Source organism: Paenibacillus sp. (genome assembly GCF_035645235.1).
In the GTDB taxonomy this organism is placed as follows: domain Bacteria; phylum Bacillota; class Bacilli; order Paenibacillales; family YIM-B00363; genus Paenibacillus_AE.
In genome coordinates this window covers 1-41,163 of sequence record NZ_DASQMZ010000076.1, presented here as the reverse complement: position 1 = coordinate 41,163, position 41,163 = coordinate 1, and the positions used below count along the sequence as shown (strand labels likewise).

General features: G+C 63.8%; 40 protein-coding genes. 28 read left to right on the top strand and 12 right to left on the bottom strand.

Annotated features, from left to right (window positions below; all coding sequences use genetic code 11):
• The coding region (locus VEZ38_RS07390; protein WP_324892706.1) for an MFS transporter at positions 1 to 1,276 on the bottom strand (1,276 nt) is incomplete at its 3' end.
• A 195-nt stretch (positions 1,277 to 1,471) separates the two neighbouring features.
• Here VEZ38_RS07390 and VEZ38_RS07385 point away from each other — a divergent pair.
• Positions 1,472 to 3,244, top strand: coding sequence for a glycerophosphodiester phosphodiesterase family protein (locus VEZ38_RS07385; RefSeq protein WP_324892705.1), 1,773 nt, complete (start codon positions 1,472 to 1,474; stop codon positions 3,242 to 3,244).
• A gap of 1 nt (position 3,245) precedes the next feature.
• Here VEZ38_RS07385 and VEZ38_RS07380 read toward each other — a convergent pair whose 3' ends face one another.
• Together VEZ38_RS07380 and VEZ38_RS07375 are read right to left on the bottom strand one after the other, a co-directional pair.
• The gene (locus tag VEZ38_RS07380) at positions 3,246 to 4,943 is read right to left on the bottom strand and encodes a M3 family oligoendopeptidase (protein ID WP_324892704.1); all 1,698 of its coding nucleotides are present in this window, start codon (positions 4,941 to 4,943) and stop codon (positions 3,246 to 3,248) included.
• A gap of 49 nt (positions 4,944 to 4,992) precedes the next feature.
• A complete protein-coding gene (locus VEZ38_RS07375) occupies positions 4,993 to 5,796 on the bottom strand; it encodes an AraC family transcriptional regulator (protein ID WP_324892703.1) in 804 nt (267 codons plus the stop codon).
• A 125-nt stretch (positions 5,797 to 5,921) separates the two neighbouring features.
• Here VEZ38_RS07375 and VEZ38_RS07370 point away from each other — a divergent pair, with 125 nt between their 5' ends.
• From VEZ38_RS07370 to VEZ38_RS07330, 9 genes are all read left to right on the top strand, one after another.
• On the top strand, positions 5,922 to 6,695 hold the full coding sequence (locus VEZ38_RS07370; protein WP_324892702.1) for a phytanoyl-CoA dioxygenase family protein: 774 nt from the start codon (positions 5,922 to 5,924) through the stop codon (positions 6,693 to 6,695).
• A 90-nt stretch (positions 6,696 to 6,785) separates the two neighbouring features.
• Positions 6,786 to 6,983, top strand: a complete 198-nt coding sequence (locus VEZ38_RS07365; protein WP_324892701.1) for a hypothetical protein — start codon at positions 6,786 to 6,788, stop codon at positions 6,981 to 6,983.
• A gap of 16 nt (positions 6,984 to 6,999) precedes the next feature.
• Positions 7,000 to 7,476 carry a translation initiation factor IF-3 gene (infC, locus tag VEZ38_RS07360; protein WP_324892707.1) on the top strand — a complete coding sequence of 159 codons (477 nt, stop codon included), beginning with the start codon at positions 7,000 to 7,002 and terminating at the stop codon, positions 7,474 to 7,476.
• Positions 7,477 to 7,490: 14 nt separating this feature from the next.
• Positions 7,491 to 7,850: a Lin0512 family protein gene (locus VEZ38_RS07355; RefSeq protein WP_324892700.1), complete on the top strand. Its 360-nt coding sequence runs from the start codon at positions 7,491 to 7,493 to the stop codon at positions 7,848 to 7,850.
• Between the two features lie 25 nt (positions 7,851 to 7,875).
• The gene (locus tag VEZ38_RS07350) at positions 7,876 to 8,301 is read left to right on the top strand and encodes a DUF6157 family protein (protein WP_324892699.1); all 426 of its coding nucleotides are present in this window, start codon (positions 7,876 to 7,878) and stop codon (positions 8,299 to 8,301) included.
• Positions 8,298 to 9,257, top strand: a complete 960-nt coding sequence (locus tag VEZ38_RS07345; RefSeq protein ID WP_324892698.1) for a MoxR family ATPase — start codon at positions 8,298 to 8,300, stop codon at positions 9,255 to 9,257. The genes VEZ38_RS07350 and VEZ38_RS07345 overlap by 4 nt, the downstream gene beginning before the upstream one ends.
• A 6-nt stretch (positions 9,258 to 9,263) precedes the next feature.
• Complete coding sequence (locus tag VEZ38_RS07340) at positions 9,264 to 10,349, top strand: DUF58 domain-containing protein (RefSeq protein WP_324892697.1); 1,086 nt, start codon at positions 9,264 to 9,266, stop codon at positions 10,347 to 10,349.
• A complete protein-coding gene (locus tag VEZ38_RS07335; RefSeq protein WP_324892696.1) occupies positions 10,346 to 11,650 on the top strand; it encodes a DUF4129 domain-containing protein in 1,305 nt (434 codons plus the stop codon). The genes VEZ38_RS07340 and VEZ38_RS07335 overlap by 4 nt, the downstream gene beginning before the upstream one ends.
• Positions 11,647 to 12,303 carry a hypothetical protein gene (locus tag VEZ38_RS07330; protein ID WP_324892695.1) on the top strand — a complete coding sequence of 219 codons (657 nt, stop codon included), beginning with the start codon at positions 11,647 to 11,649 and terminating at the stop codon, positions 12,301 to 12,303. The genes VEZ38_RS07335 and VEZ38_RS07330 overlap by 4 nt, the downstream gene beginning before the upstream one ends.
• A gap of 51 nt (positions 12,304 to 12,354) precedes the next feature.
• On the opposite strand, the gene VEZ38_RS07325 is transcribed toward VEZ38_RS07330, so the two are convergent.
• Positions 12,355 to 14,103, bottom strand: coding sequence for a methyl-accepting chemotaxis protein (locus tag VEZ38_RS07325; protein WP_324892694.1), 1,749 nt, complete (start codon positions 14,101 to 14,103; stop codon positions 12,355 to 12,357).
• 155 nt (positions 14,104 to 14,258) lie between these two features.
• Here VEZ38_RS07325 and VEZ38_RS07320 point away from each other — a divergent pair, with 155 nt between their 5' ends.
• From VEZ38_RS07320 to VEZ38_RS07305, 4 genes are read left to right on the top strand one after another with little or no spacing between them, the layout of a single operon-like run.
• Positions 14,259 to 15,308, top strand: coding sequence for a LacI family DNA-binding transcriptional regulator (locus VEZ38_RS07320; RefSeq protein WP_324892693.1), 1,050 nt, complete (start codon positions 14,259 to 14,261; stop codon positions 15,306 to 15,308).
• Between the two features lie 30 nt (positions 15,309 to 15,338).
• Entirely contained in the window at positions 15,339 to 16,499 is a 1,161-nt protein-coding gene (locus VEZ38_RS07315; protein WP_324892692.1) for a Gfo/Idh/MocA family oxidoreductase, read from the top strand.
• Positions 16,500 to 16,539: 40 nt separating this feature from the next.
• On the top strand, positions 16,540 to 17,277 hold the full coding sequence (locus tag VEZ38_RS07310) for a ThuA domain-containing protein (RefSeq protein ID WP_324892691.1): 738 nt from the start codon (positions 16,540 to 16,542) through the stop codon (positions 17,275 to 17,277).
• 19 nt (positions 17,278 to 17,296) lie between these two features.
• Complete coding sequence (locus VEZ38_RS07305) at positions 17,297 to 18,370, top strand: Gfo/Idh/MocA family oxidoreductase (protein ID WP_324892690.1); 1,074 nt, start codon at positions 17,297 to 17,299, stop codon at positions 18,368 to 18,370.
• Positions 18,371 to 18,459: 89 nt separating this feature from the next.
• Here the strand turns inward: VEZ38_RS07305 and VEZ38_RS07300 are convergent, their stop codons facing one another.
• Positions 18,460 to 19,677 carry an MFS transporter gene (locus tag VEZ38_RS07300; RefSeq protein WP_324892689.1) on the bottom strand — a complete coding sequence of 406 codons (1,218 nt, stop codon included), beginning with the start codon at positions 19,675 to 19,677 and terminating at the stop codon, positions 18,460 to 18,462.
• A 194-nt stretch (positions 19,678 to 19,871) separates the two neighbouring features.
• Between VEZ38_RS07300 and VEZ38_RS07295 the strand changes: the two genes are divergently transcribed.
• On the top strand, positions 19,872 to 20,717 hold the full coding sequence (locus VEZ38_RS07295) for an undecaprenyl-diphosphate phosphatase (protein WP_324892688.1): 846 nt from the start codon (positions 19,872 to 19,874) through the stop codon (positions 20,715 to 20,717).
• Between the two features lie 5 nt (positions 20,718 to 20,722).
• Here VEZ38_RS07295 and VEZ38_RS07290 read toward each other — a convergent pair whose 3' ends face one another.
• From VEZ38_RS07290 to VEZ38_RS07280, 3 genes are all read right to left on the bottom strand, one after another.
• Positions 20,723 to 21,277, bottom strand: a complete 555-nt coding sequence (locus VEZ38_RS07290; RefSeq protein ID WP_324892687.1) for a hypothetical protein — start codon at positions 21,275 to 21,277, stop codon at positions 20,723 to 20,725.
• Positions 21,278 to 21,378: 101 nt separating this feature from the next.
• Entirely contained in the window at positions 21,379 to 22,647 is a 1,269-nt protein-coding gene (locus tag VEZ38_RS07285; RefSeq protein ID WP_324892686.1) for an MFS transporter, read from the bottom strand.
• A gap of 80 nt (positions 22,648 to 22,727) precedes the next feature.
• On the bottom strand, positions 22,728 to 23,864 hold the full coding sequence (locus VEZ38_RS07280) for a winged helix-turn-helix domain-containing protein (protein ID WP_324892685.1): 1,137 nt from the start codon (positions 23,862 to 23,864) through the stop codon (positions 22,728 to 22,730).
• A 132-nt stretch (positions 23,865 to 23,996) separates the two neighbouring features.
• Here VEZ38_RS07280 and VEZ38_RS07275 point away from each other — a divergent pair, with 132 nt between their 5' ends.
• The 5 genes from VEZ38_RS07275 to VEZ38_RS07255 all read left to right on the top strand — a co-directional run bounded on the left by VEZ38_RS07275 (position 23,997) and on the right by VEZ38_RS07255 (position 28,774).
• Positions 23,997 to 24,371: a GntR family transcriptional regulator gene (locus VEZ38_RS07275; protein WP_324892684.1), complete on the top strand. Its 375-nt coding sequence runs from the start codon at positions 23,997 to 23,999 to the stop codon at positions 24,369 to 24,371.
• A complete protein-coding gene (locus tag VEZ38_RS07270; protein WP_324892683.1) occupies positions 24,358 to 25,236 on the top strand; it encodes an ABC transporter ATP-binding protein in 879 nt (292 codons plus the stop codon). Before VEZ38_RS07275 ends, VEZ38_RS07270 begins: the two co-directional genes overlap by 14 nt.
• A complete protein-coding gene (locus VEZ38_RS07265; RefSeq protein ID WP_324892682.1) occupies positions 25,226 to 26,224 on the top strand; it encodes an ABC transporter permease in 999 nt (332 codons plus the stop codon). Before VEZ38_RS07270 ends, VEZ38_RS07265 begins: the two co-directional genes overlap by 11 nt.
• 93 nt (positions 26,225 to 26,317) lie before the next feature.
• Positions 26,318 to 27,874 (top strand): stage V sporulation protein B, encoded by a 1,557-nt coding sequence (gene spoVB, locus VEZ38_RS07260; RefSeq protein WP_324892681.1) that lies wholly within the window; start codon positions 26,318 to 26,320, stop codon positions 27,872 to 27,874.
• 117 nt (positions 27,875 to 27,991) lie between these two features.
• Positions 27,992 to 28,774: a C40 family peptidase gene (locus tag VEZ38_RS07255; protein ID WP_324892680.1), complete on the top strand. Its 783-nt coding sequence runs from the start codon at positions 27,992 to 27,994 to the stop codon at positions 28,772 to 28,774.
• On the opposite strand, the gene VEZ38_RS07250 is transcribed toward VEZ38_RS07255, so the two are convergent.
• Both VEZ38_RS07250 and VEZ38_RS07245 read right to left on the bottom strand, forming a co-directional pair.
• The gene (locus tag VEZ38_RS07250) at positions 28,771 to 30,129 is read right to left on the bottom strand and encodes an MATE family efflux transporter (protein WP_324892679.1); all 1,359 of its coding nucleotides are present in this window, start codon (positions 30,127 to 30,129) and stop codon (positions 28,771 to 28,773) included. The genes VEZ38_RS07255 and VEZ38_RS07250 overlap by 4 nt on opposite strands.
• A gap of 103 nt (positions 30,130 to 30,232) precedes the next feature.
• On the bottom strand, positions 30,233 to 31,912 hold the full coding sequence (locus VEZ38_RS07245) for a ribulokinase (protein WP_324892678.1): 1,680 nt from the start codon (positions 31,910 to 31,912) through the stop codon (positions 30,233 to 30,235).
• A 306-nt stretch (positions 31,913 to 32,218) separates the two neighbouring features.
• On the opposite strand from VEZ38_RS07245, the gene VEZ38_RS07240 reads away from it, so the two are divergent.
• The 3 genes from VEZ38_RS07240 (at position 32,219) to VEZ38_RS07230 (ending at position 34,938) form a co-directional block, all read left to right on the top strand.
• Positions 32,219 to 32,914: a DUF421 domain-containing protein gene (locus VEZ38_RS07240; RefSeq protein WP_324892677.1), complete on the top strand. Its 696-nt coding sequence runs from the start codon at positions 32,219 to 32,221 to the stop codon at positions 32,912 to 32,914.
• 31 nt (positions 32,915 to 32,945) lie between these two features.
• On the top strand, positions 32,946 to 33,872 hold the full coding sequence (locus VEZ38_RS07235; RefSeq protein ID WP_324892676.1) for an RNA methyltransferase: 927 nt from the start codon (positions 32,946 to 32,948) through the stop codon (positions 33,870 to 33,872).
• A 133-nt stretch (positions 33,873 to 34,005) separates the two neighbouring features.
• Entirely contained in the window at positions 34,006 to 34,938 is a 933-nt protein-coding gene (locus tag VEZ38_RS07230; RefSeq protein WP_324892675.1) for a manganese-dependent inorganic pyrophosphatase, read from the top strand.
• Positions 34,939 to 35,010: 72 nt separating this feature from the next.
• Here VEZ38_RS07230 and VEZ38_RS07225 read toward each other — a convergent pair whose 3' ends face one another.
• Positions 35,011 to 35,835: a divergent polysaccharide deacetylase family protein gene (locus VEZ38_RS07225; protein WP_324892674.1), complete on the bottom strand. Its 825-nt coding sequence runs from the start codon at positions 35,833 to 35,835 to the stop codon at positions 35,011 to 35,013.
• A gap of 339 nt (positions 35,836 to 36,174) precedes the next feature.
• On the opposite strand from VEZ38_RS07225, the gene VEZ38_RS07220 reads away from it, so the two are divergent.
• Together VEZ38_RS07220 and VEZ38_RS07215 are read left to right on the top strand one after the other, a co-directional pair.
• Entirely contained in the window at positions 36,175 to 37,020 is an 846-nt protein-coding gene (locus tag VEZ38_RS07220) for an amidohydrolase family protein (RefSeq protein ID WP_324892673.1), read from the top strand.
• Positions 37,017 to 37,943 (top strand): acetylxylan esterase, encoded by a 927-nt coding sequence (locus VEZ38_RS07215; protein WP_324892672.1) that lies wholly within the window; start codon positions 37,017 to 37,019, stop codon positions 37,941 to 37,943. The genes VEZ38_RS07220 and VEZ38_RS07215 overlap by 4 nt, the downstream gene beginning before the upstream one ends.
• Here the strand turns inward: VEZ38_RS07215 and VEZ38_RS07210 are convergent.
• Complete coding sequence (locus VEZ38_RS07210; RefSeq protein WP_324892671.1) at positions 37,932 to 38,945, bottom strand: LacI family DNA-binding transcriptional regulator; 1,014 nt, start codon at positions 38,943 to 38,945, stop codon at positions 37,932 to 37,934. The two genes, VEZ38_RS07215 and VEZ38_RS07210, sit on opposite strands and share 12 nt — an antisense overlap.
• Positions 38,946 to 39,072: 127 nt before the next feature.
• Here VEZ38_RS07210 and VEZ38_RS07205 point away from each other — a divergent pair, with 127 nt between their 5' ends.
• The 3 genes from VEZ38_RS07205 to VEZ38_RS07195 all read left to right on the top strand — a co-directional run.
• Positions 39,073 to 39,399, top strand: coding sequence for a UxaA family hydrolase (locus tag VEZ38_RS07205; protein WP_324892670.1), 327 nt, complete (start codon positions 39,073 to 39,075; stop codon positions 39,397 to 39,399).
• Entirely contained in the window at positions 39,396 to 40,598 is a 1,203-nt protein-coding gene (locus VEZ38_RS07200; RefSeq protein WP_324892669.1) for a UxaA family hydrolase, read from the top strand. Before VEZ38_RS07205 ends, VEZ38_RS07200 begins: the two co-directional genes overlap by 4 nt.
• A gap of 17 nt (positions 40,599 to 40,615) precedes the next feature.
• On the top strand, positions 40,616 to 41,163 hold a 548-nt coding region (locus VEZ38_RS07195), incomplete at its 3' end, for an SDR family NAD(P)-dependent oxidoreductase (protein ID WP_324892668.1).

Genomic DNA, 41,163 nt, shown 5'->3' with positions numbered 1-41,163 from the left:
GGGTCGGCGCGTCGGACTTCGGTTCGTTGCCGCCGAGCTTGAACAGCGGCACGAGCAGCAGCATGCCGAGCGTAAAGAGCACGCCGCTGACGACGTACACCGCCGCGAGCGACGAGGCGTTCATGAACAGGCCCGCGAAGGACATGCCGACGACCATCATGCCCATAAACATCGGATTAAGCACGCCGTTCACGCGGCCGACGAACGACTCCTCCGTATTTTGCAGAATCATCGTGTTAATCCCGATATGGATGCACGGGAAGAACAAGCCGTTCAACACCTGGAAACCGATCGTCAGCGGTACGCTCGTCGACAGGCCGATGCCGACGGTGCACGCCGCGCTCGCGGCCATGCCGAGCGCCAGCAGCTTGGGCGCGGACAGCTTCTTCGAAGCGGCGAAGACGAGCCCGCCGCCGACGAGCATCGCGGCGCCGTTCGCCATGAGCAGCCATTGAAGGAACGTCTTTTCCATGCCGAGGTTCACGGTCGCGACGAAGATCATCAGCGGCTGCATCAGGCCGACGGCGATGCCGGCGAGCGCGAACGTGCCGCCGAGCGTCTTTAGCACCTTGCGGCGAAAGACGTATCGGAAGCCGTCCGCGAGCTCCCGGCGGAAGTTAGCCTGCGCCGCGTCGTCCTTCGACTCGACGGCGTCCTTCGGGAGGAACGAGAGCACGAGCGCGGACAGCAGGAACATCGCGCCCATGACGCCGATCGAGACGTAAATGCCGTATTGCTGGTACACGAAGGTGCCGATCATCGGCCCGATGACCATAAAGATGGCCATGAGCGTCTGGAACATCGCCATCACCTGCTGCAGTTGGGCTTCCGGGACGTGGCGCTTAAGCAGCTTCATGCCGGATGGCATCGAGAATTGCGACAGGATCGCGGAGACGAGCGTCGCGAAGAAGATCGTCTGCCAAGAGCCGTACATGAGCGTGAGCAGCACGACAAAGACGGACACCGCCGACAGCACGTCGCACCAGACCATCGTCCGCTTCGGCCGCCATCGATCGGCGAACGTGCCGCCGACGATCGAGAACAGAAAGATCGGCGCGAATTCCGCGACGGAGATGAGGGAGACGTACACCGGGTCGTCGTTCGTTCGATCGGTGACGTACAGCAGGATGGCGAAGTTGCGAATCCAGATGCCGAGCTGCAGCAGCAGATTCGAGGCCATGATCGCTTGCACGTGCGGATTGCGGAGCAGAGAGGCGGCAGGGGACGACGATCCGCCGGCCGGGGACGGCTGCTCCGTCGTTGGGGGGGTATGCATGGTTTCACTCCTTGGTTTTTTTCCTTTTCGCTTAACGTTCCTATCATACAGCCCAACGCATGGGGGGAGTCAAGAGGCGGAAGGCGGGGCACTTTGCGGAGGCGCGCGGCGCGGTGGTAAAGTGGAGGAAATCGTTTCGCTAGAGCGGAACCGAAGCATGCGGAGGTCCCGGAACGGAAGGAGGCTCGGAGGACGTTGAAGTTGTTTCTGAAAGCCAGCGCACGGGATTTCGGACGGATTTGGAAGAAGATTCTTCTGTTCGAATCGATTTACATGATGGCGACGAGCCTCTTCTTCGCTCCGGCCATCGTTTTTCTCTTCAACCGGTTTCTGATGGCTGCGGGCTCGGGCTTGCTCCTCAACGGAGACGTGTACCGGGTGGCGCTCAGCCTCAAGGGGCTTGGCGTGTTGGCCGCCGTCGGCTTCGCGGCGAGCATTGTCGTGTTTCTCGACTTCGGCACCGTCATCGTCGTCGCGCAGCAGCGGCTGTTCGGGCGAAGCGCGCTGCTCTCCGACGCGTTCGTGACGGCGGTTCGGGCGGTGCCCCGGCTTCTCGGGCTCGGCGTCGTCCAATGGGCGCTCCTCTTGTTTACGTTTTCCCCATGGATCGATACGCCGCTCTCCGCGCTGCTGTTCGGCCACGTGAACGTGCCGATCGTGCTGGTCGACCACCTGTACGATTCGAAAATGGTTTTATTCCTATACGCGATTACCCTGATCGCTGTCGTCTACCTGTTTCTGAGGTGCATCTTCGCGCTGCATTTCGTCTTGATCGAAGGGCAGTCGACCGCGGCCGCGATTCGCAGCAGCTTCGTCTTGACGCGGAGACGGATGTGGACGATCGTCGTCCACCTCGCGCTGCTGAACGCCTTCTTCTTCGCGGCGGGCGCCGCCGCCGTCAGTTTCGCCTCGACGCTGCTCGAACGGTGGGAGCCGGCCGTCGTCCGCTTCCTCGTCAGCGAATGGTACGTCCCGTTCGCGAGCCTGCTGGCGCTCGTCCTGTCGATGCTGACCGTGCCGTTCAACCTTGTCCTCGTCACGCGTTTGTTTTACGTTATGCGCCGGGCGGAAGGCGTTCCGTTCGCGGACCGGCTGCGCATCGCGCGCAGCCGCGTGCTGCGGCGGCTGGAGGCGGCGCTTTCCGGATATTTCCGAACCCGGTCGATCCGGTTCGGCCTCGCGCTGCTCGCGCTCGTCTACGCCGCCGGCGTCCTGTCCATTCACCAGACGTACGGGGACAGGCTTGTCTACTTGGATTGGCGAACGAAGGTGATCGGCCATCGAGGCGACGTCCACGCCGCGCCCGAAAATACGCTGGCAAGCATACGCAGCGCAATCGGTAAGGGCGTCGACGCCGTCGAGGTCGACGTGCAGCTGTCGCGGGACGGCGTCGTCGTGCTCAACCACGACTACACGCTTGAGCGCGTCGCTGGCGTGCCGGCTGCCGTGCATGAGTTGACGTTCCCGGAGCTGCTTGCCCTCGAAATCCGCGGAGCCTGGACCGGGATGCCGGCCGAGCGCATCGCGACGCTCGCCGAGGCGCTGCGGGAGGCGAAGGGGAAGGCGCGCGTCGTCGTCGAAATCAAGCCGTACGGCGACAAGCGGGCGCTCGCGGCCCGCGTCGTCGAGACGATCGTCGAGGAGGGGATGGTCGAGGAGACGTACGTGCAGTCGTTCGATTACGAGGTGCTTCGCGTCGTTCGGGAGACGCTGCCGGATATGAAAATCGGGCAAATCTTGTTCGCGGCGGCCGGCAACGTCTCGACGCTGGACGTAGACTTCTATACGATTAACCAAAGCATGCTCTCCGAACGATTCATTCGCAGAGCGCACGAGGCGAATCGGGAGGTCTGGGTGTGGACGGTCAATATCGAGCGAAATATGCGGGAGGTGCTGACGTACGACGTCGACGGCGTCATCACGGATTACCCGGAACAGCTCCGTTCGCTCGTCGGCGTCGTCGAGTAGGCTACAGTGCCTTGTCGTCGATGCCGTTCAGCCAAGCGGCGATGTCGCCGACGATCGAGGAGACGCAGCCGTCTTCGAACGGAGAACGCAGACCGGCGAGGCGCACGAGGCCGGTGAACGAATCGCTGCCGCCCGCCCGACACAGCCGCACGAAGCTGTCCCACGCCTCCGCGCGGTCGCCGTTCGCCCGCTGCCAATACTGCAGCGCGCAAATTTGCGCGAGCGCGTAGTCGATATAATAGAACGGGCTTTTGAAAATGTGCTGCTGCTGGTGCCAATACCCGCCCCGCTCGAGGAACGGCATGTCGTCGTATTCGCGGCCCGGGCAATATTTGCGCTCGATCTCGCGCCACGCCGCCTTCCGTTCGGCGGGCGTCAGCTCGGGCCGTTCGTAGACGACGTGCTGAAACTCGTCGACGGCGGCGCCGTACGGGAGGAAGGTCAGCGCGCCGGACAGGTGCGAGAATTTGTATTTGTCCGTATCTTCCTCGAAAAACGACTCCATCCACGGCCAAGCGAAAAACTCCATGCTCATGGAGTGGATTTCGCACGCGTCGAGCGTCGGGTGGACGTATTCCGGCACCGTCTCCGCGAAGTCGCGGCTCAAATACGCCTGGAACGCATGCCCCGCCTCGTGCGTCAGCACGTCCACGTCGTGCGCGGTGCCGTTGAAGTTGGAGAAGATGAACGGCGCCTTCCGCGAGCCGATGAACGAGCAATACCCGCCGACGCGTTTCCCCTTTTTGCTTTCCAAATCCATCAGGCCGCCGTCCAGCAGAAACCGGAAAAATTCGTCCGTCTCCGGCGACATCTCCGCATACATCGCTTTCGCCCGCGCGACGATCCAGTCCGGACCGCCCTTCGGCGTCGGATTGCCGGTAAGGAACGAGAGGCCGTCATAGTAGCGCAGCTTATCGACGCCGAGCCGAGCGCGGCGCCGTTCGCCGAGCGCCTGCGCGACAGGAACGATGTGCTCCAGCACTTGTTCGCGGAACGCGGCGACCTGCCGCGGTCCGTAATCGGTACGAGCCATGCGGGCGTACGCGAGCTCGACGAAGTTGGCGTAGCCGAGCTTTCGAGCGATGCGCGTACGGAGCTTGACCAGGTCGTCGTAGATGCCGTCGACGATCGCTTCGTTGGCTTCGAAGAACGCGTAACGCGCGTCCGCGGCGCGCCTTCGCGTCTCTCGGTCCGTCGATTGCAGGAACGGCGCCAGCTGCGACAGCGTCCGTTCCTCGCCGTCGAAGTCGATGCGCGCCGATGCGACGAGTTTGACGTATTCGCTCGACTTCCGGTTTTCTTCCTTCAGCTCTTCGACGATCGACGGGTCGAACGTCTTCAGCCCGAGCTCGGCCGTCGCGAACAGCTGGCGGCCCCACCGCTCCTCGAGCGCGCCGCGGTGCCCGGAGGCGACGAGCGCCTTATAATAATCGTTGATCAGCCCTTGGTATACCGGGGAATGGTCGTCGATGAACGACTGCTCTTCCTTGTAAAACGGGTCCGTCGTATCGATCGTGTGCCGAATGCGCGCGATCGCGAACATGGACGAGACCGATACGCGCGCCGCATTGATCGCCTCGAACGCTTCGTTCGCGTCGTCCGCCGTCGCGGCGTCCTCGAGCCGCCGCAGCAGCTCCTTGAATCGCTTGCCGAACGCTTCTAAATCGGGCCGCTCATACGGCCAATCCTGGAATTTCATGCAAATCCACCCTTTCCTCTTACCGTAGAGTATACCGGGAACGTCAAGGCTAGACCAACTCTTCTTCGCCCCGCCAGCGCTCCGCCCGGATGGCGGACGGCGTCTTGCCGGTATGAGCCTTGACGACCCTGGCGAAATGATAAGACGTCTTGAATCCGCATCGCGCGGCGATCTCCCCGACCGGCAGCCCGGTGTGGACGAGCATGTCGACGGCGGCCAATACCCGGTAATGCCAGACGTATTTCATCGGCGTCAGCTTCTCGTGCGCGCGAAACAATCGGACGAGATGCTCGGGGGACACCCCGGCGGCGGCCGCGAGCTCCCGAAGGTTTAAATCTTCCCCGAACCTGCGATGAATCGCCTCCTTGGCCGCCGCGACCGATTCATGGACGGCGGCGGCCGGGGCGGCGGCCGCCGTCGCCGCGTACAGTCGGACCGCGGCCGCCCCGAACGCGGCGCCGACGTCGCCGACGCCCAGCATGTCCTTGGCTTTCAGCGAAAGCAAGAGATCGGTCAGCCGGTTGAAATCTTCGGTCAGCGGCAGCGTGCGCGGCAGCGACTCGAGCGTCCGCAGGGCACCCTCCGGCAGCGCGTCGACGGATACGGCGATCCAGCGATGCCAGGACGTCCGGTCCGGCGCGAACGCGAACGTCTCCGTCCGACCGGGAAGCAGCATCGCGACTTCGCCGGGGGAGACGTCGAGCGCCTCCCCGTCGATGTCTACGCGCATGCGGCCGGTATGGAGCAGGACGAACTGGATGTCCGGCTGGACGCGCGGACCGAACGTACCGCCGGGCGGGTACACGACCGTACCCGGGTATACGCCGGTCACGCAGGAGATAGGGATCGGCATGGAGAACCTCCGGTTCATTTTCTAGATCATCAATTATAGACACAATCCTATCAGATGCAGCCATTGTTCGGAAAGGGGGGCGGCGGTATGATGGAGCAAACGAGGACGAAGCGGGGGATGCAGCGATGGGTTCGCAAGCCGTAATTCCGGAGAGGCTGGAGCCGCTGGCGAAGGAGCAAATCGAATTTTTCCATGAGCACGGATACGTGCTATTTAAAAAGGGCTGCAGCAGCGATTTAATCGATGCCTTCAACGGACACATTCGCGACATCCGGTCGGTCGCCGCCGAGGAGATGCCGGAATGGGTGAAGCCGCGGAAGGCGGGCGAGGTGTTGGACAAGGATCGCTTCTCCGTTCGATTATTCAATCCGCATCAGCACGACGGCTTCTCCCGGCAGGTGATGAAGCTGCCCGTCATCCGCGGCGCGCTCGCGCAGCTGATGGGCGACGAAGCCGTCTGCGTGCAGAGCATGTATTTCTACAAGGAGCCGGGCTCCCCGGGCCAAGCGGCGCACCAGGACTATTATTATATTAAGGACGATCCGAAGACGATGGTGGCGGCGTGGATCGCGATGGAGGAGCTCGTCGACGAGGAGAACGGCTGCCTGTGGGTCATCCCCGGCACGCATCGCCTCGGGCTGCTCCCCCACGGCGCCGTCAAGGATTTGGAGGAGCACGAGGCGTATACCCACGAGACCGAAGGGATCGACTTGAAGGCGCAAATCCCCGTCGTAATGGAGAAGGGGGATATTCTCTTCTTCCACGAGCTGTTGATTCACTCCTCGAACAAAAACCGCAGCAAGGACCGGTGGCGCCGCTCGTACGTGTGCCACTATATCCGGCAAGACTCTATGGTGCTGCACCGCGAGGATTTGCGGGTGAAATATCCGTTATATTAAGGGGAACCGCTTGTTTTCGGCCCGCTCGGAGCTTCGCTCTGGGCGGGCTTCGCGGCGTTATGGTATGCTAATCGCTAGGAGGGATTTCCAATGACGCTGCACACCCTGTTAGCGAAGGATGCCATACAAATCGTGTTCGACGACGCCAAGCGACTCGTGCTGCTCGAGATGTCGTCCGGCGGATACCGGGAGCGGTACGTGGCCATGCATATCGAGCATGCGGCGGACATCGACGACATCGTCGCGGGCTTGCTCGAAGCGAAGCGGCGTCTGACCGAGGAGGCTTAAAGCGGTGGCTGTCATAATGAACGAGAAAATTAAAGCGTCCGAGGTGGCGCTGATCGGCGTCGACGGCGAGGACCTCGGCGTCGTAAAAACCAGCGAGGCGCTCGCGATGGCGAAGCGGCTCGGCGTCGACCTCGTCTGCGAGTCGCTGTACCAAAGTCCGCCTCTCTGCCGCCTCATCGGCGCCGGCGCCGCCAAAGACGCGCGGCAGCGGGAGAAAAGACAAGCGCGCGCGCCGAAGCTGAAGGAGCTGCGGCTTACGCCGCAAATCGAGGAGCATGACTTCGACACGAAGCTTTCGCAGGCCGAGCGGATTCTTAAAGGCGGCGACGCGGCGCTGCTTGTCGTGAAGCTGGCGGGGGCGAAGGAGGGCGGCGCGGCGAAGGCGCTGCTGGAGCGAATGATCGCGAGCCTCGCGCCGTACGGGACGAAGAAGACAGGCGTTCAGCTCAGCGGCAAGCAGGCCGCGGTGCAGCTGGATCCGAAAGAAGGGTAGGCGGGGAAACGGCGATGGAAAAAGTCATGTTTATCGAGCTCGGCATGGGCGTCGACCTGCACGGGCAAGACGTCACCAAAGCGGCGGTGCGGGCGGTGCAGAACGCGATTCACCGCAACTCGATGCCGGGCATCCGATCGGTGCTGCCGGACGGGAGCCTCGACCGGATGAAGGTGCGGGTCCGGCTCGCCGTCCCGGCCGACCGGGAGGGACTCGATTTGGAGGCGGTGCGCGCGGAGCTGCCGTACGGGGAAGTATCGTTCGACGTCGTCGACGGCGGCATGCTCACCTCGAGCGGCATCGTCTTGACGGACAAGGCAGACAAGAACGATCTGATTTACGTCGTCGTGGCGTCGGTAGAAGTCGGATATTAATGGGGAAAAAGGAGAGGGATCATACATGAAGCCGATCGTCGATACGTTCGTAAGGGTAGCCCCCGATTGCCCGGCGGCCTACGGGATCGTCCCCGTCTCCAAGGGGGAGCGGAAGACGCTGCATGAAATCCAATACGAGCTGCTCGCCGAGCACCCGTACCGGTATACGCTTGAGGATTTGATCGTCGAGACGCATATCCGGCATAAGCTGGCGGACGAGCCGATCGACGAAGCGCGGCGCGCCGAAGTGCGAGCGGAACTTCTGCGGAAAGATCACCCGTGCATGCGGGCGTCCGTGCTGCCGAAGAAGCTCGGCTGGGGCGTACATTACGACGAAGCGGGACGCATTGCGTTGTATCCGATGGAGTCGGAGCGCTACGCCGAATTTCTCGAGCGCACCGACCTGAAGCAAGAGCCCGCCATGCGGAACGCGAAGGCGGTGAAGGGATGAACGCGCCGGAGCTGAACGAGTTCGTCGCTCGCGTGCGCGAGAACATCGCCCGGGTCGTCGTCGGCAAAGAGGAGACGGTGGAGCTGCTGCTCGCGGCGCTGCTGGCGAACGGGCATGCGCTGCTCGAGGACGTGCCCGGCACGGGCAAGACGCTGCTCGCGAAGACGCTCGCGCGCTCCCTCGGGTGCGACTTCAAGCGGATTCAGTTTACGCCGGATTTGCTGCCGTCGGATGTAAGCGGAATCAATTTTTATAATCAGAAAACGGGCGAGTTCGAATTCCGGCCGGGCCCGTTGTTTACGAATATTTTACTGGCGGACGAAATCAACCGGGCGACGCCGCGGACGCAATCGAGCCTGCTCGAATGTATGGAGGAGCGGCAAGTGACGATCGACGGCACGACCCATAAGCTGTCTGCGCCGTTCCTCGTCGTCGCGACGCAAAATCCCGTCGACAACCATGGCACCTTCCCGCTGCCGGAGGCGCAGCTGGACCGCTTCCTCATGCGCGTTCCGGTCGGATACCCGTCGCGGCAGGAGTCCGTCGCGATGCTGGAGCGGTTCCGCGCGTCGAACCCGCTGGACGAGCTGGAGCCGGTCGCCTCGGCGGCGGACATCGTCGCCGCGCAGCGGTTCGCGCAGTCGGTTCGGGTGAGCGAGGACCTGCTCGACTATATCGTGCGGCTGTCCGAAGCGACGCGCGCCGACGCCGACGTGCTGCTCGGCGCGAGCCCGCGCGCCAGTCAGGCGCTGCTGCGGGCGTCGCAGGCGCTCGCGGCGATTCGCGGGCGGGCGTACGTGTCGCCGGACGACGTGAAGGCCGCGGCGGTGCCGGTGCTTTCGCATCGGCTGCTGACGCGGCATGCGGCGAGAACGCGCGACGCGGGCGGCGCCGACGTCGTACGGCGGCTGCTGCAGCAGGTCGAGGTGCCGGCCGAGCCGGCGCCGCGGAGCTGAACGGCCGTGCTCGCCTGGCTGCTCGTGAACGCGGTCGTTCTGCTGGCATTGCTCGCTTGGGTATACGGGCGATACGCGCTTCGTCACGTCGGCTACGCGCGCCACTTCACGAAGGAGGCCGTCTTCGCGGGCGAAGAGATCGAGATGGTGGAGCGCATCGTCAACCGGAAGCTGCTGCCCCTGCCTTGGGTGAGGCTCGAATCGATGATGGCGTCGGGGCTCGTGTTCGGACGGCAGCACGATTTGGATATCCGGTCGGGGGATCGTTTCCAAAACCATATCAGCTTGTTCAGCCTTCGGTCGTACCGGCAAATCGTGCGGCGGCACAAGGTCGTCTGCGCGAAGCGAGGGTATTACGTGCTGGAATCCGCCACCATGACGGCGGGCGATCCGATCGGCCTCTCGCGGCCGTCGCGGCGGTTCCCGCTCGCGCTGACGCTGACCGTCTACCCCGAGGTCGTTCCGATGCGGGAGGTGCCGCTGCCGGCGCACAGCTGGCTCGGCGACGTGACGGTGCGCCGGTGGATCGTCGAGGACCCGTTTCTGACGGCGGGCACCCGGGAATATCGCGCCGGCGACGGCCTCCGCTCGGTCAACTGGAAGGCGACGGCGCGAACCGGCCGGCTGCAGGTGCACCGCAAGGAGTTCACGGCGGATCATCGAGTCGTCGTATGCTTGAACCTCGAGACGCACGAACGGATGTGGAACGCGGTGCTGGAGCCGGAGCGGATCGAGCGGGCGATCCGCTACGCCGCATCGATCTTGTCGCACGCGATCCGCGAGGGCATCGACGCCGGCCTGCTGTCGAACGGCTGGACGTTCGGCGGTCCGAAGGAGCCGGTGCGCGTCGAGGCCGGCGGCGGCGCGGTGCAGCGGACGGCGCTGCTCGAGTCGCTTGCGAAGCTGCAGCTGGAGACGTCGGTCACGATGCATGCGCTGCTCGACGACGAGCTCGCGCGCGACCCGCAGGAGACGGATTATTTGATCGTCTCCTGCCACCGCGGCGCGGCGCTCGAGGAGCGCGCCGAGGCGCTGCGTCGGCGCGGCAACGGCGTCGAATGGCTGTTGGTGGAAGGGGGGCGGGACCGATGAGCGACGCATCGAAGCCGCGGGATTCGGCGACCGGCGCCGGCCGGACCTTCATGCGAGCGACCCTTCCTTACGCGTCCAATGCGTTCGAGCTTCTGCTGCTACTGCCCGTATGGCTTGCCTTGTTCGGCTGGCTCGCCCCGTACGGCGCCGAAGCCGCTTGGCTCGCGCTCGCGCCGGCGGCGTCGTTCCTCGGGGTCGCCGCCGGGCGTTGGCTCGGCCGTCGCTGGCAGCAGCTTGCCGTCGCCGCCATGGCCGCCGCCGCGGCAGCGTATGCGGCGGCGTCGGCCGGCGCCGACTGGCGGGTCGTCGCCGCGGCGGGAGCCGTCGGCGGCTTCGCGCCGCTGCAAGGCATGACGATCGGAGAACGGGCGTCGGACGCGAGATGGCACTGGGCCGGGCTCGGCTTGTATTTCGTCGCGGCCGTCCTATTTCCCCGATTAGACGCGCTGCAAGCGTCGGTCCCTCTGCTGACGGCGGCGGGGGCCGTATGTCTCGCGGTCGCGCTGCGGCGGCACAACCGGCTGCTGATGGGCGCCCTTCTGCTCGTCGCCGCCGGGCTGACGGCCGCGTTCGGCAACGCGTTCGGCAAGCTCTTGTACGCCTTGCTGCGCGGGCTGTTCGCCTTGCTGCCGGCGGGCGAGCCGGAGGCGCCGCCGCCGGCCGAGGCGCCGCCTCCGCCGGCGATGGAAGGACTACCGGAGCCTGCCGGCGAACCGGGACTGTTGTTTTTGATATTGGACATCCTCGGGTATGCGGTAGGCGCGTTGGCCGCGCTCGCATTGCTGACCGCGCTCGGCATTTGGCTGTACCGCCACGCCGGGAGCGCGCTGCGCGCATGGCTGCGACGGCTCGCCTCGTTCCTGGCGCGGCCGACGCGCGCGCCGGAGGAAGCCGCGTATACGGACGAGGAATCGGGCGTGTTTTCGTGGGAGGCGGTCGGCCGCCGGATGCGGGACACGTGGATCGGCCGGCTGCTGTCGCGGGAGCGGGAGCCGCGGTGGGAAGAGCTGCGCACGAACCGGGACAAGGTAAGGTGGCTGTACCGGAGCTGGCTGCGCGCCGCGGCCGGGGCCGGGCATGCGCCGTCCCGCGCTTCGACGCCGCGGGAGGCGGCGGAGGCGGCAGCCCGGGCGGGCGAGCGACGCCCGGGCGCCGCTGCGGCGGGCGTGCAGGCGCTCGCGGAGCTGTACGATCGCGTGCGATACGGCGAGGAGGACGCGTCCGACGAAGCCGTCGAGCGATTGCGTCGCGAGACGGTCGCCGGCTTCGGGCGAGGCAAGACGATGGGGGGACGGCGATGAAAGGTCGATGGACGGGCGTTAGCGGCATGATTGGCGGCGTCGCCGCCATATTTACCGGCATTTCCTTTGCGATGACGCACGGGAGCACCACTGCGAACCGCAACGATGCATGGTTAGGCGTAGATGCGGTCGTCTACAGTCAATTTCTATTTATCCCGCCGCTGTTTTTATTTGTCGCGTTGTTGGGTTATGAGGAGATCTATAAGCGAGCGGGGACGGCCGGACGGATCGGCTTGAGACTGGCGCAAGCGAGTTGTCTTTTGCAGTCGATCTCTTTTATCCTGCAAACGAACGTCGTAAATCCGCTAACGGACTGGCGGTCACCTATCGTAATCGGCGGGTGGCTGCTGTTCCTAACGACGGTCGTTACGTTCGCGATCGGCATGCTGATATGGGGCGCGGCGCTCGCCGCCAAGCGGTTGGCAACCAGAGCGGAACGCGCGTTGTTTCCGGCGATCGGAGCGTTGACCGTCGCAGTCCAGCTGTTGGAATTTTGGATTACGGGAACCTCGGACGGCGGCTTGCTTTGGGAGGTCGCGATCGGGGCGAAACAAATTCCGCTTGGCCTCGCTTGGATCGCCCTCGGTTGGATCGGGTGGGCGAAGCGGGCCGCGGCCGCCCGGAGCGGCGGCGGGCGAGCGAGGGAAGCGTAACAGGAAACGACGGCTTAGGGCGAACATGCCCCAAGCCGTCGTTTTTATTATTTACAACTTAAAGCCGGCGGTCGCTTCCTTCAGACGCCGCGCCAATGCCGCCAGCGCGCCGGCCGATTGCTCCATCGATTCCACGACGGCGAGCTGCTCCTCGGAGGCGGCGGAAATTTCTTGCGTTCCGGCGGCGGAGCGGGAGGAAATATCGGCGATCTCCTGGATCGACGCCGCGATCTCTTCCGAGCCTGCGGACATCTGCTGCGCGGCCGCCGTCGTCTCCTCCACTTGGCGGAGGACGCGGCGCGCGGCGTCGTCGATCGTGCGGAACGATTCGCCCGTTCGGTAGACGAGCTCCGCGCCTTCCCGAACCTCCCGCTCGCTCGCTTCCATCGACGCCGCGGCGGACCGGATCTCGCCGCGGATTTGCTCGACGACGCCGCGGATGTCGTCCGCCGAGCGGCTGGATTGCTCCGCGAGCTTCTTGATTTCGCCGGCGACGACGCCGAAGCCGCGGCCGTGCTCGCCGGCGCGGGCCGCCTCGATGCCCGCGTTGAGCGACAACAGGTTCGTCTGGCGCGAGATGTCGGAGATGAGCTGCAGGATCGACTCGATTTCCGCCGACCGCCGCTCGAGTCCGTGGATCGTGGCGGCCAAATCCCGAACGGAGGCGACGGCCTTCTCGATTTGCTGCACCGCGCGGCCGACGGCCTCGCCGCCGGCTTCGGCCGTCGACGTCGCTTGTACGGACGCTTCGTACGCGACCGCGGACGTCTCGGCGATGCGCTGCACCCCGGAGGTCATCTCCTCCATGGCGCGGGCGCTCTGCGCAGCCGCCGAGGACTGCGAATCCGCGCCCTGGGCGATCTCCCCGATCGACGCCGCGACGCTTCGAGTCGCCAGGGCGGACTCCGCGGCGGACGCGGCAAACCGGCTCGAGGCGTCGAGCACCTCCGACGCGCCTTCGGCTACCTGCTTTACGAGCTTGCGCAATTGGTCGGCCATCGCGTTCGTATCCGACGCCAGCTGCCCCGTCTCGTCCCTGCGGGCGATGCGCAGCGGCTCGGCGTCGAGCTCGCCCTGCGCGATGCGGCGCAGCCGCGCGGAAACCTGCAGAAGCGGCCGGCTCAAATATACGGCGAACGCAATCGCGGCCGCGGCGCCGACGACGAGCGCGGCGGCGAGCGTCGTGACGATCTCCTCCTGGATTCGTCGCTGTCCGGCATTAAAGTCTTGCAGGTACGAGCCGGCGCTTACGATCCAGCCCCAGTGCGGATCCTGTTCGGAGTAGGTGATCTTGGTCGCCTTCTCGGCGTCCGCTCCGCCGGGAAGCGGCCAATCGTACAGCGTAAAGCCGCCTCCGGCCTTCGCCTTCGCGACCATATCCTGGATAAAGTAGACGCCGTCGGCCTGCTCCTCCCACAGGCTTTGACCCTCGCGGCTCGGATGCGCAAGAGCGACGCCCTGCTCGTCCAACACGAAGAAGTACCCGTGCTCCCCCATGTCGATGTTTTTGTTGATCGGCCGGGTCCCGTCGGCTTGGCTCGGCCCCAACAGCATCTCGCTGATTTGCTCCTGCGCCTGCTCGAGCGTCAGCGCGTTCGAAGCGACCTGCGCTTGCAGCAAGCCGATCGCCTCGATCGCCAGCTTGACGTTGCTTCGCAGTTGTTCTTCCAGCATGGCGTCGGTCTCCGTCTGTACGGTTTCGTTGACGGCGTACCCGAGCGCGCACAGCGGCGCCGCCATCAGCAACAACGTAACGAGCATCAGCTTCATCCGTAAAGAAATCTTCATTTTCCCCAGCATGGAAAAGTCTCCCCCGTCTCTCTTCTATAGGCGTAATTTAATCTAAGTATAAGGGACAAAAACATACTTTGAAAGGTTAAGAATGTAAATTAACGATGAATGTCGGCTCGCAATTTCCCGTTGACGGCAGACGCTGACAATGAGAAAATGTACACGTGTACATTGGCAGGGAGGGATGGCTTACGTCGAAGCGAAGGCAAGTGGCGGAGCTCGCCGGCGTCTCGGAGGCGACGGTGTCTCGCGTGCTCAGCGGCGTCGGTCCGATTCGCGAGGAGACGAAGCGCCGGGTGCTGGAGGCGGCGGAGCGCGTCGGGTATACGCCCAGCGCGATCGCCCGCAGCTTCGTGACGCAGCGCAGCGGCAACATCGGGGTCGTTTTGCCGGTCGTGCCGAAGGTGCACCTCTTCTCCGCGTATTACTTTTCCGAGATTTTGTCCGGCGTCGGCCACGCCGTCGAGCGGCGAGGCTACAATCTGCTGCTGCAGTTTCGTCCCGCCGATAAGCCGCCCGACTATGAAAGCGCCTTCCGCATGCGGAAGGTCGACGGCTGCCTGATTCTCGGGGCGACGTCGAGCGAGGCGGAAGCCGCGGCGCTGTGCGAGCTGCACGAGAACGAGTGGCCTTTCGTCGTCGTCGGGCAGCGCTTCGACGCGCCCTACGCGCAGGTCGACGCGGATCATATTTCGGGCGGCCGCCAGGCGACGGAGCATCTGCTCGCGGCGGGGCTGAAGCGCATCGCGCTCGTCAACGGCCCGGAGTCGTATTCGAACAGCGTCGACCGGCGCCAAGGCTTCGAGTCGGCGCTTCGCGCCGCAGGGGTCGAGCCGGACGCGTCGCTTTTGTTCGCAGGCAATTACAGCCGCAAGAGCGGTTACGAGCTCGCGGAAGCGCTGTTTGCGCGCCGTACCGAATTCGACGCGGTGTTCGCCGCGAACGACCGGATGGCGATCGGCCTTATGCAAGGCTTGAAGGAATACGGGCTGCGGGCGGGGATCGACTACGCGCTGATCGGCTACGACGATTCCGAGGCGTCGCGCGCTACGGACCCGCCGCTGACGACGGTTCATGTGCCTTTCTTCGAAATGGGCCTCCGCGCGGCGGAACGGCTGCTCGACGCGATTCACGGGGCGAACGGGGAGACGGCGCCGGAGCTGGAACGGCTGGACACGACGCTTGTGGTTCGGGCATCGACCCGATTGCCATAGGAAGAACATTTTCATAGGGAGGAATCGGTAGTGAGCGATATTCGCGTAGGGATGATCGGGTATAAGTTTATGGGGAAGGCGCACAGCCATGCGTATCGGGATTTGCCCATGTTTTTCCCGGATACCGCGAAGCCGGTCATGGCGGCGGTATGCGGACGCGACGAGGCGGGCGTTCGTGCGGCGGCGAAGCAGTTCGGCTGGGAAAGCTATGTTACGGACTGGCGGGAGCTCGTGAAGCGGGACGACATCGATCTCGTCGACATCAACGCGCCGAGCGACGCGCATAAGGATATCGCGCTCGCGGCGGCGGCCGCCGGGAAGCATCTGTTTTGCGAGAAGCCGCTTGCGCTCACGCTCGCCGATTCCCGGGAGATGCTGCAGGCGGCGGAAAGCGCCGGCGTGAAGCATATGGTCGGCTTTAATTACCGGTTCGCTCCCGCGGTTCAGCTGGCGAAGAAGCTGGTCGACTCCGGGCGGCTCGGGCGCATCTTTCACTTCCGAGCTTGGTTTCTTCAGGATTGGATTATCGATCCGGAATTTCCGCTCGTGTGGCGGCTGCAGAAGGAAGTGGCGGGCTCCGGCTCGCACGGCGACCTCGGCGCGCATCTGATCGACCTCGCGCATTTCCTCGTCGGCGATATGCAGGAGGTCGTCGGCATGAGCGAGACGTTCATTAAAGAGCGGCCGATGCCGTCCTCGATGACGGGCCTGAGCGCGAAGGGCAGCAAGGACGCGCCGATGGGTCAGGTGACGGTCGACGACGCGACGCTGTTTCTGGCGCGGTTCGCCGGCGGCGCGCTCGGCAGCTTCGAGGCGACGCGCTTCGCGGCCGGACACCGGTGCACGAATTCGTTCGAAATCAACGGCAGCAAGGGCAGCGTCAAGTTCGACTTCGAGCGGATGAACGAGCTGCAGGTGTACTTTACCGACGACGCCGAGGACGTACAGGGCTTCCGCCGCGTGCTGGCGACCGACCCGGCGCATGCGTATGCGTCCGCATGGTGGCCGCCGGGCCACACGATCGGCTACGAGCACACGTTCATCCATGAGGTGCACGAGCTGATGGAAGCGTTCCGCGAAAACCGGCAGCCGGTGCCGAACTTCCACGACGGCGTGAAGTGCCAGGCGGTGCTGGAAGCGGTGGATCGCTCGATCGACGAGCGGCGTTGGGTCGCGATCGCGGAGATGTAACCTAGTTCCCGAAATATAAATCAGGGAGGAACCATACGCAATGAGCAGAAAAGCGTTGATCGTCTGGGGCGGGTGGCTCGGCCACCAGCCGGAGGAAGTCGCAGGGTTGTATAAGGGGATTTTGGAAAAGGAAGGATTCGAGGTCGAAGTGTCGGACACGCTCGACGCGTTCGCCGACCCGGAGAAGCTGCTCGGGCTCGACCTGATCGCGCCGAATTGGACGATGGGGCAGATCGACGGCGCGCTCGTGAAGAACGTGTTGACGGCCGTGCAGGCGGGCGTCGGCATCGCAGGGACGCACGGCGGCATGTGCGACGCGTTCCGGACGAACGTCGATTGGCAGTTCATGACGGGCGGCCAATGGGTCGCGCATCCGGGCAACGACGGCGTCGAGTACATGGTGAACGTGAAGCACAGCTCGAGCTCGCTGCTGGAGGGCATCGACGACTTCGCGGTGAAGAGCGAGCAGTACTATATGCACGTCGATCCGGCGGTAGAGGTGCTGGCGACGACGCGGTTCCCGAATCCGAACGTGCCGGGGCCGCACTCTCCGAACGGCGCGGTCGACATGCCGGTCGTCTGGACGAAGCGGTGGGGCGCGGGCCGCGTGTTCTATTGCACGCTCGGGCATCAAGCGAATATTATCGCGATGCCGCAGGTGACGGAAATTATGCGCCGCGGCTTCTTGTGGGCGGCCGAGGGCAAAGCGAAGGCGAGTGCGGCGGCTTTTGAGGCGACCGCAGGCGCGTATACCGGAATGGCCGATAACATTTTGTAGGGGAGCCGACAATTTAGACATGAAGAACATACGGGTAGGGATCATTGGCACTGGCAATATCAGCGGAATTTACTTTAAAAATTTGGGCGAGTTCGAGGGCGTCGAGGTCGTCGCCTGCGCCGATCTCGACGTCGAGCGGGCGAAGGCGAAGGCGGCGGAGCACGGCGTGGCGAAGGGCTGCTCCGTCGAAGAGCTGCTTGCGGATCCGGACGTGGACCTTGTCGTCAACTTGACGATTCCGGCCGCGCACGCGGCAGTTTGTTTGCAGGCGCTCGAAGCCGGCAAGCACGTCTACGTGGAGAAGCCGCTCGCGGTGTCCCGCGAGGACGGCCGCCGCATCGTGGAGCTCGCCGCCGCGAAGGGGCTTCGCGCCGGCGCCGCGCCGGACACGTTCCTCGGCGCCGGCATCCAGACGTGCCGCCGTCTCATCGACGAAGGCGCGATCGGCGAGCCGCTCTCGGCGGTCGCGTTCATGATGAGCCGCGGCCACGAGCATTGGCATCCGTCGCCGGAGTTTTATTACCAGGTCGGCGGCGGGCCGATGTTCGACATGGGGCCGTACTACTTGACGGCGCTCGTCTCGCTGCTCGGACCGATCGCCGAAATTTCGGGCATGACGCGCATCACGCACAAGGAGCGGACGATTCTCAGCGAGCCGAAGAAGGGGCAGATCATTCCCGTCGAAGTGCCGACGCACGTGACGGGCAACCTCCGCTTTGCGTCCGGCGCGATCGCGACGATGATTACGTCGTTCGACATTCCGGCAGGCAGCTCGGTGCGCAATATCGAGATTTACGGCACGCAAGGGACGCTGGCGGTGCCGGATCCGAATACGTTCGGCGGCCCGGTCCGCTTGAAGCGGTTCGGCGAGAACGAGTGGACGGACATCGAGGTGACGCTGCCGTACGCCGGCAACTCCCGCGGCGTCGGCGTGCTCGACATGGCGAACGCGATCCGCGAAGGCCGCCCGCACCGCGCGAACGACGCGCTCGCGTTCCATGTGCTCGAGGCGATGCACGGCTTCCACGACAGCAACGATTCCGGCTCGGTATACCGGATGACCAGCGCCTGCGAGGCGCCGGCGCCGCTGTAAGCGCACCGAACGCAAAACAAGCCTCCCGGCCTGCCGGGGGGCTTGTTTTGCGTCATTGCATTCGACGATCGCGTCGAGGTGCGGAAGCCTCACGCGGATTCCGCCCGCTGATCGGACGCTTCCGGCCCGAAGCCGAACGAGACGCGCAGGGCGACCATGACCGCGAAGCCGGCGGCCGACAGCGCGGCGCAAATGAAATACAGCGCATGCGGTCCGATCGTCTCGTACAAGTAACCGCCGACCGAGCCGGCGATCGCGAGCGAGACCGCGCCCGTTACGAGGGCGTACATCGTCTGTCCGCTCGCGCGGAACGTCTTCTCCGACAAATACTCGACCAGCTGCGCCGCCGTGTAGATGTAAAACCCGAACGTCAGGCTGTGCATGCTCTGGAGCATAATGATATGCAGCGGCGTAGCAGCGAACCCCATGAGCGCCCAGCGAACGACGTACATCACCGTCGCGAACAGCAGCAGGTTCATCATGGACCGCGGCGTCGGCTTCGACCACCGGTCAAGCAGCAGGAACAACGGGACCTCCAGCACCGCCGCCACGAACATCGACCAGCCGATGCTGGATGCCGTGCCGCCGAGCTCTTCGATAAACAGCGACAGGTAGAGCGCGGTGACCCCGTTCGGAATAAAGATCAGAAGGCTGGCCGCCAGGAAGAGCGCGAATCGCCCGCGCAACGTCGAACGCATCGCTTCCCGGAACGTGAAAGCCTGGCGCGTCTTCTTCCCTCTAGGGGCCGGCGGGCGGTGCAGCATCGCGCCGACCAAGATCGCGAGGACCATCGCGGCGCCGTACACCCAGCCGAGCTCTTCGATTCCCAGCGCTTCCATGATCGGCCCGGAGGCGAGCACGATGACCGCGTAGCCGATCGAGCCCCAAATTCGGAAAGAGCCGAACCGATGCGGCGTGCCTTCGATCGTCTGGAACACTTGCGACGTATTGATCGGGTGGATCGGGGTGTTAAAGAAATAAAACAACATCATGGCGAGGAACACCGCCCAGAACGGGCGGACATGAAACAAAAACTGGCTGGCCGCAAGGGAGCCCGCCATTAAAATCAGCAAAATCAGCTTCACGTTCTGAAGACGGTCGCTCGCGTACCCCCAAACCGGATTCGAAAGCATCGCGACGACCGGGCCGATCGTCAGCAGCCACCCGATCTCTGCGGGGGAAAAGCCGTGATGCTGCAAATACAGAGGCAAATAAGGCAAAAACAACGCGACCGGGCCGAACATGAAAAACATGAACGCGCGCAGCCGCAAATGCACGATTCGTTCCGACGTCCAGTAAGACCGCATTAGAAGACACTCCCGATTTCGGTTTGGCGCATGGCGTCTCTATTTGGTCTACCATAAAAACGTCCGTTGGGGAATCTTTTTTTTCGAAGCGGTCTACGACCCGGTCGCCGAAGCTTGCATTCCCTTCCGCGACAGCGGTATCATAAATCGGTCGGGCATACGATGACCCGAGACGAAAAGGAGCAAAAGAACTTATGGATATTTTCACGGTATTGAAAGCGATCCTGCTCGGGCTCGTCGAAGGGTTGACCGAGTTCGCGCCGGTATCGTCCACCGGGCATATGATCATCGTAGACGACATGTGGCTGAAATCGAAAACGTTCCTCACCCCGCCGGTGGCGAACACGTTCAAGGTGGTCATTCAGCTCGGCTCGATCCTCGCCGTCGTCGTCATGTTCCGTCGCCGCTTCGTCGAATTGCTCGGGCTGGATCGGCTTGCGGGCGGCGGGGCGGGCGAGCGGGCCGCCGGAGGGCCTCGGCTGAAACTCGGACAAGTCATCGTCGGACTCCTTCCGGCGGGCGTGCTGGGCGTATTGACGGAGGACTTTATCGATAATCACCTGTTTACGACGGAGACGGTTCTCGTCGGCCTCGTCCTCGGGGCGCTGCTCATGATCGCCGCCGACCGGCTGCGGCCGAAGACGCCGTCGACGGAGACGGTCGATCGCCTCACCTATAAACAAGCGCTGACGGTCGGACTCGTGCAATGCTTTTCGCTGTGGCCCGGCTTCTCCCGTTCCGGCGCGACGATTTCCGCCGGCGTGCTCGCAGGCATGAGCCATAAGGCCGCCGCGGATTTCACCTTCATCATGGCGGTGCCGATCATGGCGGGCGCAAGCCTGATTTCCTTCGTCAAAAATTTCGACGATTTTACTGTCGCGGCGATCCCGTTTTTCGTGGCGGGCTTCGTGAGCGCCTTCGTCTTCGCGATGATTTCGATCCGCTACTTCTTGAAGTTGATCGATCGCGTGAAGCTGGTTCCCTTCGCGATCTATAGGCTCGCGCTCGCCGCCGTCATCGCCTGGGTTTATTTCTTCTAAAACCGTTATGCGGTCAGCGTCGCCGCGGCGGATTCCATGCGGTATGCCGCGAGCGGACCCTCGTACACCGGACGCAGCGACGGCGCGCTCATGAAGTCATGCGGCGCCGTCATGGCCGGCGGCTTTCCTAAGAGCTCCACGCCGCCGCGCCGCAGGACGGTCGCAACGAACTCCGAACAAAAATACGCATCCCGCTTCCGCAGCCGGGTCGGAAACACGAAATTCAGTAACCCTATGAAGTTATAAGCGTAATGCTCCCCCTCTCGTTCGAACCTCTCCACCTCCCGCGCGATCCGCGCGAACCGTTCCTCGTCGAGGCGCAGCTCGTATACGATGCACGTCGTGCGCTTCAGCGCGACGTAGATGCCCGCATCCCGGCGCTCTCGTACGAAGCCTGCGTTCCATGGCAGCCGCAAATGCTTGCGCCCGAAGCTGTAAAGCTCGCCGAGCTCGACGTCGAGCGCGAGCGACGCGTGATTGTACGGGGCCTTCGTCACGAGCCGAATCAATCTCGTGAACAACGTTCCTGTATCCGTCAACACAACATAAACCGTCTTCATTCCGTTCCCATCCCTTACCCTTCGACAGTCGATTATGAAATCCATTGTAAGGGTTCGGGAAACATGGACCTACCGTATTGCGGCGGGAACGCCGCCCGGCCTTAAGACCGGGAGACGGCCCCGGCCTCGCGCCTTCCCGCGAGCTTCAGGCCGATCGCGGCCGCGAACGCCGACATCGCCGCGCCCGCCGCGAGGAACACCCCGCCGACGCCGATCCATGCGGCCAGCGCGGCGCCGAGCATCGGCGCGGCGAGCATCGAGCCGGTCTGCAGCGCATTCGCGAACGCGGAAACCGGGGCGACGGTCGCCTCCGTCGTCTCCGTCTGAAGCAGGTAGCCGAACGGCACCGAGCCGAAGGCGCCGACGAACCCCATGGCCGCGAAGCAAGGCGCCCAAAACCACATAGAGGTCGGGAGCAAGCCGTACGCGCCGACGCCGACGAGCGCGATCATGAGCCCCGACAGCACCCCGACGCGGCTCATCAGCCGGAGCGGGTCGGCTTTCCAGAACGTCCAGCGGCCGGCGGCGAGCGCGCCCAGCACGCTGCCGCCGCCGATGCCGCTCATCAGGACGCCGAGCGACGCTTCGCCGAGGCCGAGACGCGCCGTGAACAAGACGAATAGGCCGTCGTACAAAAATAAGAGGAACATCATCGCACCCGTATACGCGATGCCGAAGCCGAGCGTTCGCCGGGAACGGACGTAACGCAGCGCCGCGCGCATCTCTTCGATAAAGCGGGAGGTCCCCGCCCCGGGGGGCGGCGCGTCCGGGTCGCCGGAAGGCGCCGCAAGCGCCGCCGGGGCGCTCCGCGGCAATCCGAGGAGGACCGCCGCGGAGAGCAGGTACAGCGCCGCGCCGAGCCAGAACGGGGCGAAAGGACCGTGCAGCGCGATCAGGGCGCCGCCGGCCATCGGGGCGACAATCTTGGTCGCGTTGACCGTCATGTGGCTCAGCGCGCTCGCTTCCGCCAGTCCCGAAGGCGGGACGAAACGCTTGATGGCGGACTGGCGGACGGGGTCGAAGACGGCGCTGGCGCACATTTTCAGAAATACGAGCAGCAGCAGCCAGGCGAGCGAGGGCGCCCAGAGGAGGCCGAAGACGACGATGCCGCGCAGCAGGTCGCATACGACGAGAACGGCGCGCGGGTCGAGCCGACCGATCCTTAGGCCCGCGAGCGGACCGACGACGACGTAAGGCAGCCCGATGCATATCGAGAGAAGCGCCAGCTCGAAGGCGCCGTATCCCCACACGTACACGACGATCGCGCTGAGCGCGAGAAAGTCCGACCAATTGGCGAAGTCCGACAAGGCTTGGCCAGCGAACAGGCGGCGAAACCCGGAAAGACGAAGCGGTGCCCACAATGCGTTCATATACGAAAAAACCTCCTGAATCGATGTCTGCATCCAGCGTACCGCTCGAATGTCAGAGAAAGATCAGAAGGGTCCATCAATCAAGTAAGATGTTTGCGAAGCTCCGCCTCGATGTAGGGCAGGAGCCCGGCGATTTCGGTGTCGGCGATCAGCCGCTCCCGTTCGGTCGCATACCGATCGGTCACTTCGGGCCAGCCCTCGCGCGCGGCGTACCGCAAGGCGGTCTGGAGGCCGTCGAGCAGATGCGGGACGAACCGGGAGCGCCGCAGCGTGGCAATGCCGAGATCGATCGACGCGGCTCCGTCCCTCGGGCGTTCTCGGTATTGGAGCACTCCGCGCAAAACCAGAAACAGCCCCTCCTCCCGTTGGAACGGGTACTTCTCCATGAGACGCTCGATCTCGGCTAAGCGTTCCCCGGCGCCGGTCCAATCGCCAAGCTTCATCGGCAGCTCGAGCCGCTGATTCGCGAGATACGGCATCAAGTTCGGCTCCGGGGCGGCGATCGCGTTCGCCCAAGCAGCCTCGAGCATCGCTTCCGCCGCGTCGAAGTCGCCCCAATCCATCAGCATGAAGCTCATATTGTGTCGCTCGACCTCGTCGTGCAACATCGCGGGCATCATGCGGCGGCGCAACGCCGCTTCGACGAACGGCCGGCTCGCCTCCGGTTTCATTAGGTGGTATAAGTGCAGCAGGTAGTATACCCGCGTCCCGAACGGGGCGTCTCCGTGCACGAGCGGGCGGAAGCGGCCTTCGAGGAACGGCACTAACAGCCGCATCGGTTCGTCCAGCTCGAAGCCGAGCACGTCGGACTGCTTCGCGAGCGCAAGCAAGGCGTCGCCTCGCCCGTACAGCAAATTCGCGTCGATGAGCCCGCGCATGCGCTCGGCGTGCGCCGGGTCCGCGGCCAGCGGATGCGGTCTGCCCGCGGGCGCGGCCTTCGCCTCCAAGCGGTACCCCGCGCCGCGAACCGTGCGGATGACGTAAGCGTCTCTCCACGCCGAAAGCTTCTTGCGAAGCCGGTAGACATGATCGTCCACCGTACGATCCGTCGGCGATTCGAGCGGCCAGACGGCGTCGAGCAGCTGCTCCCGCGAAAGCGTACGGCCGAGGTGGCGTTGGAACGTGTCCAACAATTGGAATTCCTTAGGCAGCAGCGAGACGGCCTCGTCCCGGTAACGGGCCGTACGCGCGTCTCGATCAAGCTCGATCGGGGACATCGGCGTTCCTCCAAACACGTGTGGTGCGTCGACGTTAGTATAGCAGGGTTTGGGAAAAAGCTCGACATCGACCGGGAACGCGTGTATTATCTGATATAGTACACACATTACAGTCGAGGGAGCTGCAACCTTATGCTGCCGATTTACGAAAGCATCGTTCAGCGGCTGAAGGAGCAAATCGCGAAAGGGATCCTCCGGGAGGGCGATAAAATTCCCTCCGTTCGCGAGATGTCCGCCGCGCTGCTCGTCAACCCGAATACGGTGGCCAAGGCGTATCAGGAGCTCGAACGGCAAGGCGTGATCGTCACCGTTCGCGGCAAGGGCACGTTCGCGGCGGCGCCGGCTTCGGCGCCCGGCATGGAACGGGAGCGCGCGGAGGAGCTGCGCTCGTCGCTCAAGCGAATCGTCGTGGAGGCCAAGCATCTAGGCATGAGCCGAAGCGGCTTCGAAGCATGGGTACGGCAAGAAATCGACGAATATTGGGGGACCTCCGATGTTGACGGTTAACGCGATTACGAAGACGATCGAAGGTCGGCCGGTGCTGCGCGGCATCGACTTTACGCTGGAGCCGGGCATCGTCGCCGGCCTGATCGGACGCAACGGCGCGGGCAAGACGACGCTGCTGAAGACGATGGCGGGCATCCTCGATCCGGACGCGGGCGTCGTCGAGCTCGACGGGAAGCCGATACACCGGGTGCAGGAAGCAAAGCGCGAGCTCGTCTTCGTCCCCGACTCTCCGGAGGCGTGGTTCGGCTATACGCCGTCCGAGGCGGCGGGATGGCTCGCCCAGGTGTATCCCGCGTTCGACCGGACTTATTTCGAGGCCACGCTGCGCCGGCTGGATCTTCCCTCCGCCGCAAGCGTGCGCCAGTTGTCCAAAGGCATGCGCATGCTGTTCAGCATCGCGCTGGGCTTATCTACCAGAGCTCCATACGTGCTGCTCGACGAGCCGACGAACGGCGTCGATCCGATCGCGAAGAAGCAGGTATTGTCGATGCTGGTGGACGCGGCGTCGGAAGGGCGTACGCTCGTCGTCTCTTCGCACCTCCTGGAGGAGCTCGAACGGATGACGGATCGGCTGCTGCTGATGAAGAACGGCCGGATCGAGTCGTTCGGTACGGAGGAAGCGCTTGACGGCGCCGTGAGCAAGCTGCAGCTCGCGTTCGAGGGGGATGCGCCGGAGGAGTGGCTCGCCTTGCCCGGCGTTCGGGTGTTGGAGCATGTCGGCCGCGTATACACGGTGCTCGTCGATCCGGCCGGGGAGGCGCTTGAGAGGTTGGACGCGTACCGGACGCTCATCCGCGAGCCGCTGCCCGCGAAGCTGGACGACGTATATGAATGGAAATTCGGAGGGTATGCCGATGATCGATAAAGCGTTGTGGATTCGGGAGTACAAAAGCGCGCGATGGATCTTGTGGCTTATGCCGATCGCCCATTTCTTGGCGCTCGGGCTGCAGCGGATGAACCGCTGGGTCTTCGCCCCCGAAGCGGAGCTATTTAGAGATTTGGCCCGCCTGCCGCAATGGTTGCACGGCCCTTACGACGACGGCTCCCTCGAGATGGGCGCCCGGCTGCTTCTCACGCTGGCGGCGTTGGCGCTCGCGCTTATACAGCTCGGCGGGGAGCGGAGGAACGGGACGCAGGAATTGCTGTTTTCGCTGCCCTACTCCCGTCGGCGCCTGTTTGCCGCCAAGTGGCTCGTCGGCGTAACGGGCATCGCCGGCGCCACGGCGTTCGGCACCGGGATCGACATGATCGTTGTGGCCGCTTCGCCGATCGCGCCGTATTTCGATCTCGGCTATCACGCCGCGCAGTTCGTCTACTCGACGCTTGCGGTGAGCGCCGCCTACTCGCTGGCGCTGTTCCTCGGCTCGATCACGGGCAGCGTCGCCTCCCAAGCGGCCTTATCGCTCCTGATGTGGCTGCTGCCCGGCGGCATTCTGTTCTTGCTTCATGCGTTCCTGGCGATGCACGGCGTCGCGGATCAACATTTCGAGCATTATTGGTACATGGAAGGCTTTCTGTTTTTCATCACCTACATGGTTTTGCCGTTCGACGAATTCCATCCGCTGCGGTACGGCGTGCTGGCGATCCTGCTGCTGGCGGGCACGGCGTTCGGCGCGGCCGCCTACGAGCGGAACCGGACGGAAAACAACGGGAAGCTGATGCTGTTTCCCGTGTGGGAGCGTACGCTGCAGGTCGGCTTCGTAACCTGCTTCGCCCTCCTGTGCGCCTTGATCGGTTCTTTGCTGCTTCGCATCGGCACGCCTTTGGTGTCGTATTACATCGGCGGGATCGCGGGGCTTCTCATCGGCTGGCGGCTCATTGTGCGGTTAACCCGCATGCGTCTGAAAATCTAATCCCGTTGCGTCCCGTCGGACGCGCCTATGCTTGTTCGCATGCTTTTCCGAATCTTGAATACAATGAAGTATTCACGAAACGGAGAGGTGCGCATGGCTCAGCAATCATTCTTACGCGGTACGTTCGTCTTATCCGCCGCCGCCTTCGTCAACCGCATTCTCGGCTTCGTCAGCGGAATGTTTCTGGCCCGCATTCTCGGCGCGGAGGGCATCGGGCTGCTCATGATGGCGCATCCGCTCGTGCCGCTCGTCATTACGGTCACGGAGCTCGGGCTTCCGGTGGCGATCTCGAAGTTCGTCGCGGAGGCGGACGCGCGGGGCGATCAAACCAAGATCAAAAGAATTTTATTTGTCTCGGTGCTCGTAACGGGCACCCTTAGCGTCATTCTGACGGCGTTCTCGCTGATCGGGGCGGAATGGATCGCGTCGCTGTTGCTGACGGATCCGCGTGCGTATTACGCGATGCTGGCGATTACGCCGATCGCGCCGATCGTCGCCGTCTCCGCCGTATTAAAGGGCTATTTCCGCGGCAAGCAGCGGATGACGACGATCGCGGCCTCGGACATTTTGGACAATACGGTACAGCTCGCGTGCGTCCTGGCTCTCGTACATATTTTAATGCCGTACGGCATCGCCTACGCCGCGGCCGGCGCGATGCTGGCGGCCGTCGCGGGCGAGGCGACGCAGTTGCTGTTTCTCTCGGCGTGCTACCGGGCGTACCGCGTGAAGGGGGAGGCCCGGGAATCTTATCTCGATCGGCTCCGCCACGGCCGACGGACGCTTGGGGAGCTGCTTCAGATGGGACTCCCGACGACCGGTCACGGCGCGATTCATTCGATCTATGGCGCGTTCCAGCCGATGCTGATCACGAAAAGTCTCGCGTTGGCCGGGGTCGGCACGGCGCTGGCGACGAAGCAGTTCGGCATGTTGGCAGGCTACGCCTTCCCGCTGCTGTTTATGCCGAGCTTCGTCACCCACTCGCTGTCGACGGCGCTCATTCCGGCGATCAGCGAAGCGGCGGCGAATAAGAACGGGCTCTTGATGCACGCGCGGATGGAGCAGGCGATGCGCATCGCCCTGCTCGTCGGCGCGCCGAGCACGGTCGTGCTGTTCGAATGGGCGACGCCGCTGACGACGCTCATTTACAATGCGCCGGAGGCGGGGCCGCTGCTGAAAATATTGGCGCCGCTATTCTTCCTGCATTATTTCGACGCGCCGCTGCACGCGATCCTGCTCGGTCTCGGCCGGGCGAACGCTTCGATGTGGAATTACATCGTCGCCACGGCGTTCAAGGCGTTGGCGCTGTTCGTGTTCGGCAGCGAATTCGGCATCGTCGGCATCGCGTACGGGCTCGGCTTCGGCATGGTCGTCTTAACGATCCTGAACTTCATGTCGATCTCGAGCGTCATCGGATTTTACATGGACATTCGGAAATACGTAAAGGTCGGCATCTGCATGATCGCCATGGCGATCGCGGGCCAGCTCCTATACGAAGGGATGATCGAATCCGGCGCGACGATGTTATGGGCGACGATCGGCTCGATGAGCGCCGCTTTGGCGTTATACTTCTGCTTGTTGTCGCTCAGCGATACGATCCGATTCCGGCATATCCGCCACCTTGCCGCAGCGATCGGCGCGCGAATGCGCTAATGTGCGCATCCTCTCGGTACGTTGCGAGACGGAAGACTGGGAGGGTTCCATAAATAAACAATTTAAGAAGGGGCATCCTACACCAGATGAACTTTGGAGTGGGGTGCTTTTTCCTATATGCGGAAAACGATAGCCATGCCTGTCTTGTTCGCGATCGCGTTCGCCGCGGGCGCGGGCTGTGCCGGAGAGGTGCGGGACGATGCGGCGATAGAGGGCAGTCAGTATTTGAAGGATGAGCGGGCGCTGCTGCAAAGCCGCGCGAACCGCTGGATCGGCGAAGGGGCCGAAGGCGGAGCGCTGCGCATGAGCGGCGCGGACGGGGCGGCCGAAGCGCGAGCGGCGGAGGGGGATCGGTGGCAGCGAATCGGGGATGCCGGCATCGACGATCCGTATGCGGCCGACGCCCGCAGTCCGGTCCTCGGCGGACGTCGGCCGATGGCTGCGGCTTCCGCGGCGGGGGGCGACGCGATCGAGCGCGTGCTGCGGACGGCGACGGCATACGAAGGCGCGCCGTACGAATACGGCTCGGACCGGGAAGAGCCCACGACGTTCGACAGCTCGGACTTCGTGCATTGGGTGTATCTCGAGGCGCTCGGCATCGATTTGCCGCGCGACTCGCGGGCCCAGGCGGAGTACGTCCTCGCGCACTCGCCGCGCACGTTCGACCGGTTGGGCGACGCAAAGCCGGGGGATTTGCTATTTTTCGCGGCGACCGGGGCGGAGGCCGCCGCGGCCGCGAGCGAAGGGATGATCAATCATGTCGGGTTATACCTCGGCGACGGGCGCATGATCCATACCGCCTCGCCTTTGTCCGGCGGCGTCCGGATCGACGCGATTCGCGGCAGCGCGTTCGAGGAGCGATTCGCGATGGGCGGATCGGTCATCGGGGCACCGCGCTAGCGGCCTAGCGCGCTGGCCGCGCGGCGCTGTACGAGCCGGAGGCGAACGGCGAAGCCCGCCGCGGCGACCGTCAGCCCCGCCGTAATGCCGATCCAATACCCGAACGGGCCGAGCGTCGTCCAGGACAACGCATAACCGGTCGGAATGCCGATGCCCCAATACGCGACGAGCGCCGTCACGAACGGCACGGTCACGTCCTTGTAACCGCGAAGCGCGCCCTGCAGCGACGCCTGAGCGGCGTCCGAGAGCTGAAAGAAGATGACGAAGACGAGAAATTGCGCCGTGAGGCTCGCGACGTCCGGCGACGAGGTAAACCAGGAGGCTACGAAGCCGCGGTTGAAATAGAGCGCGACGGCTGCGGCCGCGATAATGCCGATCGCGGCGGTTACGCCGATGCGGCTGTACTGCTTCGCGTCCGCCGTCCGCCCGGCGCCGACCTCGAACCCGACGAGAATCGTCAGCGCCATCGAGATGCTGAGCGGCAACATGAACATCATGCCCGCGAACGTGATCGCCGCTTGGTGGGAAGCGATCGTCGCGGTGTCGAAGGTCGAGCCCATCAGCAGCGTCACGACCGCGAAGATGCTCGCTTCGAAGAAGATAGAGAGACCGATAGGCACGCCGACGGACAGCAGCTCCTTGAAGGCGCGTAACGACGGCGCCGGCCAGCGGCGGAACAGGCCTTGCCCGCGAACGGCGTCGAGGCGGAAGCAAAACCAGAGGCTGATCGCCAGCACGATCCAATACGTGACCGCCGTCGCGTAGCCGGCACCGACGCCGCCCATGCGGGGAAAGCCGAGCTTGCCGAAGATGAGCACGTAATTTATCGCGATGTTGCAAGGCACGGCGAACAAGACGATTGCCATCGTCACCCTCGTGTAACCTTGAGCGTCGAAGTAATTGCGGATGACGCCGGAGACGAAGAGCGGCAAAATGCCCCATGACAGCCCGACCAAATACCGCTTCGCGATGTCGTGCACCGCCCCGTCGAGGCGCATGGCGTCCAGGATCGGTTCGACGGCGACCGCGCCGAGCCCGATGACGAGCGCTCCGATCGCGGCGGAGAGATAGACCGCCTGCATGACGGAAGACGCGATGCGCTCCGGCCTTCCCGCGCCGACGAGCTGGGAGACGATCGGGGTGACGGCCAGCAGCACCCCCGTCAGCGCGACGAACGCCGGCATCCAAAGATTGGCCCCGATGGCGACGCCCGCGAGGTCGTCGGTGCCGGCTCGTCCGGACATGATCGTGTCGAATAAGTTCATGGCATGATAACCGACTTGCGTAACGAGGATCGGCCACATGATCGTAAGGAACAGTCGAATTTTCGCCTTGCGGGTTACTGCGTGATACATCTTGGCATTCCTCCGTAAGATCAGGACGAGCATAACGAAAGCCTGGGTCTGTCGCCGTCCCAGGCTTTCGTCGCTTGAAGCTATATCATACAACAGGTTTATTTCAATTTCCATGCCAGTCGCGGATCGCCTTCAGCCGTTTCATGACGTCGTTGGCGCCGCGGCCGAAATAATCGTGCAGCGCGTTGTATTCTTGGTACAGCTTCTCGTACACCGCTACGTTATCCGGGATCGGCTTGAACGTCTCCTCGCGCACGCGGGCCATCCGCTTCGCGGCGTCCACGATGTTGTCGTAGCCGCCTTGCGCCGCGCCGGCCGCGACGGCGCCGAACATCGCCGCGCCGAGCGCCGGCGTCTGTTTCGAATCCGCGACTTTGATTTCGCGGTTCGTGACGTCCGCATAAATTTGCATCAAGAGGCGGTTCTTCTGCGGCAGGCCGCCGCAGGCGTACAGCTCCTCGACCGGTATGCCGTTCGAGTGGAACGCGTCGACGATCTTTCGCGTGCCGAATGCGGTCGCCTCGAGCAGAGCGCGGTACATCGCTTCCGGCTTCGTCGACAGCGTAAGGCCGAGGAACAAGCCGCTAAGCTCCGTATCGACGAGCACGGAGCGGTTGCCGTTCCACCAGTCGAGGGCGACGAGGCCGATCTCGCCGGGCTTATAAGCGGCTGCCCGCTGCTCGAGCCAGGCGTGCACGTTCACGCCTTCCGCCTTCGCGGCTTCCTGAACGTAAGCAGGCACGCATTCGTCGACGAACCAGGCGAAGATGTCGCCGACGGCGGACTGGCCGGCTTCGTAACCGAGGTAACCCGGGATGATGCCGTCTTCGACGACGCCGCACATGCCTTCGACCTCGCGTTCCTCTTCGCCGAGCAGCAGATGGCAGATCGACGTGCCCATCGCCATGACGAGCTTGCCCGGGGAGACGACGCCGACGCCCGGCACGGCCGCGTGCGCGTCCACGTTGCCGACGGCGACCGCGATGCCCGGCGGAAGGCCCATCGCGGCGGCCATCGCTTCCGTCAGCTCGCCGGCCTTCGTGCCGAGCGGCACGACGTCGCCGCGCAGCTTCGTCTCGGCGATGCGCTCGAGCCGCGGATCGAGCGCTTTAAAAAATTCCTTGCTCGGATACCCTTCCTTCTTATGCCAGATCGCTTTGTATCCGGCGGTGCAGCTGTTGCGCGCGAAGCTGCCGGTCATCTGGTTCACGACCCAGTCCGCCGCCTCCATGAACCGGTCGGCCGTCTCGTATACGTCCGGCGCCTCGTCAAGAATTTGCCAAGCTTTGGCGATCATCCATTCGGACGAAATTTTGCCGCCGTAGCGCGGCAGGAACGCTTCGCCGCGCGCCTTCGCGATCGCATTGATTTTGTTCGCCTCGTCCTGCGCGGCATGGTGCTTCCACAGCTTCACCCAGCTGTGCGGGTTGTTTTTCCACTCCGGCTTAAAGCAGAGCGGTACGCCAGACGCGTCGACGGGCAGCATCGTGCAGGCCGTAAAGTCGATGCCGAGCCCGATGACGTCGGCCGGGTCGACGCCGGAAGCCTTAATGACCTCGGGGACGGAGCGCTTCAATACGTCCAAATAGTCGTTCGGGTGCTGCAGCGCCCATTCGTAGCCGAGGCGCACGCCGGATTCCGGCAGCGTCTCGTCGATGACGCCGTGCGGGTACGGCGTGACATGGTCCGCGACCTCCGTGCCGTCGCCGAGATCCACGAGCACCGCGCGCCCGGATTCCGTGCCGTAGTCGACGCCGATCGCATACGTCTTGCGAGCTGTCATGTTCATGTTCCTCCTTCGGATGGGGGTTTGGCCATAATAGCGTCCGCGCGACCATGAGGCCGGCATCTCTATCGGAATCGCTTACATTTTCCCGTGTGAACGTTACGAGCCCCCGCACCTCGGAAGCTCAAAATCGGCCTCCAATAACAAATCTAGGACGCTCGCTGCTCCTCAGTATAGCATCGGTCACACTTGTATGTACAACTTCGTTTTCGACAATAGCGACCGAGGCTTGAATTCGGCTCGTCCAGGGCACAATGGGGAAGTAGAAAGTGGTAAAGCGTGGAATGAGCGGGGGGTTGTCGTATGATTTGGTGGGAAATCGCGGGACGGGCGGCGGTCGTATTTATCGCGCTGCTCGTCTGGGCCCGGATCTTGGGCAAGAAAATTATTTCGCAGATGACGTTTTTCGATTTCGTCGCCGGCGTAGCCATCGGCTCGATCGGCGCGAATATGATGTTTAACCGTTCGGTGCCGTTCGGCGCGATGCTGGTCGGCGCGTCCGTATTTTGCGCGTTGGCGCTGGCGTCGGATTTCGTGTCGCTGAAGAGCTTCTTGGGGCGCAAGTTGCTCGATTCCGAGCCGACGATGGTGATCCGCAACGGGCGGATCTTGGAAGAAGGGATGGAGAAATCGCGCCTCACGGTCGACGGCTTGCTGCAGCTGCTCCGGAAGAACAGCGTGTTTTATTTGGACGAGGTGGAGCTCGCGTACTTCGAGGTCGACGGCACGCTGTCCGTGCTGCGTAAGGCGTCGACGCTGCCCGCGACGCGGGAGGACGTCGGCGTCGCGAAGCCGAGCCGGGGGCGTCCGCAAGCGATTATCGTCGACGGAAAGCTGTTGCCGAACAGCCTGGAGGAGGCGAAGAAGGACGAGGCTTGGATGCAAGCGCAGCTCCGTAATGCGAACGTCGGGCGGGTGGAGGACGTCGCGTTCATGCAAGTGGACGAACAGGGAGTCGTATACATAGATACGAAGCAGGACCCGGATGTGCTACAGTGAGGGGGGCGGATCGAGGGGAGAGGAAGAAAGCTTGAAGCGCATCTACACGTATGCATGTCATGAGGACGAGGAAGCGCTATGCGCGCTGGAGCGCCGGTCGCTGTTCGCCGACGCCGTCCCGGCGGGGACGGGAGCATTCGTCGCAAGCCGGGAACTGGAGCCGGGACGCAGCCCGTTTCTGAAAAGCCGCCTCGACGTTCGGCTGCTCGCGGCCTCGCCGACCGAGCTGGCGGAGCTCGCACGGGGGGCAGGCGTCGCCGCTCCGTCGTTCAAGGTCGTCTTCGCCAAGACGGACGAGACGATTCCCTATGCGGATCGGCGCGAAGCCGAGCGCATCGTCGGCGGCGCGGTGCGGGGGACGGCGGACATGCGGACGCCCGCGGAGCGGTTCGGCGTCGCGCGGCTGCCGGACGGACGTTGGGCGTTCGGGCCGCTGACGGAAAACGACGGCGCCTGGCGGCGGCATGCAGAAAAGCCCAGGCAATATTCCACCGCGCTCGGGGCGAGGCTCGCGCGGGCCGTCGTGAATGTCGCGGCGCCGAAGCTGCAGGGGACAAAGGCGATCGATCCGTGCTGCGGCATCGGCACCGTCTTGCTCGAAGCGCTGTCCATGGGCCTGGATATCGTCGGTTCCGACGTGAATCCGCTGGCGGTCCTAGGCGCCCGGGAAAATTTAACGTTCTATGGCTATCCGAACGTCGTTCGCATCGCCGACGCCCGCGATTTGACGGGAGCGTACGACGCGGCGATCGTAGACCTGCCGTATAATCTATGCTCCGCGCTGCAGGCGCACGAGCGAGACGAGCTGTTGGCCGCGGTTCGCCGCATCGCCGCCCGCGCGGTCGTCGTGGCGACCGAGGACGTAAGCGAATCGTTGCGGCGCGCCGGGTTCGACGCGTACGACGGGTGCGAGGTTCGCAAAGGCGCGTTCCGCCGTCTCGTCGCCGCGGTACGGTGAAATTTTGAATATTTTATGTAATTCCTATTAAGCAGGTAGGAATAATAATGAATTCGTTGTATACTGTTGCTTGAGCGTTACAAAGCCGCTATAATTTTTCCCAATGACATCCCTCGGGGCAAAGGAGTACATAATGGACAAAAAGCTGATTTTCGGACACAAAAACCCAGACACGGACACGATCTGCTCGGCGATCGCCTATGCCGATCTAAAGACCCAATTAGGCGACAACGTCGAAGCCGTCCGCCTCGGCGCCGTCGGCGGCGAAACCCAATTCGCGCTCGACAAGTTCGGTTTCGAAGCGCCGCGTCTCGTCGAGACGGTCGCGAACGAAGTCAAGGGCGTCATCCTCGTTGACCACAACGAGCGTCAGCAGAGCGTATCGGACATCGATCAGGTGCAGGTGCTCGAGGTCATCGACCATCACCGCATCGCGAACTTCGAGACGAGCGGCCCGTTGTACTACCGCGCGGAGCCGGTCGGCTGCACGGCTACGATTCTTCTGAAGTTATATAAGGAAAACGGCAAATCCGTGCCGCAAAACGTCGCCGGCCTCATGCTTTCCGCCATCATCTCCGACTCGCTGCTGTTCAAGTCGCCGACGTGCACGGAACAAGACGTCGCCGCGGCGAAGGAGCTTGCCGCCATCGCCGGCGTAGATGCCGAGAAATACGGCCTCGACATGCTGAAGGCGGGCGCCGACTTAAGCGACAAGACGGTCGCGCAGCTCATCTCGCTCGACGCGAAGGAATTCACGATGGGCGGCTCGAAGGTCGAGATCGCGCAGGTGAACGCGGTCGACGTGAACGACGTGCTGTCCCGCCAAGCGGAAGTCGAAGCGGCCCTCGCCCAAATCATTGCGGACAAAGGCCTCGACTTGTTCCTGTTCGTCGTGACGGACATTCTCAACAACGATTCCGTCGGCATCGCGCTCGGCAAGAAAGCGGACGCCGTCGAGAAAGCGTATGGCGTGACGCTGTCGAACAACACGGCGGTGCTCAAGGGCGTCGTCTCCCGCAAGTCGCAAATCGTCCCGGTGCTGACCGAGACATTCAACAAACAATAAGCTTATGTAAGCCGAAAACGGGCCGAGCGTCGCAATTTGCGACGCTCGGCCCTCGTTCGTTCCAGACGCTCGTTACCAGCGCCATAACGGTTCCGGCAGCGGCAGCAGCTCGGAGACGCGAACGAATCGCGCGTCCCGCTGCAGCCGCGGAATCGCGGCGCGCAGCGCCGCCGACGTAATGCGGCCCGGCGGCCCGACGTGGCCGATAACGATCGAGTCGGACTGCCGTTCGAGCTTCCGCTCCAGCATCCTCAACTGCTTGTATACGTGAGCGGACGTATACGTGTCATCCAGGAACAAGTCGTTGCTAATAAGCGGCACCCCGAACCGCTCAGCCTCCTCCGGCGCCTTGCTTCGCGGACTTGTCCGGCTGTCGAGGTAATACAGTCCTCGCTCCCGGCACACCTCCATGACGATGCGCATCACCCGCGCATCGGCCGTCGCTTTCGAGCCCATATGGTTGTTAACGCCGCGCGCATGCGGCACGTCGTCGATCGCGGCGGCGACGCGGTTGCGGATTTCCATGTCGGACAAATCCGTCGTAATCGCGCCGGGACCGAGCCAGCTCCGCTTGCCGCGCACCGGCTCCATCGGCAGATGCACGATTACCTCGTGCCCGGCCCGGTGCGCCGCCTCCGCGTCCCGCTTCGTCGTCGGCAGGAACGGCATGACCGCGACCGTAATCGGCACGGGCAGCTCCAGCATTTCTTTCGTGCCGTCCATCGCGTTGCCGAAATCGTCGATGACGATCGCCACGCGCCGCGGGGCGTCGTCCGTCGCTTCGCTCGGCGCGAACGCGGCGGCCCGCGCCGGCGCCGCGGCCGCCGCGAAGCCGACGCAGAGCGCCCCCGCGAGAGCGAGCTTCGAAATCCTTTGCATATTAAGTAAGAACGCCATCCTTCCCAAGCCCCTTCTGAAATCGAGTACCCCGTATCTTGTCCGTTGCCGGCCAGAAATATACGCTGGCCTTCGTCCGGCGGGGGAAGGATAACTATGGAATCCTTAAAGCGCAATTTTCTCTTCCGGGCAAGCCGCTGCCGCTCGCGGTCGGCGCCTCGCAGACTGCCCGCCCCTCGTTTGGTTCCTGCCGTTCCGGCCGCGGATAACGTCCGAGGTGCTTGTCTGCCGAATTCGTCGAGGGCAGCGAGGCGATGGAAGAGACAGGACAGCGCTTCCATGCTAAAATAGGTGGTATTGTTACCGATAACTCACCCCAACGAGGAGGGACTTCCGATCGTGAAATTGGACGCGCATCAACATTTCTGGACGTACGATCCGGTCGAATACAGCTGGACCGGCGGGCCCGACAGCCCGATCAGCCGCAGTTTCGGTCCGGAGGAGCTCGCGTCGCTGCTGAAGAGCCGGGGCATCGACGGCGCCGTAGCGGTGCAGGCGAGGCAGTCGCTCGAAGAGAACGACTACCTGTTAAAGCTGGCGGACGAGCACGATTTCGTCAAAGCGGTCGTCGGCTGGGTCGATCTCCGGTCGCCGGACGTCGAAGCGCAGCTCGAGCGGTACGCGCGGCATCCGAAGTTTAAGGGCGTGCGGCATATCGTGCAGGGCGAGTCGGACGACGCCTTCCTGTTAAGGGACGATTTCTGCCGAGGTGTCTCGCGGCTGGCCGATTACGGGCTCACGTACGACATTCTCATTTATCACCGGCAGCTGCCGGCCGCGATCGAGTTCGCTCGCCGCTTCCCGAACCAGCCGTTCGTCGTCGATCATATCGCGAAGCCGGACATCAAAAACGGGCTCGCCGAGCCGTGGACGAAGCTCATTCGGGAGTTGGCTGCGTGCGGCAACGTCCATTGCAAAATTTCCGGCATGGTCACGGAGGCGGACCACGGCGCTTGGACGCCCGAAGACATTCGCCCGTACCTGGAGACGGCGCTTGAGGCGTTCGGGCCGTCGAGGGTCATGTTCGGCTCGGATTGGCCGGTGTGCCTGCTCGCCGCGGACTACGGGACGACGTTCGACCTCGTCGACGAGGCGACAAAGTATTGGAGCGAGGAAGACCGAGCGAAGCTGTTCGGCGGCAATTGCGCGGCGTTCTACGGTATTGAAGAGGGGAAAGGCGCATGAGGGGGGACGACAGAAAGCTGCACCCGCATTACCCTGGGGCCGAAGAGGTCGACGCGTGGGTCGAGTCGATCTTCCGGCTGAACGACGAGACGCCGTGCAAGGCGGAGGTCGTTCAAGCGACGGGGTTTCGCGAGACGTTCGGCACGCCGCAGTTCGGAAAACACTTCCGTTACGTGCGGTTCGAGCCGCAGGGGATGGAACCGTTCTACGCCTACTGGCAGCCGGCGCACGCAGGCCCGGCGCCGCTGCTCGTCCACGTGCCGGGCTACGGCGCCGAGATGAGCGCGCATCCGGAGCTCGTGGCGGCCGGGTACAACGTGCTGCATATCAATCCGCTCGGCTACGTCACGCCGGACGGGCCGCAGTCGCGGTTGCGCACGGAGAACGATTGGCCGGTGCTGCCGGACACGATCGCAAGCGCCGGGCAAGCCGGCTACCGCATCTGGCTCGCGAACTGCGTCGCGGCGATCGAGTGGGCGATGAAGCAGCCGAGCGTGCAGCCGAACCGCGTTTCGTTTTTCGGTACGAGCCAAGGCGGGGGCGGGGCGCTCCTGCTCGGCTCGATGTACCGGGATCGCGGCGCGCGCGCCGTGGCGGCGGACGAACCGTTCCTGACGCATTTCCCGTTGGCCGACGCTCGAGGGGCGTACCGCAGGGCTCCGATCGGGCTCGAACGGACGTCGCCCGAAGCCGGATGGCGCGGGCTCGGCTTCGTCGACACGATGAACCACGCGCGGCGCCTGACGCTGCCGGTGCTGCTGACGGCGGGCGAGGCGGACGACATCTGCCCCCCGGAGACGATTCAGGCGCTCTTCGAACGGCTGCCGGGCACCCGCTCGCTCACAATGCTGTCCGGCGAAGGGCACGGGTACACGAGCGTGTTCGTGCCGCTCGCGAGCGCATGGTTCCGGCTATACGCTTAATAACGAGCGGGCCGACTGCCGAACGACGAGCTCCGACGGCAATACGATTTTCCGAGGCGCGGCGCCGGCCGCGCCTCCGATGCGTTCGATGAGCAGCTGCATGCCGAGCGACCCGAACTCGTAGGCGGGCTGCTGCGCGACGGTCAGGAACGGATCGAGGACGATCGCCTCGCCGAAGTCGTCGAAGCAGACGACCGACAAGTCCTCCGGCACGCGTACGCCCCGATTACGCAGAGCGCGTATGACGGCCAGCGCCAGAAAGTTGTTCGCCGCGAACACGGCCGTCGGCGGCCGTTCCGCCGACAACAGCGCGTCGACGAGCCCGCCGGCCTCGAACGACGTATAACCGACCTCGAAGACGAGCGCCGGATCGAACGGTACGTCGCCGAGCTTGAGCGCGTCCGCGTACCCGGCGTACCGAAGCCGCGCCGTCGACACGTCCTGCCGCCCGCCGACCATCGCGATGCGCGTATGGCCGAGCGAAAGCAGATGCTCGACGAGCCGTCTTGCGCCCTCCCGGCTGTCGCCGAGCACCTGATCGGCCGCGACGTCCGGCACCTCCCGGTCGAGCAGCACGAACGGCACGCCGTGCCGCTGCAACAGACGCAGATGCTCCGCGGAGCCGTCCCCCGCAGGCGCGAACAGAACGCCGTCCACGCGCGTCGACAGCACCATATCCACGTAATCGCGTTCCTTCCCGTAATCCTCGTCGCTGTTGCCGAAGAGCAGTTTGTAGCCGTTCCGCTTGGCCATATCCTCCGCGCCTCGCGCGAGCGTCGTATAGAACGGATTCGTTATGTCCGTAATAAGCAGCGACAGCATCTTCGTCTCTTGCTTGACGAGGCTGCGCGCCATCGAATTGGGCACGTAATTGAGCTCGGCCATGACGGCTTTCACGCGCTCGCGCGTCGCGGCGCTGATGCGGCCGGTGTTATTGATAACTCTCGAGACGGTCATGGCGGAGACGTTCGCCTGCTTCGCAATATCGTAGATCGTAACCACGCGCATCCTCCCGTCCTTGGAATCATAGTCTTTATTGTATAGGAAGATTTGAATTGACAGCAAGGAGAATCCTTGGTAGGTTAGGGTTATCGGTAACATTTTCTGAGGAAAAGGTGGCGGATTCAGGATGGCTGGTGACATCCAGGCCGGGGCGGACGCGATCAAGATGCACGCGAACGACCATGTGGCGACGATGCTGCGGGACGCGAAGGCGGGAGAGACGCTGAGCTTCGCGTTCGCCGGAGAGCGCTTACAGGTAACGCTTAAGGAGGATGTGGCGTTCGGGCATAAGGTGGCGCTCGTCGACATCCCGGAGGGGACGCACGTCAAGAAATACGGCGAGACGATCGGGCGCGCGACCGCATCGATTCCCGTCGGCAGCCACGTGCACGTTCATAATATCGAAGGCATACGCGGCCGCGGCGATCAAGCGGGCAAGGGGGAGAGCGCATGAGCACAAGCACAAAGACGAACGCAGGGGCGAATTTCGCGACCGCGACGATCATGGGCTATGAGAGACCGAACGGAGATATCGGCATCCGCAATCATCTGCTCATCATTCCGACGGTCATCTGCTCGAACCAGGTGTGCAGCCGTATCGCGCAGCTCGTGCCGGACGCGGTGGCCATTCCGCATCAGCACGGCTGTAGCCAGATCGGCGCGGATAAATCGCGTACGTTCGACGTGCTCGCCGGCACGGGCAAAAACCCGAACGTCGGCGCGGTGCTGATCATCAGCCTCGGCTGCGAGGTCGTCGATCCGGTCGCGCTCACCGAGGAGATCAAGAAGACGGGCAAGCCGGTCGAGTTTTTCGATATTCAGTCCGTCGGCGGCTCGGTGAAGGCGATCCAGCACGGCGCGGAGCTGGCGAAGAAGCTCAAGGCGCAGCTCGACGCGCAGCCGAAGGTGCCGGTGCCGCTGTCGAAGCTGAAAGTGGGCGTCAAGTGCGGCGGCTCGGACGCGACGAGCGGCCTTGCGTCGAACCCGGCGCTCGGCGCGGCGGCGGATGCGCTCATTGCCCAAGGCGGCGGTATCGTCATCGGCGAGACGACGGAAATTATCGGCGCGGAGCATGTGCTCGCCGAGCGGTGCGCGACGCCGGAGACGAAGGCGAAGCTGTATGAAATCGTGGACCGGTTCGAAAAGGAAGTCGAGCGCATGGGCGCCGACATGCGCGGCGGCAACCCGAGCCCGGGCAACATCGCGGGCGGGCTGTCGACGATCGAAGAGAAGTCGCTCGGCTGCATCAGCAAATGCGGCACGGCGCCGATTCGCGGCGTCATCGAGTATGCCGAGGATATTCCAGAGGGCGGCCTGTATTTCATGGATTCACCGGGCAACGACATCGAATGCGTCTCCGGCATGGCGGCGGGCGGCGCGCACATCGTCTGCTTTACGACGGGGCGCGGAACGCCGACCGGCGCGGCGGTCGTGCCGGTCATTAAGATCACCGGCAACCGCCGCATGTACGAGAAGATGAGCGACAACATGGACGTCGACGTCTCCGGCATGCTGACCGGAGAGATCAGCCTCGAGGAAGCGGGCGAAGCGATCTGGAGAGAAATCGTCGAGGTCGCGGACGGGAAGCTGACGAAGGCGGAGATTCTCGGTCATCAGGAGTTCAGCATCAACCGGATCGGCCCGAGTCTATAGAGGGGGAGCGGGATATCATGACGAAGAGATTGCAAGGCCGCGTCGCGCTCGTGACGGGCGGCAGCCGCGGCATCGGGGAAGCGATCGTGTATCGGCTGGCGGAAGAAGGCGCGCACGTCGCCGTGAATTACGCCTCCGACCGGTCGAAGCCGCTGGCAGAGAACGTGGCGGCGAAGGCGAGGGCGCTCGGCGTCAAGGCGACCGTCGTGCAGGCGGACGTCGGCAGCAAGGCGCAGGTCGTCGCGATGTTCGAGCAGGTGGAGCGGGAGCTCGGGGACGTTGAAATCCTGGTCAACAATGCGGGCATCGCGCCGTTCGAATCGTTCCTTAAAATCCAGGAGGAAACCTGGGACCGGACGTACAATACGAACGTAAAGTCGATTTTCCTATGCTCCCAGCTGGCTGCGGGCAAGATGATCGAGAAGGGCTACGGCAAGATCGTGAACGTATTGTCGACGGCGAGCCTCGTCGTGACGAGCCCGGTCATTCCGCATTACCAGTCGTCGAAGGCGGCGGCGCATATGCTGACGAAGGGCATGGCGATCGAGCTCGGCAAATACGGCAT

What these genes read in the sequence shown, in the direction of transcription:
- VEZ38_RS07380 (WP_324892704.1), bottom strand. Translation starts at nt 4,943, where the DNA reads ATGAAATTCCAGGATTGGCCGTATGAGCGGCCCGATTTAGAAGCGTTC.
- VEZ38_RS07375 (WP_324892703.1), bottom strand. Translation starts at nt 5,796, where the DNA reads ATGCCGATCCCTATCTCCTGCGTGACCGGCGTATACCCGGGTACGGTC.
- VEZ38_RS07370 (WP_324892702.1), top strand. Translation starts at nt 5,922, where the DNA reads ATGGGTTCGCAAGCCGTAATTCCGGAGAGGCTGGAGCCGCTGGCGAAG.
- VEZ38_RS07365 (WP_324892701.1), top strand. Translation starts at nt 6,786, where the DNA reads ATGACGCTGCACACCCTGTTAGCGAAGGATGCCATACAAATCGTGTTC.
- infC (WP_324892707.1), top strand. Translation starts at nt 7,000, where the DNA reads ATGAACGAGAAAATTAAAGCGTCCGAGGTGGCGCTGATCGGCGTCGAC.
- VEZ38_RS07355 (WP_324892700.1), top strand. Translation starts at nt 7,491, where the DNA reads ATGGAAAAAGTCATGTTTATCGAGCTCGGCATGGGCGTCGACCTGCAC.
- VEZ38_RS07350 (WP_324892699.1), top strand. Translation starts at nt 7,876, where the DNA reads ATGAAGCCGATCGTCGATACGTTCGTAAGGGTAGCCCCCGATTGCCCG.
- VEZ38_RS07345 (WP_324892698.1), top strand. Translation starts at nt 8,298, where the DNA reads ATGAACGCGCCGGAGCTGAACGAGTTCGTCGCTCGCGTGCGCGAGAAC.
- VEZ38_RS07335 (WP_324892696.1), top strand. Translation starts at nt 10,346, where the DNA reads ATGAGCGACGCATCGAAGCCGCGGGATTCGGCGACCGGCGCCGGCCGG.
- VEZ38_RS07330 (WP_324892695.1), top strand. Translation starts at nt 11,647, where the DNA reads ATGAAAGGTCGATGGACGGGCGTTAGCGGCATGATTGGCGGCGTCGCC.
- VEZ38_RS07325 (WP_324892694.1), bottom strand. Translation starts at nt 14,103, where the DNA reads ATGCTGGGGAAAATGAAGATTTCTTTACGGATGAAGCTGATGCTCGTT.
- VEZ38_RS07310 (WP_324892691.1), top strand. Translation starts at nt 16,540, where the DNA reads ATGAGCAGAAAAGCGTTGATCGTCTGGGGCGGGTGGCTCGGCCACCAG.
- VEZ38_RS07305 (WP_324892690.1), top strand. Translation starts at nt 17,297, where the DNA reads ATGAAGAACATACGGGTAGGGATCATTGGCACTGGCAATATCAGCGGA.
- VEZ38_RS07300 (WP_324892689.1), bottom strand. Translation starts at nt 19,677, where the DNA reads ATGCGGTCTTACTGGACGTCGGAACGAATCGTGCATTTGCGGCTGCGC.
- VEZ38_RS07295 (WP_324892688.1), top strand. Translation starts at nt 19,872, where the DNA reads ATGGATATTTTCACGGTATTGAAAGCGATCCTGCTCGGGCTCGTCGAA.
- VEZ38_RS07290 (WP_324892687.1), bottom strand. Translation starts at nt 21,277, where the DNA reads ATGAAGACGGTTTATGTTGTGTTGACGGATACAGGAACGTTGTTCACG.
- VEZ38_RS07285 (WP_324892686.1), bottom strand. Translation starts at nt 22,647, where the DNA reads ATGAACGCATTGTGGGCACCGCTTCGTCTTTCCGGGTTTCGCCGCCTG.
- VEZ38_RS07280 (WP_324892685.1), bottom strand. Translation starts at nt 23,864, where the DNA reads ATGTCCCCGATCGAGCTTGATCGAGACGCGCGTACGGCCCGTTACCGG.
- VEZ38_RS07275 (WP_324892684.1), top strand. Translation starts at nt 23,997, where the DNA reads ATGCTGCCGATTTACGAAAGCATCGTTCAGCGGCTGAAGGAGCAAATC.
- VEZ38_RS07270 (WP_324892683.1), top strand. Translation starts at nt 24,358, where the DNA reads ATGTTGACGGTTAACGCGATTACGAAGACGATCGAAGGTCGGCCGGTG.
- VEZ38_RS07265 (WP_324892682.1), top strand. Translation starts at nt 25,226, where the DNA reads ATGATCGATAAAGCGTTGTGGATTCGGGAGTACAAAAGCGCGCGATGG.
- spoVB (WP_324892681.1), top strand. Translation starts at nt 26,318, where the DNA reads ATGGCTCAGCAATCATTCTTACGCGGTACGTTCGTCTTATCCGCCGCC.
- VEZ38_RS07255 (WP_324892680.1), top strand. Translation starts at nt 27,992, where the DNA reads ATGCGGAAAACGATAGCCATGCCTGTCTTGTTCGCGATCGCGTTCGCC.
- VEZ38_RS07250 (WP_324892679.1), bottom strand. Translation starts at nt 30,129, where the DNA reads ATGTATCACGCAGTAACCCGCAAGGCGAAAATTCGACTGTTCCTTACG.
- VEZ38_RS07245 (WP_324892678.1), bottom strand. Translation starts at nt 31,912, where the DNA reads ATGACAGCTCGCAAGACGTATGCGATCGGCGTCGACTACGGCACGGAA.
- VEZ38_RS07240 (WP_324892677.1), top strand. Translation starts at nt 32,219, where the DNA reads ATGATTTGGTGGGAAATCGCGGGACGGGCGGCGGTCGTATTTATCGCG.
- VEZ38_RS07230 (WP_324892675.1), top strand. Translation starts at nt 34,006, where the DNA reads ATGGACAAAAAGCTGATTTTCGGACACAAAAACCCAGACACGGACACG.
- VEZ38_RS07225 (WP_324892674.1), bottom strand. Translation starts at nt 35,835, where the DNA reads ATGGCGTTCTTACTTAATATGCAAAGGATTTCGAAGCTCGCTCTCGCG.
- VEZ38_RS07215 (WP_324892672.1), top strand. Translation starts at nt 37,017, where the DNA reads ATGAGGGGGGACGACAGAAAGCTGCACCCGCATTACCCTGGGGCCGAA.
- VEZ38_RS07205 (WP_324892670.1), top strand. Translation starts at nt 39,073, where the DNA reads ATGGCTGGTGACATCCAGGCCGGGGCGGACGCGATCAAGATGCACGCG.
- VEZ38_RS07200 (WP_324892669.1), top strand. Translation starts at nt 39,396, where the DNA reads ATGAGCACAAGCACAAAGACGAACGCAGGGGCGAATTTCGCGACCGCG.